General features: G+C 72.2%; 58 protein-coding genes (2 of these 58 running past the window's edge). 12 read left to right on the top strand and 46 right to left on the bottom strand.

Annotated features, from left to right (window positions below):
* The 5 genes in view from resB to hemL are tightly spaced (at most 8 nt apart) and all read right to left on the bottom strand, a layout consistent with a single transcriptional unit that may run on beyond the window.
* Positions 1 to 494 carry the 5' end (the start) of a cytochrome c biogenesis protein ResB gene (gene resB / locus BM236_RS07745; RefSeq protein WP_245750199.1) on the bottom strand. 1150 nt of this gene lie to the left of the window's left edge, so only the first 494 of its 1644 coding nucleotides appear in the window; it begins with the start codon at positions 492 to 494; the stop codon falls past the left edge of the window.
* Positions 491 to 1246 (bottom strand): cytochrome c biogenesis CcdA family protein, encoded by a 756-nt coding sequence (locus BM236_RS07740; protein WP_091122270.1) that lies wholly within the window; start codon positions 1244 to 1246, stop codon positions 491 to 493. The genes resB and BM236_RS07740 overlap by 4 nt, the downstream gene beginning before the upstream one ends.
* Before the next feature lie 8 nt (positions 1247 to 1254).
* Positions 1255 to 1830 carry a TlpA disulfide reductase family protein gene (locus BM236_RS07735; RefSeq protein WP_091122129.1) on the bottom strand — a complete coding sequence of 192 codons (576 nt, stop codon included), beginning with the start codon at positions 1828 to 1830 and terminating at the stop codon, positions 1255 to 1257.
* Positions 1831 to 1836: 6 nt separating this feature from the next.
* Positions 1837 to 2514 carry a histidine phosphatase family protein gene (locus BM236_RS07730; protein WP_091122128.1) on the bottom strand — a complete coding sequence of 226 codons (678 nt, stop codon included), beginning with the start codon at positions 2512 to 2514 and terminating at the stop codon, positions 1837 to 1839.
* Positions 2511 to 3890 (bottom strand): glutamate-1-semialdehyde 2,1-aminomutase, encoded by a 1380-nt coding sequence (gene hemL, locus BM236_RS07725; protein ID WP_091122126.1) that lies wholly within the window; start codon positions 3888 to 3890, stop codon positions 2511 to 2513. Before hemL ends, BM236_RS07730 begins: the two co-directional genes overlap by 4 nt.
* A gap of 185 nt (positions 3891 to 4075) precedes the next feature.
* Here hemL and BM236_RS18930 point away from each other — a divergent pair, with 185 nt between their 5' ends.
* Positions 4076 to 5332, top strand: coding sequence for a lytic transglycosylase domain-containing protein (locus tag BM236_RS18930; RefSeq protein ID WP_175507595.1), 1257 nt, complete (start codon positions 4076 to 4078; stop codon positions 5330 to 5332).
* Positions 5333 to 5826: 494 nt separating this feature from the next.
* Here the strand turns inward: BM236_RS18930 and hemB are convergent, their stop codons facing one another.
* The 7 genes from hemB to BM236_RS07685 all read right to left on the bottom strand — a co-directional run bounded on the left by hemB (position 5827) and on the right by BM236_RS07685 (position 13659).
* Positions 5827 to 6813: a porphobilinogen synthase gene (gene hemB / locus BM236_RS07715; RefSeq protein ID WP_091122123.1), complete on the bottom strand. Its 987-nt coding sequence runs from the start codon at positions 6811 to 6813 to the stop codon at positions 5827 to 5829.
* Between the two features lie 191 nt (positions 6814 to 7004).
* Entirely contained in the window at positions 7005 to 8651 is a 1647-nt protein-coding gene (locus tag BM236_RS07710; RefSeq protein ID WP_091122121.1) for a bifunctional uroporphyrinogen-III C-methyltransferase/uroporphyrinogen-III synthase, read from the bottom strand.
* A 28-nt stretch (positions 8652 to 8679) separates the two neighbouring features.
* The gene (gene hemC / locus BM236_RS07705) at positions 8680 to 9624 is read right to left on the bottom strand and encodes a hydroxymethylbilane synthase (protein WP_091122268.1); all 945 of its coding nucleotides are present in this window, start codon (positions 9622 to 9624) and stop codon (positions 8680 to 8682) included.
* 2 nt (positions 9625 to 9626) lie between these two features.
* Entirely contained in the window at positions 9627 to 10925 is a 1299-nt protein-coding gene (locus tag BM236_RS07700; RefSeq protein WP_091122119.1) for a glutamyl-tRNA reductase, read from the bottom strand.
* Positions 10926 to 10989: 64 nt separating this feature from the next.
* Entirely contained in the window at positions 10990 to 11655 is a 666-nt protein-coding gene (locus BM236_RS07695; RefSeq protein ID WP_245750198.1) for a redox-sensing transcriptional repressor Rex, read from the bottom strand.
* A 130-nt stretch (positions 11656 to 11785) separates the two neighbouring features.
* Positions 11786 to 12040, bottom strand: coding sequence for a glutaredoxin family protein (locus tag BM236_RS07690; protein ID WP_091122115.1), 255 nt, complete (start codon positions 12038 to 12040; stop codon positions 11786 to 11788).
* Positions 12037 to 13659, bottom strand: coding sequence for a class I adenylate-forming enzyme family protein (locus BM236_RS07685; RefSeq protein ID WP_091122113.1), 1623 nt, complete (start codon positions 13657 to 13659; stop codon positions 12037 to 12039). The genes BM236_RS07690 and BM236_RS07685 overlap by 4 nt, the downstream gene beginning before the upstream one ends.
* A gap of 73 nt (positions 13660 to 13732) precedes the next feature.
* Here BM236_RS07685 and BM236_RS07680 point away from each other — a divergent pair, with 73 nt between their 5' ends.
* From BM236_RS07680 to BM236_RS07670, 3 genes are all read left to right on the top strand, one after another.
* Positions 13733 to 14608 carry an HAD family hydrolase gene (locus BM236_RS07680; RefSeq protein WP_245750197.1) on the top strand — a complete coding sequence of 292 codons (876 nt, stop codon included), beginning with the start codon at positions 13733 to 13735 and terminating at the stop codon, positions 14606 to 14608.
* Between the two features lie 154 nt (positions 14609 to 14762).
* Positions 14763 to 15527 carry a sigma-70 family RNA polymerase sigma factor gene (locus tag BM236_RS07675; RefSeq protein WP_091122109.1) on the top strand — a complete coding sequence of 255 codons (765 nt, stop codon included), beginning with the start codon at positions 14763 to 14765 and terminating at the stop codon, positions 15525 to 15527.
* A gap of 113 nt (positions 15528 to 15640) precedes the next feature.
* The gene (locus BM236_RS07670; RefSeq protein ID WP_091122106.1) at positions 15641 to 16912 is read left to right on the top strand and encodes a DUF5667 domain-containing protein; all 1272 of its coding nucleotides are present in this window, start codon (positions 15641 to 15643) and stop codon (positions 16910 to 16912) included.
* Positions 16913 to 16918: 6 nt separating this feature from the next.
* Here BM236_RS07670 and BM236_RS07665 read toward each other — a convergent pair whose 3' ends face one another.
* The 11 genes from BM236_RS07665 to BM236_RS19320 form a co-directional block, all read right to left on the bottom strand.
* Positions 16919 to 18088, bottom strand: coding sequence for a lysophospholipid acyltransferase family protein (locus BM236_RS07665; RefSeq protein ID WP_091122105.1), 1170 nt, complete (start codon positions 18086 to 18088; stop codon positions 16919 to 16921).
* On the bottom strand, positions 18085 to 19122 hold the full coding sequence (locus BM236_RS07660) for an NAD-dependent epimerase/dehydratase family protein (RefSeq protein ID WP_091122102.1): 1038 nt from the start codon (positions 19120 to 19122) through the stop codon (positions 18085 to 18087). Before BM236_RS07660 ends, BM236_RS07665 begins: the two co-directional genes overlap by 4 nt.
* Before the next feature lie 97 nt (positions 19123 to 19219).
* Entirely contained in the window at positions 19220 to 19321 is a 102-nt protein-coding gene (locus tag BM236_RS07655) for a 30S ribosomal protein bS22 (RefSeq protein ID WP_017933175.1), read from the bottom strand.
* Between the two features lie 99 nt (positions 19322 to 19420).
* Positions 19421 to 19621 (bottom strand): helix-turn-helix domain-containing protein, encoded by a 201-nt coding sequence (locus BM236_RS07650; RefSeq protein ID WP_091122267.1) that lies wholly within the window; start codon positions 19619 to 19621, stop codon positions 19421 to 19423.
* Positions 19622 to 19811: 190 nt separating this feature from the next.
* Entirely contained in the window at positions 19812 to 20996 is a 1185-nt protein-coding gene (locus tag BM236_RS07645) for an acetoin utilization protein AcuC (RefSeq protein WP_245750196.1), read from the bottom strand.
* 47 nt (positions 20997 to 21043) lie between these two features.
* Positions 21044 to 21847, bottom strand: a complete 804-nt coding sequence (proC, locus tag BM236_RS07640; protein WP_091122100.1) for a pyrroline-5-carboxylate reductase — start codon at positions 21845 to 21847, stop codon at positions 21044 to 21046.
* Between the two features lie 81 nt (positions 21848 to 21928).
* Positions 21929 to 22669, bottom strand: a complete 741-nt coding sequence (locus tag BM236_RS07635) for an ABC transporter permease (protein WP_091122097.1) — start codon at positions 22667 to 22669, stop codon at positions 21929 to 21931.
* Between the two features lie 82 nt (positions 22670 to 22751).
* On the bottom strand, positions 22752 to 23462 hold the full coding sequence (locus BM236_RS07630) for an ABC transporter ATP-binding protein (protein ID WP_091122095.1): 711 nt from the start codon (positions 23460 to 23462) through the stop codon (positions 22752 to 22754).
* 34 nt (positions 23463 to 23496) lie between these two features.
* Positions 23497 to 24090 carry a TetR/AcrR family transcriptional regulator gene (locus BM236_RS07625; RefSeq protein WP_091122092.1) on the bottom strand — a complete coding sequence of 198 codons (594 nt, stop codon included), beginning with the start codon at positions 24088 to 24090 and terminating at the stop codon, positions 23497 to 23499.
* Positions 24087 to 24878 (bottom strand): sugar phosphate isomerase/epimerase family protein, encoded by a 792-nt coding sequence (locus BM236_RS07620; RefSeq protein WP_091122091.1) that lies wholly within the window; start codon positions 24876 to 24878, stop codon positions 24087 to 24089. Before BM236_RS07620 ends, BM236_RS07625 begins: the two co-directional genes overlap by 4 nt.
* Complete coding sequence (locus tag BM236_RS19320; protein ID WP_091122088.1) at positions 24875 to 25105, bottom strand: hypothetical protein; 231 nt, start codon at positions 25103 to 25105, stop codon at positions 24875 to 24877. Before BM236_RS19320 ends, BM236_RS07620 begins: the two co-directional genes overlap by 4 nt.
* 73 nt (positions 25106 to 25178) lie before the next feature.
* Between BM236_RS19320 and BM236_RS07610 the strand changes: the two genes are divergently transcribed.
* The 3 genes from BM236_RS07610 (at position 25179) to BM236_RS07600 (ending at position 27449) form a co-directional block, all read left to right on the top strand.
* On the top strand, positions 25179 to 25934 hold the full coding sequence (locus BM236_RS07610) for a DUF3109 family protein (RefSeq protein WP_091122086.1): 756 nt from the start codon (positions 25179 to 25181) through the stop codon (positions 25932 to 25934).
* A 113-nt stretch (positions 25935 to 26047) separates the two neighbouring features.
* Positions 26048 to 26707 (top strand): VOC family protein, encoded by a 660-nt coding sequence (locus BM236_RS07605; protein ID WP_091122084.1) that lies wholly within the window; start codon positions 26048 to 26050, stop codon positions 26705 to 26707.
* 43 nt (positions 26708 to 26750) lie between these two features.
* Complete coding sequence (locus BM236_RS07600) at positions 26751 to 27449, top strand: class I SAM-dependent methyltransferase (protein ID WP_091122082.1); 699 nt, start codon at positions 26751 to 26753, stop codon at positions 27447 to 27449.
* A 27-nt stretch (positions 27450 to 27476) separates the two neighbouring features.
* Here the strand turns inward: BM236_RS07600 and BM236_RS07595 are convergent, their stop codons facing one another.
* On the bottom strand, positions 27477 to 28499 hold the full coding sequence (locus BM236_RS07595; RefSeq protein WP_091122080.1) for a LacI family DNA-binding transcriptional regulator: 1023 nt from the start codon (positions 28497 to 28499) through the stop codon (positions 27477 to 27479).
* A 117-nt stretch (positions 28500 to 28616) separates the two neighbouring features.
* Between BM236_RS07595 and radA the strand changes: the two genes are divergently transcribed.
* Positions 28617 to 30047: a DNA repair protein RadA gene (gene radA, locus BM236_RS07590; protein ID WP_175507594.1), complete on the top strand. Its 1431-nt coding sequence runs from the start codon at positions 28617 to 28619 to the stop codon at positions 30045 to 30047.
* Between the two features lie 70 nt (positions 30048 to 30117).
* Entirely contained in the window at positions 30118 to 31200 is a 1083-nt protein-coding gene (gene disA / locus BM236_RS07585; RefSeq protein ID WP_091122076.1) for a DNA integrity scanning diadenylate cyclase DisA, read from the top strand.
* A 629-nt stretch (positions 31201 to 31829) separates the two neighbouring features.
* Here disA and BM236_RS18925 read toward each other — a convergent pair.
* Positions 31830 to 32675, bottom strand: a complete 846-nt coding sequence (locus tag BM236_RS18925; RefSeq protein WP_175507593.1) for a hypothetical protein — start codon at positions 32673 to 32675, stop codon at positions 31830 to 31832.
* 80 nt (positions 32676 to 32755) lie between these two features.
* Here BM236_RS18925 and BM236_RS07575 point away from each other — a divergent pair, with 80 nt between their 5' ends.
* Positions 32756 to 33622 (top strand): HhH-GPD family protein, encoded by an 867-nt coding sequence (locus BM236_RS07575; RefSeq protein WP_091122071.1) that lies wholly within the window; start codon positions 32756 to 32758, stop codon positions 33620 to 33622.
* A gap of 70 nt (positions 33623 to 33692) precedes the next feature.
* Here the strand turns inward: BM236_RS07575 and BM236_RS07570 are convergent, their stop codons facing one another.
* From BM236_RS07570 to BM236_RS07550, 5 genes are all read right to left on the bottom strand, one after another.
* On the bottom strand, positions 33693 to 36251 hold the full coding sequence (locus tag BM236_RS07570; RefSeq protein ID WP_091122264.1) for an ATP-dependent Clp protease ATP-binding subunit: 2559 nt from the start codon (positions 36249 to 36251) through the stop codon (positions 33693 to 33695).
* A 225-nt stretch (positions 36252 to 36476) separates the two neighbouring features.
* The gene (locus BM236_RS07565; RefSeq protein ID WP_091122069.1) at positions 36477 to 36806 is read right to left on the bottom strand and encodes a histone-like nucleoid-structuring protein Lsr2; all 330 of its coding nucleotides are present in this window, start codon (positions 36804 to 36806) and stop codon (positions 36477 to 36479) included.
* A gap of 88 nt (positions 36807 to 36894) precedes the next feature.
* A complete protein-coding gene (locus BM236_RS07560) occupies positions 36895 to 37668 on the bottom strand; it encodes a type III pantothenate kinase (RefSeq protein ID WP_091122067.1) in 774 nt (257 codons plus the stop codon).
* Positions 37665 to 38597, bottom strand: coding sequence for a carboxylating nicotinate-nucleotide diphosphorylase (nadC, locus tag BM236_RS07555; RefSeq protein WP_091122065.1), 933 nt, complete (start codon positions 38595 to 38597; stop codon positions 37665 to 37667). Before nadC ends, BM236_RS07560 begins: the two co-directional genes overlap by 4 nt.
* Before the next feature lie 43 nt (positions 38598 to 38640).
* Positions 38641 to 40365 carry an L-aspartate oxidase gene (locus tag BM236_RS07550; protein WP_091122063.1) on the bottom strand — a complete coding sequence of 575 codons (1725 nt, stop codon included), beginning with the start codon at positions 40363 to 40365 and terminating at the stop codon, positions 38641 to 38643.
* 114 nt (positions 40366 to 40479) lie between these two features.
* Between BM236_RS07550 and BM236_RS07545 the strand changes: the two genes are divergently transcribed.
* Positions 40480 to 40905 (top strand): rhodanese-like domain-containing protein, encoded by a 426-nt coding sequence (locus BM236_RS07545; protein ID WP_091122061.1) that lies wholly within the window; start codon positions 40480 to 40482, stop codon positions 40903 to 40905.
* Between the two features lie 57 nt (positions 40906 to 40962).
* On the opposite strand, the gene panD is transcribed toward BM236_RS07545, so the two are convergent.
* The 14 genes from panD to dacB form a co-directional block, all read right to left on the bottom strand.
* Positions 40963 to 41382 (bottom strand): aspartate 1-decarboxylase, encoded by a 420-nt coding sequence (panD, locus tag BM236_RS07540; RefSeq protein WP_091122059.1) that lies wholly within the window; start codon positions 41380 to 41382, stop codon positions 40963 to 40965.
* Positions 41379 to 42257: a pantoate--beta-alanine ligase gene (gene panC, locus BM236_RS07535; protein WP_091122056.1), complete on the bottom strand. Its 879-nt coding sequence runs from the start codon at positions 42255 to 42257 to the stop codon at positions 41379 to 41381. Before panC ends, panD begins: the two co-directional genes overlap by 4 nt.
* Entirely contained in the window at positions 42257 to 43306 is a 1050-nt protein-coding gene (locus tag BM236_RS07530) for a Rossmann-like and DUF2520 domain-containing protein (protein WP_281247632.1), read from the bottom strand. The genes panC and BM236_RS07530 overlap by 1 nt, the downstream gene beginning before the upstream one ends.
* 86 nt (positions 43307 to 43392) lie before the next feature.
* Positions 43393 to 43932 carry a hypothetical protein gene (locus BM236_RS07525; RefSeq protein ID WP_245750195.1) on the bottom strand — a complete coding sequence of 180 codons (540 nt, stop codon included), beginning with the start codon at positions 43930 to 43932 and terminating at the stop codon, positions 43393 to 43395.
* A 64-nt stretch (positions 43933 to 43996) separates the two neighbouring features.
* The gene (locus BM236_RS07520) at positions 43997 to 44503 is read right to left on the bottom strand and encodes a DUF3180 domain-containing protein (RefSeq protein ID WP_091122050.1); all 507 of its coding nucleotides are present in this window, start codon (positions 44501 to 44503) and stop codon (positions 43997 to 43999) included.
* Positions 44500 to 45069: a 2-amino-4-hydroxy-6-hydroxymethyldihydropteridine diphosphokinase gene (gene folK / locus BM236_RS07515; protein ID WP_091122049.1), complete on the bottom strand. Its 570-nt coding sequence runs from the start codon at positions 45067 to 45069 to the stop codon at positions 44500 to 44502. The genes BM236_RS07520 and folK overlap by 4 nt, the downstream gene beginning before the upstream one ends.
* A complete protein-coding gene (gene folB, locus BM236_RS07510) occupies positions 45062 to 45439 on the bottom strand; it encodes a dihydroneopterin aldolase (protein WP_091122046.1) in 378 nt (125 codons plus the stop codon). The genes folK and folB overlap by 8 nt, the downstream gene beginning before the upstream one ends.
* A complete protein-coding gene (folP, locus tag BM236_RS07505; RefSeq protein ID WP_091122045.1) occupies positions 45436 to 46254 on the bottom strand; it encodes a dihydropteroate synthase in 819 nt (272 codons plus the stop codon). The genes folB and folP overlap by 4 nt, the downstream gene beginning before the upstream one ends.
* Before the next feature lie 202 nt (positions 46255 to 46456).
* Entirely contained in the window at positions 46457 to 47047 is a 591-nt protein-coding gene (gene folE / locus BM236_RS07500; protein WP_425434188.1) for a GTP cyclohydrolase I FolE, read from the bottom strand.
* Positions 47048 to 47061: 14 nt separating this feature from the next.
* Entirely contained in the window at positions 47062 to 49098 is a 2037-nt protein-coding gene (gene ftsH / locus BM236_RS07495) for an ATP-dependent zinc metalloprotease FtsH (protein ID WP_091122038.1), read from the bottom strand.
* Between the two features lie 106 nt (positions 49099 to 49204).
* Positions 49205 to 49756, bottom strand: a complete 552-nt coding sequence (gene hpt / locus BM236_RS07490; protein ID WP_091122036.1) for a hypoxanthine phosphoribosyltransferase — start codon at positions 49754 to 49756, stop codon at positions 49205 to 49207.
* Positions 49757 to 49767: 11 nt separating this feature from the next.
* Complete coding sequence (gene tilS, locus BM236_RS07485; RefSeq protein ID WP_091122033.1) at positions 49768 to 50778, bottom strand: tRNA lysidine(34) synthetase TilS; 1011 nt, start codon at positions 50776 to 50778, stop codon at positions 49768 to 49770.
* Entirely contained in the window at positions 50775 to 51800 is a 1026-nt protein-coding gene (locus tag BM236_RS07480; RefSeq protein WP_091122031.1) for a zinc-dependent metalloprotease, read from the bottom strand. Before BM236_RS07480 ends, tilS begins: the two co-directional genes overlap by 4 nt.
* A 59-nt stretch (positions 51801 to 51859) precedes the next feature.
* The gene (dacB, locus tag BM236_RS07475; protein ID WP_091122029.1) at positions 51860 to 53287 is read right to left on the bottom strand and encodes a D-alanyl-D-alanine carboxypeptidase/D-alanyl-D-alanine endopeptidase; all 1428 of its coding nucleotides are present in this window, start codon (positions 53285 to 53287) and stop codon (positions 51860 to 51862) included.
* A 65-nt stretch (positions 53288 to 53352) separates the two neighbouring features.
* On the opposite strand from dacB, the gene BM236_RS07470 reads away from it, so the two are divergent.
* A complete protein-coding gene (locus BM236_RS07470; RefSeq protein ID WP_217645253.1) occupies positions 53353 to 53889 on the top strand; it encodes an inorganic diphosphatase in 537 nt (178 codons plus the stop codon).
* Between the two features lie 89 nt (positions 53890 to 53978).
* Here the strand turns inward: BM236_RS07470 and BM236_RS07465 are convergent, their stop codons facing one another.
* Together BM236_RS07465 and BM236_RS07460 are read right to left on the bottom strand one after the other, a co-directional pair.
* Positions 53979 to 54536 carry a hypothetical protein gene (locus BM236_RS07465; protein ID WP_091122024.1) on the bottom strand — a complete coding sequence of 186 codons (558 nt, stop codon included), beginning with the start codon at positions 54534 to 54536 and terminating at the stop codon, positions 53979 to 53981.
* A 19-nt stretch (positions 54537 to 54555) separates the two neighbouring features.
* Positions 54556 to 56127: the 3' portion of an acyl-CoA dehydrogenase family protein gene (locus BM236_RS07460; RefSeq protein WP_091122022.1), read on the bottom strand. The gene runs 453 nt beyond the window's last position; the window shows 1572 of its 2025 coding nt (coding positions 454-2025); its start codon lies beyond the right edge, outside the window — the gene reads right to left on this strand; it ends in the stop codon at positions 54556 to 54558.

Raw genomic sequence — 56127 nt, 5'->3', positions numbered from 1 at the left:
TCCTCCTCGGTCGTGTACGACGCCGAGTCGGACAGCCGCAGCAGCTGCTGGGGCGCCGCGGGCGGCTGGGCGCGCAGCCCGCGCCAGTAGACCCGCAGCCGCGGCACGATACAGCCGACGAGGGACACCATCAGCAGGACGTAGATCGCGCCGAACCACGGCGTCGAGTAGACGTCGAAGAGCCCGAGCTTCCGATAGATCGGCGTCAGCGTCGTGTGGGCGTCCTGCCACTGCGACGCCTTGAGGGAGTCGACGCCGCTCTGCGGGATCAGCGATCCGGGCACCGCCGCCAGGGCGAGCAGGAGCAGCAGGATGAGCGCGGTCCTCATCGAGGTGAGCTGGCGCCACGACCAGCGCAGCAGCTCCCGGACGGTGAGCTCTCCCGGGCGACGGGTGGGCTCCTCGCGCTGCCCGGGGCCCTCGGGCCCCTCGGAGAACTGCGGGACGCGGCCCTCGGGACCGGTCAGGGAGCGCTGCGGCGTCCTGTTGTTCACACTGAGACCGTCCAGCCGTCGACGAGGTGGATCTGCAGCCACTGCACCGCCCAGTCCCACCAGCCGGTGAGCAGCGCGAGACCGATGAGCACGAACATGACGCCGCCGACGCGGGTCACCCAGCGGATGTGCCGGCGGATGAAGGCCATCGCCCCCAGCGCCCGTCGCCAGAGCAGCGCGAAGACGATGAAGGGCAGCCCGAGGCCGACGCAGTAGAACGCCAGCAACAGGCCGCCACGCGAGGCGGTGCGCTCGTGGCCGGCCAGGTTGAGCATCACCGCGAGGGTGGGGCCGATGCACGGCGTCCAGCCCACGGCGAAGAGGACGCCGAGGAGCGGGGCGGCGAAGAGGCCGACCGCCGGCACCCGGTGGAAGCGCACGTCGCGTTGCAGCCACGGCACCAGGCCCATGAAGGCCAGGCCGAGCACGATCGACAGCAGGCCGAGCACGACCTGCAGCTGCCGGTCGTACTCGATGAGCCACTGGCCGACCGTCCCGGCGGCGACGCCGAGCAGCACGAAGACGGCGCTGAAGCCGAGCACGAAGAGGATGGCACCGGCGAGCATCCGGCCGCGGCCGCCCCGCCCCTCCGCGAGGTCGGCGCCGGACAGGCCGGTCGCGTAGGACAGGTAGCCCGGCAGCAGCGGGATCACGCAGGGCGAGAAGAACGACACCAGGCCCGCGAGCACCGCCAGCGGCAGCGCGAGCAGCAGGGAGCCGTCGGTCGCCGTCGAGTGGATCCAGTCGGTCATGGGGACGATCACGTATCCGCCTCGCAGTGCTCGGCCGAGGCGGAGGCCGCGCACTGGACGAGCTCGGTGAGCGTCAGCCTGCTCGGGATCGGGCCACTGATCATGGCGCTGATCCGGCCCTGGGCGTCGAGCACGACGGTGGACGGCAGCGGACGGGGCAGGCCGGGGAAGGCGAGCAGCGCGCGGCCGTCGGGTGCATAGATCGACGGGTACGACGCCCCGACCGAGCGCTCGAAGGCGAGGCCGTTCGCCGCGCTGCCGTCGCGGGTGTTGATCCCCAGGAAGGCCGCCTCACCCGCCAGCTCGGTGCTCGCCTCCTGCAGCATCGGCATCTCGGCGCGGCAGGGGCCGCAGCCCGACCACCAGACGTTCACCACGGCCGGCTTGCCACGGAGGTCGGCCAGGTCCACGTCCTTGCCGTCCAGCGTCGTCCCGGTCAGCTCGATCGGGGCCCCTCGGTCATCGGGCGCCCACACGGTCGTCGTACCGTCGCCGGTGATGTAGCCGCCCTTGTTGGTCCCTGAGAGGTCGCTGCAGCCCGTCGCCACGAGGGCGAGCAGCAGGAGGGGGAGTAGTCGGCGCATGCGGTGCTACGGCTTCAGCTGCTCCGGGGCGTCGCCGGCGGAGAACGGCGCCTTCCGGTCCTTCGCGGGGATGAGGTCGCCGGCGGGCTCGCTGTAGGAGACCTGGGTGAGCCGGTCGCCCTCGAAGTGGAACGACGTCATCGAGCACAGCGTGCACTGGCGCTTGCGCGGGTCGTGCAGGAAGCTGCGGTGCTCGGCGTGGAGCCGGGTGGTCCAGATCGGCAGCTGGTGGCTGACGATGAGCGCCTCGTGCCCCTGGGCGGCCAGGCGCGCGTCGTCGACGGCCGCCATCATCCGGGCGACGATCTCCTTGTAGGGCTCGCCCCAGCTCGGCTTCAGCGGGTTGTAGAGCCAGAGCCAGGTCCGCGGGTCTCGCAGCGCGTTGTCGCCCTTGGCGAAGCGCCTGCCCTCGAAGTGGTTGCGCGACTCGATCACCCGCTCGTCGAGCGTCGGAGTGAGGCCCAGTCGGGCGGCGAGCGGCGCAGCGGTCTCCTGGGCACGCTCGAGCGGGCTGGAGACGATGTAGGTGATGTCGCGGTCGCCGGCCACGTCGGCGACGCGCTGGGCCATCTTGTGGCCGAGCTCGGAGAGGTGGAACCCGTCGCGGCGGCCGTAGAGGACGCCCTGCGGGTTGTGCACCTCGCCGTGGCGCAGCAGGTGGACGACCGTGTCAGGGGTGCTCATCGGGCGTCCTTCTCGCTGGTCGAGTAGCCCGAGCCGCTAGGCGAGGGCCTATCGAGACCACTCGCGGCCGCCGCTGCCTGGGCGGCGTCGGGCAGCGCCGCCAGGATCGTGTCGACCGCCTCGTCGTCGTGGGCCGACGAGAGGAACCACGCCTCGTAGGCGCTCGGCGGCAGGTAGACGCCGCGCCCGAGCATCGCGTGGAAGAAGGCCGCGTACGCCGCCACGTCGGTCGTCGAAGCGCCGGCGAAGTCGGCCACCGGCTGCTCGGTGAGGAAGATCGAGAACATCGTGCCGACGCTCTGCACGACGTGCGGCACGCCGGCCGCGGTCAGCGCCTCGGACGCGGCGCTCTTCACGGTGTCCGCAGCCGCGCCGATGTGGGCGTAGACCTCGTCGGTCGCGAGCCGCAGCGTGGCCAGACCGGCGGTGGTGGCGACCGGGTTCCCGCTCAGGGTCCCGGCCTGGTAGACCGGCCCGACCGGCGAGAGCCGCTGCATGATGTCGGCGCGACCGCCGAAGGCCGCGGCTGGGAAGCCGCCGCCCATCACCTTGCCGAAGGTCATCAGGTCGGGCGTCCAGCCCTCCGGCCTGCCGTCGAGGCCCCACGCGCCCTCGCGACTGGCCCGGAAGCCGGTCATCACCTCGTCGCTGATGAAGAGCGCGCCGTGCCTGCGGCAGATGTCCGCGAGGAAGCCGTTGAAGCCGTCCGCGGGCGGGACCACGCCCATGTTGCCGGGGGCCGCCTCGGTGATGAGGCAGGCGATCCGGTCGCCGTACTCCTCGAAGGCCTTGTCGACGGCGGAGCGGTCGTTGTAGGGCAGCACGAGGGTCAGCTCGGTGCTGCTGGCCGGCACGCCGGGCGTCCCGGGCACCGCGAAGGTCGCGAGCCCGGAGCCGGCCGACGCCAGCAGCGCGTCGACGTGGCCGTGGTAGCAGCCGGCGAACTTGATCACGACGTCGCGGCCGGTGAAGCCGCGGGCCAGCCTGATCGCGCTCATCGTCGCCTCGGTGCCGGACGAGACGAAGCGGACCTCCTCGACCGGCGTGCGGCGGACGATCGCCTCGGCGAGCTCGACCTCGGGCTCAGTCGGGGTGCCGTACGACGTCCCGCGGGCCACCGCCGCCTGGACCGCGGCCTGCACCTCGGGGTGTGCATGGCCGAGCAGCATCGGCCCCCACGAGCAGATCAGGTCGACGTAGCGGTTGCCGTCGACGTCGGTCAGCCAGGGGCCCTTCGCCTCGCGGATGAAGCGCGGGGTGCCGCCGACCGCGTTGAACGCACGCACCGGGGAGTTCACCCCGCCAGGCGTCACCGCCCTCGCACGCGCGAAGAGGGCGTCGGATGCCGGGACGTGGCCGGTGTCGAGCGTGGGCACCGGGTCATTCTCCCCGAGCGGGCAACCCGGGTCGAAGCCGGGGACGCCGTGCGGACCGCGTATGAGATCGGGCTCACGGTCACCGGGAGGTGAACACGCCGGTGCGCGTCTTGTGACTGACGCGTAACTTAGGCGCCGGGAGCCTCGTTGGGACATGCGTCACAGGGAGCGAGCAGGGGGAACGAATGTCTGTCACACGGCAGGGCCGACTGAGGAGGGCGGCGGCGCTCGTGCCGCTCGCCCTGCTGTCGGCAGCCTGGACGGTCTCGATCAGCACGACCGGTGCGCCGCAGGCGAGCGCCGGCGACAGGCACACGCTGCCCGACGGCACCGTGCTGCCCGACGAGGCGCTGCAGATCCCCGCGTCGGTGACCGTGCCCGACAGCAACACGCTCGGCGTCACCGGCGAGAACTCCCGCCAGATCGTCTCGGCGTCGTCGGCCTCCTCGATCCCCTCGACCGCGCTGGCGGCCTACCAGCGCGCCGAGACGGTCATCAACCAGGCCGACCCCACCTGCCACCTCCCGTGGCAGCTGCTCGCCGCCATCGGCCGGGTCGAGTCCGACCACGGCCGCGCCAACGGCAACCAGCTCACGGTCGCGGGCGTCGCCCAGCCGGGCGTCTTCGGCAAGGCCCTCGACGGACAGACGGGGACGTCGACGATCGTCGACACCGACGGCGGGCAGTACGACGGCGACACGTCCTTCGACCGCGCGGTCGGCCCGATGCAGTTCATCCCCTCGACGTGGTCGACGGTCGGAGTGGACGCCGACGGCGACGGCCAGCGCAACCCGCAGGACATCAACGACGCCGCCCTGGCCGCGGCGGTCTACCTCTGCTCCGGCACCGACGACCTGGCCGGATCGGACGGCCAGTCGGCGGCCGTCTACCGCTACAACCACTCCTCGGCCTACGTCGCCACCGTGCTCGCGGTGATGCAGTCCTACCTCGCCGGCGACTACACCGCCGCGCCGAACTACACGATCCCGGCGACCTACTTCGAGCCCGACGCGGGCGCGGGGTCCGGCCACGCCAAGGCGAAGCACAAGAAGAAGGCGCGCCACCACAGCACCACGTCGTCGACGACGCACCCGACCGCGCCGAGCAGCACCGCGCCGGCCGCGCCCGAGCACACGTCGACCGACACGAAGACGCCCTCGCTGCCGACGAAGCCACCGAAGGTCTCGACGCCGAGCGACCCGGTCGGCGCGGTCGCCTCCGCAGCCGCCTCTGCGCTCCCCCAGCCAGTTGTGGACGTCCTGAGCCAGGCCGAGGCGCTCACCCTCTGCAACCAGCAGCTCGGCGCGATCCCGGACCCGCTGGGTCTGCTGAACGGCGTGAAGCAGGCGTGCGCCGACAAGGTGGCCGGCAAGACCCAGTCGGCGGCCCTCGCCGCCATCCCCAACACCCTCAACGGCGTCCTGGCCTGGCTCCGTCTCTGAGCCCCGCCGCCGGCTCGGTGCTCAGCGCGACAGCAGCCGGGGTCTGGGAGCGTCATACGTCGGTCGCGAGATGCGCGACCTGTCCGTACGACGCCGCGGGCGGCTGAGACCGGAGCGGCGGCGCCGGCTGGCGTGGTCTTTGAAGATCCCTGCCAGTCCGTGCCGCCCGCCGCCGAGACCCTCTTGGGGTGCAGGAGTCAGGAGGGGCCCCCTGCGCCGCCTCAAACGGTCACCCCGGACCCTCCGGCCCCAAGGGGTTCTCGGCTGAGGACCCCTTGGGGCTGACGCGGCCGATGGGGTGCTCGAGGCGCCCCAGAGGCATCACCGGTCACGATCGACCCTAGAGGTCGTCAGAACCTGGGCATCGCGGCGGCCCGGCTCGGCGATCCGCCGGCCGTCAAAGGCACCCGGCACCGGCACCCGGCACCCGGCACCCGGCGGACGTCATACGACCCGGTCGTCTCAGCAGCCAGCTCGTATGACGTCCCGGATCCTCAGCGGCGCAGCAGCCGGGCGGCCTCGACCGCCCAGTAGGTGAGGATCACGTCGGCGCCGGCCCGGCGGAAGGCGGTGAGCGTCTCGAGGATCGCCGGCTCCCGGTCGATCCAGCCGTTGGCGGCGGCCGCCTCGACCATGGAGTACTCGCCCGAGATGTTGTAGGCCGCCACCGGGATGTCGACGGCGTCCTTCACCTGGCGCAGCACGTCGAGGTAGGGCAGGCCGGGCTTCACCATGACGATGTCGGCGCCCTGCTCGACGTCGAGGAGCGCCTCGCGGACGCCCTCGAGCGCGTTGGCGGGGTCCTGCTGGTAGGTCCGGCGGTCGCCCTCGAGCGAGGAGCCGACGGCCTCCCGGAAGGGGCCGTAGAAGGCCGAGGCGTACTTCGCGCCGTACGCCAGGATCGACACGTCGGAGCGCCCGGCGCCGTCCAGCGCCGACCGGACCACGCCGACCTGGCCGTCCATCATCCCGGAGGGGCCGACCATGTGGACGCCGGCCGCGGCGTGGGCGAGCGCCATCTCGGCGTAGAGCTCGAGGGTACGGTCGTTGTCGATGCGCCCCGTCTCGTCGAGCACGCCGCAGTGGCCGTGCGAGGTGAACTCGTCGAGGCACAGGTCGCTCATCACCGTCAGCGCGGTGCCGACCTCGGCCACGACGTCGGCGATGGCGAGGTTGAGGATCCCGTCAGGGTCGAGCGCGCCGGAGCCGACCGCGTCCTTGACCGACGGGACGCCGAAGAGCATGAGCCCGCCGATGCCGGCCTCGGCCGCCTCGGCCGCCGCCTTCCGCACCGAGTCGCGGGTGTGCTGGACCTGGCCCGGCATCGAGCTGATCGGCACGGGCGCGTCGATGCCCTCGCGGACGAAGACCGGCAGCACCAGGTGGCGCGGCTCCACCGACGTCTCGGCGACCATGCGGCGCAGTGCCGGCGTCTGGCGCAGGCGACGGGGACGGATCACGGGTCGGTCGATCTCGGTCACGTGCTTCTCCTTGTCGACGGTTTGGTCTCGATACGCTCGCTGGCGCTCGCTACTCGACCAGCGAGAACACCGACGAGGGCTTCGCTGGTCGAGTAGCCGGAGCCGCTGGGCGGAGGCGTATCGAGACCAACGAGGGCTTCGCTGGTCGAGTAGCCGGAGCCGCTAGGCGGAGGCGTATCGAGACCCCTCGCTCACTTGGCCCGTGCGCGTCGCGCGGCGGGCTTGCGGTCCGACGGCTTGGTGACCGGCTGACCCGCCTCGACCAGCGCGGCCCGGCGGGCGGCGCCGAAGTCGGCGAGGGCGTCGGTGAGCGCCTCGATCGACGGCTCCGGGGAGAGTACGTCGACCCGCAGGCCGTGCTCCTCGGCGGTCTTGGCGGTCGCCGGACCGATCACGGCGATGACCGTGGACGGGTGCGGCTTGCCGGCGATGCCGACGAGGTTGCGCACCGTGGACGACGACGTGAAGACCACGGCGTCGAACTTGCCGGACTTGATCGCGTCGCGGGTCGGCGCCGGCGGCGGCGCGGCCCGGACGGTGCGGTAGGCGGTGACGTCGTCGGACTCCCAGCCGAGGTCGACCAGGCCGGCGACGAGGTTCTCGGTGGCGATGTCGGCGCGCGGGAGGAAGACCCGGTTGATGGGGTCGAGCAGCTCGTCGTACTCGGGCCAGTCCTCGAGCAGGCCGGCGGCCGACTGCTCGCCCGACGGCACGAGGTCGGGGCGCAGGCCCCACTCGAGCAGCGCGGCGGAGGTCTTGTCGCCGACGGCGGCGATCTTGAGGCCGGAGAAGGCGCGGGCGTCGAGCCCGTACTCGTCGAACTTCTCCCGGACCGCCTTGACCGCGTTGACCGAGGTGAAGGCGACCCACTCGTAGCGGCCCTCGACGAGGCCGCGGATGGCCTTGTCCATCTGCTGCGGGTTGCGCGGCGGCTCGACGGAGATGGTCGGCACCTCCTCGGGCACCGCGCCGTAGCCGCGCAGCTTCTGCGACAGCGCCGGGGCCTGCTCCTTGGTGCGCGGGACCAGCACCCGCCAGCCGAAGAGCGGCTTGGTCTCGAACCACGAGAGCGTCTCGCGTAGGTTGACGACCTTGCCGACCACGATGATGGCCGGCGGGGCCATCCGGGCGGCGCGGGCGTCCGCGGCGATGTGCTCCAGCGTCGAGGTGACGGTGGTCTGCTCGGTGGTCGTGCCGACCCGCGTCATCGCGACAGGCGTCTGCGGGGAGCGGCCGGCGGCCATCAGCTCACGGGCGATCTCGGCGATGAGGCCGACGCCGGAGAGCAGGACGAGCGTGCGGTCGTCGGCGTACGTCGACCAGTCGACCTTGTCGCCGCAGGTGACGACGGCGACCTCGCGGTGGTCCTTGGTGGTCAGCGGGATGCCGGCGTACGCGGGGACCGCGGCGACCGACGAGACGCCGGGGACGATCTCGAAGCCGATGCCGGCCTTGGCGACCGCGGCGGCCTCCTCGGGTCCGGAGGCGTAGAGGAACGGGTCACCCGTCATCAGCCGGACGACCTGCAGGCCACGCTTGGCCTGCTTGACGACCACCTTGGCGCGGGCGGCGTGGGTCAGCGGCTGGCCGTCCTCGCCGAAGCCGCCGTCGACGATCTCGGGCCGCTGCGCCGTGGCCTGCGGCTCGCCGTCGACGGGCTCGGGCATCCCTAGCAGCGTGCGGACCAGCGCCGCGTGCTCGACCGCCTCGGTGACGATGACGTCGGCCTGACGGATCAGGTCGGCGGCACGGACCGTCAGCAGGTCGGGGTCACCCGGCCCACTGCCGACGAACGACACCCAACCGGTCCTGCTCGTGTGTCCGGTCTCTCGCGCCATGACTTTGTCCTCTTGCTCTAGACGCCGCTCAGGCGTCGTGTCCTGCTTCGCTCCCGAGGGCATCAGCGCCCTCGGCGAGCATCTCCTTGGCCAGCTGGGTGCCGACCTCGGTCGCCGTTGCCGGATCTCCGCTGGCGGACATCCGTACGGCTGCCGTTCCGTCCGGCGAGAGCGCCACCGCCCTCACCCACAGCTCGTCGCCGCCGTCCGGCCCGTCACCCTCGACCACCTCGGCGAGGGTGCCGATCGGTGCCGCGCAGCCACCTTCGAGCGTGGCCAGCACGGCTCGCTCCGCCTCGACGGCGGCCCGTGTCCGAGCGTCGTCCAGCGCCGCAAGGGCGTCGACGAGCTCGTCCCCGGTCCGGCACTCGATCCCGAGCGCGCCCTGCCCGGGAGCGGGCAGGACCTGCAGGGGGTCGAGCGTCTCGGTCACCTCGTCGAGGCGGCCGATCCTGGCCAGTCCCGCCCGAGCGAGCACGACGGCGTCGTACTCACCGGAACGGACCTTGCCGATCCGGGTGTCCACGTTTCCACGAACGCCCACCACATCCAAACCGAGGCCGAGGGCAGCGATCTGGGCGGCGCGTCGCGGGGAGCCGGTGCCGACCCTCGCGCCCGTCGGCAGCTCGCCCAGGGTGAGGCCGTCGCGGGCCACCAGGACGTCGCGCGGGTCCTCGCGCACGGGGATGGCGGCGAGGGTCACGCCGGGGTGCGGGTACGTCGGCAGGTCCTTGAGGGAGTGGACGGCGACGTCCACCTCGCCGGCCAGCAGCGCGTCGCGCAGGGCGCTGACGTAGACGCCGGTGCCCTGCGGCGCCATCTCGGTGACGGGCGTCCCGGCGGCCTGGGTCCGGTCCCCGTCGGTGACGATCTCGACGAGCTCGACCTCGCGGCCGAGTCGCTCGCGGATCATCTCGGCGACGTGGCCGGACTGGGTCTTCGCGAGGAGGGAGCGGCGGGTGCCGATGCGGATGGTCACTGCTCGACCTCCGGGTCCGCCACGACGACCGAGCGGGTGACCGCGTCGACGGCGTCCGGGGAGAGCGCGAACAGCTCGGCCAGGGCGCGCTCGTAGGAGACCGCGCCCTGCTCCCCCGCCAGCTCGCGCACCCGGACGGTGGGCTCGTGGAGCAGCTTGTCCGCGACCCGGCGGGCGGCCTGGAGGACCTCCGCGCGCGTCCTCGGGTCGAGGTCGGGCAGCCGGTGGTCCAGGCGCGCCATCTCGGCCTCGACGACGCTGGTGGCCATCGTGCGCAGCGCCACGACGGTCGGGGTGACGCTGGCCTGGCGGCGGGCCGACAAGAAGGCGGCGACCTCCTGGGTCACGATCCGGCGCACCGCGGCGACCTCGTCGGCGGCCTCGGTGCCGTGCAGCGCGGAGGCGAGCTCCTCGAGGCCGACGAGCGTCACGCCGGGCAGCTCGGCGACGGCCGTATCGACGTCGCGAGGAAGGGCCAGGTCGACGACGCTCAGCGGCGCACCGTCGCGCGGCCCGACCATCCCGGGGGTGACGATCGCGCCGCTCGCGCCGGCGCACGTGATGAGCAGGTCGGCATTAGCGATCCGGGCGGCCAGCTGGTCGAGCGGGGCGGCCGTGGCGGCGTACTCCGCGGCGAGCCGCTCGGCCTTGGCCAGCGTCCGGTTGACCACGGTGATCTCCGCGGCGCCGAGCCGGCTGACGGTGGCGGTGGACAGGCCGGCCATGTTGCCGGCACCGACGATGACGACCCGCGCGCCGGCGACGCCCTGCGGCATCGCCTGGTCGAGGGCGGCGCTGACCAGCGTCGGGGCGGCCCGCTCGATGTCGGTCTCGGCGCGGGTGCGCTTGCCGACCCGCAGCGCCTGCTGGAAGAGCGAGTTGAGCGCGGTGCCGACGGTGCCGAGCTCCTGGCCGACCCGGAGCGCCTCGCGGGTCTGGCCGAGGATCTGGCCCTCGCCGACGGCCATCGAGTCGAGGCCGGCGGCGACCTGGAAGAGGTGGGAGACCGCGCCGTCGTCGTAGTGGACGTAGAGGTGCGGCAGCAGCGTCTCGACGTTCTCGCCCGCGCGCTCGACCAGCAGCCTGCTCAGCCCCTCGACGGAGCCGTGGAAGCGGTCGACGTCGGTGTAGATCTCGAGCCGGTTGCAGGTGGAGATCACCGTCGCCTCGGTGACGTGCTCGTGGGCGACGACATCGGCGAGGAGCTTGTGCACGCCCTCGGAGTCGAGGGCGACCCGCTCGAGCAGGGAGACCGGGGCGGTGTTGTGGGAGATGCCGACGACCAGGATGCTCACCGGGGTCCCCGATCGATCGTTCGCGGAGGAGCGAAGCGGGGGAGCGAAGAATCGAGTGGGGTGGTCATACGGGTTCTCCGTGTGCCTTGCGCTGCTCGTGGTAGGCGAGGATCTGCAGCTCGATGGACAGGTCGACCTTGCGCACGTCGACCCCTGGCGGCACCGTCAGCACGATCGGCGCGAAGTTGAGGATGCTGCTGATGCCGGCCGACACCATCCGGTCGGCGACGTCTTGGGCGGCGAAGGCGGGGACGGAGATCACGCCGATGGCCACGTCGTTCTCGCGCACGATCTGCTCGAGGTCGTCGAAGGGGCGTACGACGATCCCGGCCACCTGCTGCTCGTGCAGCGTGTGGTCGGCGTCGAGCAGCGCGACGACCCGGAAGCCGCGGCTGCGGAAGCCGGAGAAGTTGGCGAGCGCATGCCCGAGGTTCCCGATGCCGACGATCACGACCGGCCAGTCCTGGGTCACGCCGATCTCACGGGCGATCTGGTAGCGGAGGTACTCGACGTCGTACCCGACGCCGCGGGTGCCGTAGCTGCCGAGGTAGGAGAGGTCCTTGCGGAGCTTGGCGCTGTTGACGCCGGCCGCCGTCGCGAGCTGCTCGCTGGAGCATGAGACGGTGCCGCCGTCGGCGAGGGCGGTGAGGGCGCGGAGGTAGACCGGGAGCCGTGCGACGGTCGCCTCGGGGATGTCCCGGACTGCGTCGGTGGGGGTCCGTGCGGTCACGTGCGTCGCTCTCTCGTTGCCCGGCATGCAACGGGGGCCGCCAGCGGTCCGGGCGCGCTACACACCGCTGTTCACTTTAGGAGTTTGTGAACGCGAGAACAAAACGGACCGGGTGTGACGGCCGTCTCCCCTAGCGGCGCTCCTCCAGCGCCGCCCGCAGGCGGTCGGGAGAGACCCTCCAGAAGTCGTGCTGCCGGCCGTCGACGAAGGTCACGGGCACCTCCTCGGTGAACCGCTCGCGCAGTCCGGGGTCGGCGGCCGGGTCGTCGATGTCGACCTCGTCGTAGGACTCCCCGAGCTCGGCGCAGACGGCCTCGATGACGGTCCGCGCCTCGTCGCAGAGGTGGCAGCCCGGTCGGCTGTAGAGCGTGACGCGGGCGTTCACTCCAGCAGTCCCATCACCCGACGGCGCTCCATGTTGCGCAGCCGGCCCTTCTGCACCTTGCCGGTCGCTGTGTGCGGCAGCGCGTCGACCAGCTCGACCCGCGACGGCTGCTTGAAGCCGGCCAGCCGCTCGGCGCAGCGGGACCGGACCCGGAAGGCCAGGTCACCGGGCGCGCCCGAGGCCGGGACGACATAGGCGACGACCGCCTCGCCGGTCTGCTCGTCCGGCACGCCGATGACCGCGACGTCAGCGACGCCCGCGACCTCGGCGATGGCGTCCTCGACCTCGACCGGATAGACGTTGAAGCCCGAGACGATGACCAGGTCCTTGAGGCGGTCCACGAGGGTGATGTCGCCGTCCGGCGAGAGGAAGCCGACGTCACCGGTGGCCCACCAGCCGTCCGGGTCGGGGCCGTCGGCACCGTCGGGCCAGTAGCCGCTGAAGAGGTTGGGCCCGCGCAGCAGCAGCTCACCCGGGTCTCCCTGCTCGGGCGCGCCACCCGCCTCGTCGACGAGCCGCAGCTCGACGCCGGGAAGCGCGGCGCCGACGGAGCGCGGGTCGACGTCGACCGCGACCGAGCACAGGGTGGAGGTGACCACGGGCGCCGCCTCGGTGAGCCCGTAGCCCTGGTGGACGGGGATCTTCGTGCGCGTGGTGAACGCGTCGACCAGGTCCGGGTCGAGCGGCGCGGAGCCGGACAGCAGCAGCCGCACCGGCCCGAGCCGCTCCTCCAGCGTCGGGTCCTGCATCCAGTAGGCGAGCACGGGCGGGGCGACGGGCACGACGCTGCACGCCTCGTCCTCGATGAGGTCGAGGGCGCTCTGCGGGTCGAACCGGTCGACCAGCATGAGCTTGGCGCGGTGGCGCAGGACGGAGCCGAGCACGGCGTTGAGACCGTAGACGTGGAAGAGCGGCAGCACGCCGAGCACGACGTCGTCGCCGTGGATCATCGGCGGCTCGACGGCGGCGATCTGGTCCACGTTGGCCAGCAGCGCCCGGTGGGTGAGCATCGCGGCACGCGGCCGACCGGACGTGCCGCTGGTGTAGAGCAGCACCGCGAGCCGTTCGGGGTCGGTGACCGGCGGCACCGGCCGGGCGGCCTGGGCGCGCAGGTCGTCGTACCCGCGCTCGCCGGGCAGCAGGGTCGCCCCGACGACGAAGACCTGCGGCTGGACGGTGCGCTGGAAGAAGTCGGCGTCGACCTGGCCGAGGTCGAGCTCCCCGGCCATCGCCCGGTCGACGTAGCTCGTCGCCTCCCGGACCGCGTCGATCCCCTCGGCGTCGGCGACCACGATGCGGGCCCCCGAGTCGCCGATCGCGCGGGCGAGCTCGGTGCCCGTGCCACGCGGATTAAGGGGTACGGCGACCGCCTGGACGCGCAGCACGGCCAGATAGGTCACCACGAACTCGAGCCGGTTGGCCGTGACGATCGCGACGCGGTGGCCGACGATGATCCCGGCATCGGCGAGGCCGGTGGCCACGCGGTCCACCTCGTCGTCGAGCTGGGCCCAGGTCAGGCTGCGACCAGCGGTCTCGACGAGGGCGAGCTTGTCGGGGCTCTCGAGGGCCGCCAGCCCGAGCAGATCGGCCACTCCGCGGACGGTCCCGGGCGATGACATAGGCGCGATCCTATGCACAGTGAGGTGGCGCACATCAGGTAAACCCTGCGCTTGCCCCACTAGATTGGCGACCGTGGCCGCGACCCAGCCCCGCCGGAACCTCACCCGCCGCTCGACGCTGGCCGGTGAGGCGGCCGCCGCGGCCGCCGAGGTCGAGTCGGCGCTGACGACGCCGGCCGTGCGCGACAGCGCCGCGTTCTTCGACGTGGACAACACGATCATGCAGGGCGCGAGCATCTTCCACCTGGCCAAGGGGCTCTACCGCCGGCAGTTCTTCACCAAGCGGGAGATCCTCGGGGCCGCCTACAAGCAGGCCTACTTCCGCCTCATCGGGGTCGAGGACCCCCAGCACGTCGCCGACGCCCGCGCCTCGGCGCTGGCCTTCATCGCTGGTCACACCGTCGCCGAGCTGCAGCAGATCAGCGAGGAGGTCTTCGACGAGGCGATGTCCGTCAGGATCTGGCCCGGCACCCGCGCCCTGGCACAGCTCCACCTCGACCAGGGTCAGCGGGTCTGGCTGGTCACCGCCGCGCCGATCGAGATCGCGGAGATCATCGCGCGCCGGCTCGGGCTGACCGGCGCGATGGGCACCGTCGCCGAGCACGTCGACGGCGTCTACACCGGCCGGCTGGTCGGCGAGATGCTGCACGGATCCGCCAAGGCGGAGGCGGTGCGGGCCCTGGCGGAGCGCGAGCGCCTCGACCTGGGTCGTTGCTCGGCGTACTCCGACTCCTTCAACGACCTGCCCATGCTCTCCCTCGTCGGCGACCCGTGCGCGATCAACCCGGACCACCGGCTGCGCGCCTACGCCCGCAGCAGGGGCTGGCGGGTGAAGGACTACCGCACCGGCCGCAAGGCGGCCCGCGCCGGGCTCGTGGCCGGTGCCGTCGGCGGCGCCGTCACCGGCGCCGTCGCAGCCGGTGCCGCGCTCCGCGGCCGCCGCGACTGAGTTCCCCGCCCGGGCGCGCATCGTGACGTCCGACACACTCTCGCGCTCAGTGGTTACCGGAGCGTAGGCGAACTGACAGGGTGGAGTCGGCCGTCTACCATGGCGGAGGTTCATGGGGAGCTACCGGGGGTGGACCGTGGGAGGCGCGTGCGACATGCCACGGCACGAGGGTGACCTCTCGCGCGGCCTGGACTCGCTCCGGTCGGCCGTCGCCCGCGCGCTGTGCGCCACGCGGCCGGCACCGCTCGCATACGCCGGCCCCGGCATCCTCCTCATGGACACCGGTCCGGCCGCCGGGACCGCCTCCCCCGGCTCAGGCGGCTCCGACGACCACGACCTCGCAGCCTCCTCGGAGGAGTCCGAGGGCGACCGTCAACGGCTGATCGCGCTGGTCGAGCTCGCCCGCAAGGGCGACACCGAGGCGTTCGGCCTGCTCTACGACCACTACAGCGGGGCGGTCTACCGGTTCCTCTACTACCGGACCCGCTCGCAGACGCTCGCCGAGGACCTCACCTCCGAGACGTTCTTCCGCGCGCTGCGCTCGATGACCACCTTCAAGTGGCAGGGCAAGGACTTCGGCGCCTGGCTGATGACCATCGCCCGCAACCTGGCCACCGACCACTTCAAGGCCGGCCGGACCCGCCTCGAGCTCACCACCGAGGACATGGGGCTGCACGACGACGCCGCCGACGGCCCCGAGACCGAGGTCCTGGCCGGCATCACCAACGAGCTGCTCCTCGAGGCGCTCGCCAAGCTGCCCGACGAGCAGCGCGACTGCGTCGTCATGCGGTTCCTGCAGAGCATGAGCATCGCCGAGACGGCTGCCGTGCTCGGCCGCAGCGAGGGCGCCGTCAAGCAGCTGCAGCTGCGCGGTGTGCGCAACCTGGCCAAGCTGATGCCGGAAGGGCTGCGTGGCTAGATGATCCGGGCCGTAACTCCTGCGCCGGTTGCGTCGTTGCTCCGGATGACAGCGGCGACCCGCGGCACTGTGCTGCGCCGGAGCGACCGCTTCATGAGACAGGGGACCGACCGATGAGCCCGGCGTTCTCGACGCGCCGCCGCGCCGAGCAGTTCGACGCATTGCTGGACGGCCGCCTCACCGAGGCGCCGTCGGCGCAGCTGGCGAGCCTGCTCGCGCTCGCCGACGGACTGCGCGCCGTGCCCCAGCTCGCGCCGCGCGCGGAGTTCACCGCCAGCCTGCGCGAGCGGCTGATGGCGGAGGCGCCGACGGCCCTCGCGGTCACCGCGCCCGACGGTGCGTCGGACGCCAACTCGCGGCTGTCCGTCGGTCACCACGCTCCCGGGAAGCCGCGCCGCGAGCGCCGACTGGCCGTCGCCCTCGCCGCCGTGTCGATCGTCGGCGCGACCGGGACGTCGGCGGTCGCCTCGCAGGGCGCCCTCCCGGGCGACACGCTCTATCCCGTCAAGCGCCTCGTCGAGGACGTCCGGACGACGCTGGCCATGGGCGAGACCGCCAAGGCCGACGTACTCCTGTCGCAGGCGCGCACCCGCCTCGAGGAGCTGCGCGGGCTGGGCGAGCGCGACGACGTCGACGAGGCGGCGGTCAAGCGGACCATCGAGGACTTCGCCCAGGACGCCGACGGCGCCTCGACGATCCTCCTCGCCGACTACGCCGACCACCGCGACGAGCAGGCCATCGGCAAGCTGCGCACGTTCACCGCGCAGGGTGCGACGGCGCTGAGCGAGCTCGCCGACCTCCTGCCCGAGGGCGTGCACGGTGCGCTCGCCGAGGCGACCGACGCGATCCTCGGCATCGACCACTCCGCGGCCGAGGCCTGCCCCGCCTGTGGCGGCGGCATCACCGAGCTGCCCTCGACGCTCGTCGACCTGCTCGCCGCGACGCAGGCGTCCCTCGACCAGGCGGCCTCCGCGCCGCAGAAGCCCGGCAACGGCGCCAAGCCGGCGGACGCCGTGCCCGCCGTCCCGGCTCCCTCGGCGGGCACGCTGCCCGGCCACGTGACCGATCCGCTGAAGACCCGTCCCGGCACCAAGAGCGGACCCGGCGCCGGCGTACTGCCGACCGCACCGCCCACCAGCCTCGGCGACGGCGTCGGCCAGGTCGGCGACGGCGTGGGTGGAGCAGTGGGCGGCGTCGGCGGTGCGGTCGGTGACCTGGGCGACCAGGTCGGCGGGCCGCTCGGCGACACCCTCGGTGACGTCGGCGACGGCGTCTCGGGTCTCGGCGGAACCGTCGGCGGAACCGTCGGCGGCGTCGGTGGCCTCCTGGACGACGTCACCGGCGGCCTCCTCGGGACCGGCACCTCCCCGACCCCTCGCCCCTGAGCCGAGTCAGCCGAAGACGGAGGGGCGCTGCATGAGCAGCGAGTAGAGCGTCTGCTGGATGGTCTCGCGGACCTGGTCGGTGACGTCGAAGACCAGCATCGGGTCGTCGGCTGCGCCGGCGTCGTACTCGTCGGTGCGGATCGGCTCGCCGAACTCGATGATCCACTTCGACGGCAGCGGGACCAGACCGAGCGGGCCGAGCAGCGGGAAGAACGGCGTGATCGGCAGGTAGGGCACGCCCAGCGCGCGGGCGAGCGACGGGATGTTGCCGATGAGGGGGTAGATCTCCTCGGCGCCGACGACGGAGAGCGGGATGATCGGTACGCCGGTGCGTATGGCGGCCGAGACGAAGCCGCCCCGACCGAAGCGCTGGAGCTTGTAGCGGTCGCTGTAGGGCTTGCCGATGCCCTTGAAGCCCTCCGGCCAGACGCCGACCAGCTCACCGCCGCGCAGCATCCGCTCGGCGTCCTCGGTGCAGGCCAGCGTCGCACCGGCCTTGCGGGCGAGCGCGCTGACGAACGGCATCCGGAAGACGAGGTCGGCGCCGAGCGGACGCAGGAAGCGACCGGTGTGGTCGTGGATGCTGACCATCGTCATCAGGCCGTCGACCGGCACCGTGCCGGAGTGGTTGGAGACCACGAGGGCGCCCCCGGCCGCGGGGATGTTCTCGATGCCGCGCACCTCGACGCGGAACCACTTCTCTGCGATCGGGCGCAGCGCGGCGTGCAGGAAGCTCTGGGTGAGCTCGGAGTCGAAGCCGTAGTCGTCGACGACGTAGTCGCCGGTCACCCGGTGGCGGAGGAAGGCGAGGAAGCGGGCCAGCTGCGGCTCCCAGTCGACGCCGAAGACCTCCTGGGCCGCGCTGGTGATCGCCGCCTGCCAGTCGCTGACCGGGATGCCGGCCAGCGACGAGCGCTCCCGGGTCGTGGCGGGCGCGTCAGTGGGGGCCTGGTCGGGGACGGCTTGTACGGCGGGTTCGGCGGGCTGCTCATCGGCCCGCTCGATCGGGTCCTCGGCCGGCTGCTCCGCGGCCTTGGCGCCGGTCCGGCGCTGAGCGGGCTTGGGGGCGAGGCTGCGCGCTGCCGCCGACGGAGGCCGACCGGTGCCACGGCCGGGGCGTCCCCGGGTGCCGATCGGGATGATCTCGGCGCCGCCCGTCTCCTCGGCCTCGCTCATCGCTCCACCCCCGCTCCGAGCTCGCGCTCCTGCGACAGCCGACCCTGCAGGTCCGCCAGCAGACGGTCGACCCGGCCGCCCGTCGGCACCAGGTTGGACGCGAAGTCACCCACTGTCGCGGCGGTGGAGAAGCGGGGCTCGAAGCCGAGGTCGCGTCGCATCCGGGTGGTGTCGACGCCGCGTCCGAAGGTCAACAGCGCGCGCAGCTCGGGCGAGAACTCCGAGACGTGCATCGAGCGGAGCACGCCGCCGAGCCCGCCGAAGGCGAAGCCGGGCAGCGGAGCCGTCGGGCGCTGGATGCGTCGTACGACCTGGCTCAGCGTGAGCAGGCCGTCTCCGGCGATGTTGAAGGTGCCCGGGACCTGCGCGGCGACGGCGTGGCCGATCGCACCGAGGAGGTCGCGCTCGTGGAGGAACTGCAGCCGCGGGTCGAACCCGAGCACGGTCGGGATGACCGGCATCCGCAGGTAGGTCGCGATCGGGCTCTCGACGCGCGGCCCGAGGACGTTGGCGCAGCGCAGCACGGTGACGACGACCTCGGGACGTCGTCGCGCGAAGCCGCGCACGTAGCCCTCGATCTCGGCGACGTCCTTCGCGTACCCCCCGCGAGGCTGGCGCCGCGGCTCCATGTCCTCGGTGAACATCGCGGGGTCGCGGTTGCTGGCGCCGTAGACGTGGGTCGTCGACTTCACCACGAGCTGGCGCACGCTCGGCGCCTTCTGGCAGGCGGCCAGGAGCTGCATCGTCCCGATGACGTTGAGCTCCTTCATCGTCGACCGGCCGCCGCTGGGGCCGGGCGTCGAGATCACGCTCATGTGGACGACGGTGTCGACGTCCTCCTTGGCGATCACCTTGGCGATCACCGCGTTGCGGATGTCGGCCCGGACGAACGACATCCCTCCGACGTCGCCGCGCGGCGGTACGACGTCGACGCCGATCACCCGCTCGACGCCGGGGTGGTCCGCGGCAGCGCGCGCGAACCGTCGACCGAGGTCTCGAGAGACCCCGGTGACGAGTACGACGCGACCGGCCACGTGGCGACCCTATCGACTCATGCGAGCGGGAATCGGGCGCGGGTGAGTGAGACTGACCACCCACAGGAGAGGTCGCGCGGCTGCGCGACCTCCGGCGTCACTTGCCGAGCTTGCGACGCGCGACGCGCGTCTTCTTCAGGAGCTTGCGGTGCTTCTTCTTCGCCATGCGCTTGCGGCGCTTCTTGATGACAGAACCCACGGGAAACCTTTCACGAACCGGATCCGACTCCAGCCGGACCGGCACAGCCTAGCCGTCCGCTGCGACACGGACGGAATCGAGGCTTCCCGTGGGTGTGCGTCAGCCGGCGTTGTAGAAGCTGTTCTTGATGTAATCGTTGGCGTCCTCTTCACGGACGCGGAACGAGCGGCCCACCCGGACAGCCGGGAGTTCACCGCCATGCACGAGGCGATAGACCGTCATCTTGGAGACGCGCATCATGTCTGCGACCTCCGCAACGGTCAGGAACTTCGCCTCGGAGAGCTCGGGCTTTCCAGCCATCGTGTCCACCGTACTTTCTTGTGGCGCGCCATCGGCTTCCCCACCGATGCTCTCACGCGACCGCGTGCCGTGAGAATAGAGCCTGGAGTGACTGATGGGGAAGAGGAAACTTCTGCGACTTGCAGATTCCTCGGCGTGTCGCCTTGAAACATCCCCGAACCGTTGTTCTCAGTCTTTACCTTGGGGACCGTCACCAGGCCGACGGGTCGAGCCCGTGCAGGGGGAACACGGCCGTCCGCGTGGCGTTGACCTGGCGGTCCAGCCAGGCGTCCGGGTCGTAGCCCTCCCGCCAGTCACGGTAGCGCGGCTCACGCCCGTCGGTCATCCGTCGCGGCGCGACCTGGCCCAGCCGGTGCTCGACGTGCTCGCGCCAGCCACCCGGAGTCTCGAGGGTCGGGTCCAGGGGACTGCCCCCGACGATCGAGAGCAGGTGGGTCCACGCGCGGGGGACGACGTCGACGACGGCGTAACCTCCCCCGCCGAAGGCGACCCAGCGTCCGCCGGCGACGTCGTGCGCGAGCTCGTGCAGGGCGAGGTACGCCGCCCGCTGACCGTCGACGGTGAGCATCAGGTGCGCGAGCGGATCCTCGGCGTGGGAGTCGCAGCCCTGCTGGGTCACCAGGACCTCCGGCCGGAAGGCGTGCAGCAGGTCCGGCACGACCGCATGGAAGGCACGCAGCCAGCCGGAGTCGCCCGTCCCCGGGGGCAGGGCGACGTTGACCGCCGAGCCCTGCGCGTCCGGACCGCCGACGTCGCCGGCGAACCCCGTGCCGGGGAAGAGCACCTGCCCGGTCTCGTGGATGCTGATGGTGAGCACGCGCGGGTCGTCCCAGAACGCCCGCTCGACGCCGTCGCCGTGGTGCACGTCGACGTCGACGTAGGCGACCCGCTGTGCGCCGTTGTCCAGGAGCCACTGGATGCCCGCGGCGACGTCGTTGTAGACGCAGAAGCCGCTCGCCCGGTCGCGCATCGCGTGGTGGAGACCGCCCATCACGTTGGCGGAGTGGATCGACTCCCCCGTCCAGACCTGCCGGCAGGCCTCGACGCTCGCGCCGACGATGTGGGCGCTGGCGTGGTGCATGTTGCGGAAGACGGGGTCGTCCTCGGTGCCGAGGCCGTGCGCGACGTCGGGCTCGAGGGTGGCGCCCGCACGCTGGACGGCCTCGATGTAAGCCGCGTCGTGGACGCGGGCGAGGACCTCGTCGTCGGCCATCGGCGCAGCGACCGTGCTCAGCCGGCTGCCCAGGACGCCGAGCTCACCGGCCAGCCGCATGGTCAGGTCGACGCGGATCGGGCTCATCGGGTGGGTCGCCCCGAAGTCGTAGTCCGTCAGGCTCTCGTCGAAGACGACCGTCGCCGGCCCACTGCACTCCACGGCGTCGAACCTAGCGCGACGCGCGCGATCGCGAGGATCGCGTCCGGCTACGCGCTGCCCAGCTCCTGCGAGCGCTCGCGATTGGCGCGGGTCGCGTCGAGGAACGCGGCGCGCACCGCTGCCGACTCCAGGACCCGCAGCGCCGCGGCGGTCGTGCCGCCCGGCGAGGTGACCTGCTCGCGCAGGACGGCGGGGTGCTCGCCGGTCTCCCGCAGCAGGAGCGAGGACCCGGCCAGCGTCTGGTTGACGAGCTGCGTGGACGTGGCGCGCGGCAGCCCGAGGTGGACGCCGGCCTCGACGAGCGCCTCCGCCACATAGAAGACGTACGCCGGCCCGGAGCCGCTGATCGCAGCGGCCGCGTCGACGTGGCTCTCGGGCACGACGGCCACCTCACCGATCGCCCGCACCAGCGCGACGGCGTCCTCGAGGTCCTCCTCCGACGCTGACGCGCCGGCGGCCACGACGGTCATCCCCTCGCCGATCAGCGAGGGCGTGTTCGGCATGGTCCGGACCACGGCGACACCGTCGGGGACGGCCGCCTCCATGGCCCGGGTGGTGATCCCGGCCGCGAGCGAGACGACGAGCTGTCCGGGCCTCAGCTCGAGCGAGGCGAGCAGCGCCACGACGTCGTACGGCTTGACGCCGAGGACGAGGATGTCGGCTGACGCCGCCGCCTCGTCGGCCGTCGCGGTCCCGACGCCGTAGCGCGAGGCGAGCTCCTCGCCGCGCTCGGAGCGGCGCACGCCGGCGACGATGTCGGCGGGCGCGCGGCCGGCCTTGACGAGCCCGGAGAGCACCGCCTCGCCCATGTTGCCGACGCCGATGATCGCGATGCGGGAGCGGGAGGCCATGGCCCGGAGTCTAGGGCGGCCGGGCCGGCAGGACTTCTGCCGACTCGGGCTGCCCAGAGCGCGAGCTTCTGCCGACTCGGCTCACGGAGTGCGGCGGCGCAGCGTGGCGGCGCCGAGGGCGAGGCAGGCGACGGCGAAGCCGGCCACGACGGCGAGGTTCTGCCAGACGTCGCCGGTCGACGAGGAGCCCGCGATGTCGTTCATCGCGTCGACGGCGTAGGAGAGCGGCAGCACGTCGCTGATCCGGCCGAGCAGGTCCGGCATCGCGTCGCGCGGGACGAGCAGGCCGCAGAGCAGGATCTGCGGCACGACCAGCGCGGGCATGAACTGCACGGCCTGGAACTCGGTCCGGGCGAAGGCGCTGACGAACAGCCCGAGGGCGGTGCCGAGCACCGCGTCGGCGACGCCGACGACGGCCAGCAGCCACACCGGCCCCTGCACGTCCAGCCCGAGGAATCCGACACTGACCCCGACGGCGCAGGCCGCCTGGATCGCCGCCAGCAACCCGAACGCCAGGGCGTAGCCGAGCAGCAGGTCGAGCTTGGCGAGCGGCATCGCGAGCAGCCGCTCGAGCGTCCCGCCCGACCTCTCCCGCAGCGTCGTCACGCTGGTCACCAGGAACATCACGATGAAGGGGAAGATCGCCAGCAGTGCGGGCGCGATCCGGTCGAAGAGATCCACCCCCGGCTGGTCGTGGAACATCCACCACAGCAGCGCCATCAGCAGGCACGGCACCAGCACGAGCAGCACGAGGGTCCGCGGGTCGCGGCGGATCTGGGCGAGGACGCGGGCGGCGACGGCGAGGGTACGACGGACACTCACTGTGCTTGACCGTTCGCTCGCCGTTCGGCCACATCGGCCGGTGGCGCGGTGACGCCCGGAGGGCAGTGGCCTCTCGCTTCGCTCACCGGGCACCCCGCACGATCGAGAGGAACGCCTGCTCGATGTCGTCGACGCCGGCCTTCTGCTTGATCGCAGCCGGTGTCCCGTCGGCGATGAAGACGCCGTCCCGCATCAGCAGCAGCCGGTCGCAGCGTTCGGCCTCGTCCATCACGTGGCTCGACACCAGCACCGCTGCGCCGTCGTCGGCCAGCCGGTGGAACATCACCCAGAGCGACTCGCGCAGGACGGGGTCGAGGCCGACGGTGGGCTCGTCGAGCACGAGCAGGTCGGGCTTGCCGAGCAGCGCGACGGCGAGGTTGACCCGGGAGCGCTGGCCGCCGGAGAGGTTGCGGACGACCTGGTCGGCGTGGCCACCGAGGTCGACGGCCTCCAAGCAGCGGTCGATCTCGCCGCGATCGACCCCGAGCACGCGGGCGAAGAAGGCGAGGTTCTCGGTGATGCTGAGGTCGTCGTACACGCTCGCGGCCTGGGTGACGTAGCCGATCCGCGACCGCAGCGCTCGGGAGCCGGCCGGCTGGCCGAAGACCTGCACCGTTCCCGTGACCTTCGCCTGGACGCCGACGAGCACGCGCATGAGCGTCGACTTGCCGCAGCCGGACGGTCCAAGCAGGCCGGTCACCTCGCCGACCGGCACGGTGAAGTCGAGCCCGCGCAGCACCTCGCGGCTGCCCCGCGTCACCTCGAGTCCGTGTGCCTCGACCGCATTATTCATCACCCGTTGAATTATCCTCGCTCCTGGCGAGAGGTCAAGGGAGTGGGCCGGTGAGGTAGAGCTGGATCGTGGGGCCCATGACGCTGACGACGTCGTCGGCGGGCATCGACGCGAGCGGCTCCACCTCGAGCACGTAGCGCATCAGGATGAGTCCGGCGACCTGACTGGCGAGCAGCGGGGCGCGGTGCTCCACCCGGTCGATGCCGAGCTCGGTGAGCACCGGGACGAGCACCGCCGCGAGAAACCCGTCCTGGAACAGGCGGTGCCCCGACGGGTCGAGCAGGCTCCGCGCGACCGCGAGGAGAGGGAGCCGGCGGTCGGGGTCGTCCCAGACGGCCAGCAAGGTGCCCAGGATCCGCTCGCCGGCCCCGTCCATGCCCTGGGCGATGACGGGTGCGAGGACGTCGCGCGGGTCGACGGGCAGCGCGAGGGAGGCGACGAACAGGTCCCGCTTGCTGCCGAAGTAGTGGTGGACGAGCGCCGGGTCGACGCCCGCGTCGGCTGCGACCGCGCGGATCGAGGTGGCGCCGAAGCCCGCCTCCGCGAACCGCTCCCGGGCGGCGGCCAGGATCGCGGCCCGGGTGTCGGGCGCCCCCGGCCGGCGGCCCCGGCGGGCGGTGGTGGTCACGAGGAGGTCCGCGCCCGGAAGTGCTTGCGGGCGAACTCGAGCGACTCGCGCAGGTCGGTCTCCCGGTCGGCCTTGGTGGCGGCCTTGCGGGTGTTGATCTCGACGATGATCTCCCCGTCGAAGCCGCTGTCGGTGAGGTGCTCGAGGAAACGGTCGGCCCCGGTCGTGCCCCGGCCGGGCACGAGGTGCTCGTCCTTGGCCGACCCGGTCCCGTCGGTGAGGTGGACGTGGCGCAGCCGCGGTCCGAGCCGCTCGGCCATCGCGACGATGTCGTCCCCGGCGATGGCGGCGTGGGAGAGGTCGATGGTCGCGCTGGCGTAGGACTCGTCGGAGGGGTCGCGGCCGGGGAGGTACATCTCGACGCCGCGTCGCGACGAGGCCTTCCAGGGATACATGTTCTCGACGGCGAAGAAGAGTCCGGTCTCCTTCTCCAGCCGCTCGATGCCGGCCACGAACCCCGCGGCGTAGTCCTTCTGCCACCGGAACGGCGGGTGCACGACGACCGTGCGGGCGCCGACGGCCTCGGCCATCTCGGCGGAGCGGTAGAGCTTGCCCCAGGGCTCGGTGCCCCACACCCGCTGGGTGAAGAGCAGGCACGGCGCGTGGATGGCGCTGATCGGCACGTCGTGGTGGAGGGAGAGCTGGCGGACCGCCTCCACCTGCTGGGAGAGGCCGTCCACGCCCACCATCACCTCGACGGCGTCGTAGCCGACGCTCGCGGCATAGGCGAAGGCGTGCGCCGTCGACTCGGGATAGACCGAGACGGTCGAGAGACCGATGCGTGTCACTGGCCGGGTCCCAGGAAGCTGGGATGGTCGAGCCGCTCGAGGATCACACCCTCGCGCAGCGCCCAGGGGCAGATCTCGAGCGCGGGCAGGTCGACGATGTCCCGCGAGGAGCTGTGCACGTCGATCGGCTGGAAGGAGTACGCCGGCAGCGGAGCCGCTCCCCCGTAGGCATCCACCACGACCCGATGCCCGGTGTTGGAGCCGATGTCCAGCACGCCCAGCCGCATGCCTCCCACGCTACCGGGCGGCCACAGCGGCCATCGCCAGGCACGGCAAGGGACCGCCCGTACGCTGAGCCCCATGCCCGAGGTGCCCCTGGACTTCCCGCGCGCGTGGGTGGAGTTCACCAACCCCGACGACGAGTCGGAGGTGATGCGCTGCGACCTCACCTGGCTGACCTCGTCCTACCAGTGCATCTTCGGCGGCGGGTGCCGCGGGATCTACGCCGACGCGCCCGACATGGGCTGCTGCACGCTGGGCGCGCACTTCGCCGACAAGGACGACGAGCGGCGCGTCGCCGGGTTCGTCGCCCAGCTGACCGAGGACGAGTGGCAGCTCAAGCCGGCTGGCGACGTCCGGACCCGCGACTGGGTCGAGAAGGACGACGAGGGCGCCCGCAAGACCCGCGTCGTCGAGTTCCAGGGCCAGCAGGCGTGCGTCTTCCAGAACCGCCCCGGCTCCCGGCAGGGCATGGGCTGCGCCCTCCACATCCTGGCCGCCAAGCAGGACCGCTCCCACGTCGAGACCAAGCCGGACGTCTGCTGGCAGCTGCCGATCAAGCGCGCCTTCCGCGACGTCGAGCGCCAGGACGGGTCGACCTACACCGAGGTCACGATCACCGAGTACGACCGCCGCGCATGGGGCCCCGGCGGGCACGACCTCGACTGGTACTGCTCGGGCAACACCGAGGCGCACATCGCCGTGGAGCCCGTCTTCCTCACCCATGAGCCGGAGCTCGTCGCGCTCATGGGCGAGGGGGCGTACGCCGAGCTGCGACGGCACTGCGAGGCGCACGTGCGCTCGCGGTCGGCCCTGGCGCTGCACCCCGCGGACTGACCCGCCGTCCGCTGCGGTCGTCTCGCAGCACGGCGCGCGTCGATTTACTCTCGACGTCAAGAGACACCGACCCCCATGCGTGGCGTTTCTCAGCGGTTGTTCAGAATCTGGGCATGCGCCTGGACCATCTTTCTTACGCCGCCGGCCCTGACGGGCTGGTCGGCACTGCGAAGCGCATCGGCGAACTCCTGGGACAAGAGTTCGAGGACGGTGGCGTCCATCCCCGCTTCGGCACCCGCAACTACACGCTGCCCCTCCGAGGGGGCATCTACCTCGAGGTCGTCGAGTGCCTCGACCACCCGGCGTCCGACAAGGCGCCGTTCGGCCAGGCCGTCAAGGCCCGCTCGGCGCTCGGTGGCGGCTGGCTCGGCTGGGTCGTGTCGGTCGACGACATCGGTCGCGTCGAGGAGCGGCTCGGTCGCCCGGCCCAGCCCGGCAACCGGCACAAGCCGGACGGCACCGAGCTGCGCTGGAAGCAGCTCGGCCTCAGCGACCTCCTCGTCGACCCCCAGCTGCCCTACTTCCTCGAGTGGGAGTCGCCGGCCGAGCTGCACCCCGGCAACGCCGGCTCGGACGTCACGCTGACCGCGGTGGAGATCTCCGGCGACCCGCAGCGGGTGCGCGACTACCTCGGCGAGTCGCTCCGTGAGCGGGTCGACCCGTGGACCGGCCAGCCGGCCGAGAACGTCGAGATCCGCTGGGTCGCCGAGCACGGCACGCCCGGCCTGGTCGCGGTCCACTTCGCGACCCCAAACGGGACCGTCCGCATCTGAGCCAGGACGTCATGCGATCCGGCGGCCCGAGCGACCAGGCCGCATGACATCCCTGCCCTCGGGCGCGGTCCCCAGCCCCAACATCTGGAACCACACCGCCACCTACGAGCTCGAGAACCGGGCCGCCGACCCCACCGGGGCACTCTGGCGAGCGATGGAGTCCGTGGTCGACTGGTCGGGGCGTGACGTCCTGGACCTCGGCTGCGGCACCGGCTTCCACCTGCCGCGGTTCGCCCAGACCGCCCGCACGGTGACCGGCGTCGAGCCGCACCCCTCGCTCGCCGCGCTCGCCCGTCGGCGTACCCGCCGGGTCGGGAACGTGTCGGTGGTGGTCGGCGTGGCGCAGGACATCCCGCTGCCGCCCGCGTCCGTCGACGTGGTGCACGTGCGCTGGGCCTACTTCTTCGGACCCGGCTCCGAGCCGGGCCTCGCCGAGCTCACCCGGGTCGTACGCCGGGGAGGGACCGCGCTCGTCATCGACAACGACGCCAGCCGGTCGACGTTCGGCGCGTGGTTCCGGCGCGGCTACCCGAGCGTGGACCCGGACGCCGTCGAGCGGTTCTGGTCCACCCACGGCTGGACGCGGGTGCCCGCCGAGATGGGGTGGTCGTTCGCCTCGCGGGCCGACCTCGAGGCGGTGGTGCGCATCGAGTTCGCGCCCGAGGTCGCCGAGGCGGTGCTCGCCTCCCACACCGGCCTCGACGTCGACTACGCCGTCAACCTCTGGTGGAAGCGGTTCTGAGCCCGCTCCGCGGGCGCCTCGGAGCCGTCAGCGGCGGTCCGGCCCGCTCGTGCCGCGGACCTCGAGCGTCGGCGTGAGCATGACGCCCGGTCCGACCTGGGAGGGCGTGGCCAGCAGGCCCTCGAGGGCCTTGACCAGCTCGACGGCGGCCTCCTCGAGCGGCTGCCTGACGCTGGTCAGGCCCGGCCACACCGTCTGCGCGACCTGGCTGTCGTCGAACCCGACCACGGCGACGTCGTCGCCCGCCTGGAGCCCCCGCTCGGCGAGGGTGTGCATGACGCCGATCGCCAGGGTGTCGGAGGCGCAGACGAAGGCCGTCGGCCCCGCCTCGGCGAGCATCACCCGGGCGGCGCTGCAGCCGGAGTTGACCGCGTCCTCGACGCGCGAGGCGAGCCCGGTGGTGGGCAGACCCGCCTCGTGCATGGCCCGCAGCCAGCCGGAGCGGCGCTCCTCGCCGAGGACCGAGTCCTTCTTCCAGCCGATCCAGGCGATCCGGTCGTGCCCCTTCTCGATCAGGTGGCGGGTGGCCAGCTCGGTGCCCGCGGCGCCGTCGATGTCGACCCAGGGGTGGCGGGCGTTGTCGTCGTCCCACGGGCGCCCGAAGGAGACGAACGGCGCCCGTCGCTCGCGCAGCCAGGCGGCCTGCCCCTCACCGAGATAGGTGTCGGTGACGACGAAGGCGTCCACCGCCGTGGAGCGGAGCAGCTCGTCATAACCCGTGAGCGGGTCGTCCTCCAGGGCGTCGGTGAAGAGCAGGACGTGGTAGCCGGCCTCGCCGCTCTTCTCGACGAGCGAGTGCACGAAGCGGTCCATCACCACGCTCGCCGTGCCCTCCTGGACCGGCGTGATCCGCAGGCCGATGAGGTGGGACGCGCGGGTGCGGAGGTTGCGAGCGGCGCGGTTGGGCTTGTAGCCCAGCTCGTCGATCGCCTGCTGGACACGCGCCAGGGTGTCGGCCCGGAGCAGGTCGGGGTTGTTCACCGCGTTGGAGACGGTCTGGCGCGAGACTCCGGCGAGCTCGGCGACGTCGGCGAGCGTCGGCGCCGACACGGGGAACCGCGTCCGTCGGCCGGCATCCTGCCTTGATCGTTCCAACACTCGGACAGCATAGGAGATCGCTCGCGCGCTTTCGCAGCGATGTCGGTGCTTTCGCCTAGCGTCCTCCCCATGTCGAAAGCCGCCCCGAAGCCGCGCCCCGCCTTCCGCTGCTCCGAGTGCGGTTGGGAGGCCGTGAAGTGGGTGGGCAGGTGCGGCGAGTGCCAGGCCTGGGGCTCGGTCGCGGAGGTCGCCGCAGCGCCCGTGGGCCGGACGCCGGCCACGCCGGTCTCGACCAAGGCGGTCCCCATCGGCGAGGTGTCCGTGGAGGAGTCCACCTACCGCTCGTCGGGGGTGCCCGAGCTCGACCGGGTGCTCGGCGGCGGGCTCGTTCCCGGCGCGGTCATCCTGCTCGCCGGAGAGCCCGGCGTGGGCAAGTCGACGCTGCTGCTGGAGGTGGCCGCCCAGACCGCGCGCTACCAGCGGCGCGCCCTCTACGTCTCCGGCGAGGAGTCGGCCTCGCAGGTGCGGCTGCGCGCCGACCGGACCGGCGCCGTGCAACCGGAGCTCTACCTCGCGGCCGAGACCGACCTGGGCGCCGTACTCACCCACATCGAGGACGCCAAGCCCGCCCTGCTCGTCGTCGACTCGGTCCAGACGATCGGCGCCGCCGGTGTGGACGGCGTCCCCGGTGGTGTGTCCCAGGTCAAGGAGGTCGCCGCCGCGCTGGTGCGGACCGCGAAGACCCGCAACATCACCACCGTGCTGATCGGCCACGTGACCAAGGACGGGACGATTGCCGGGCCGCGTGTGCTCGAGCACCTGGTCGACGTCGTGCTCCACTTCGAGGGCGACCGCAACTCCCGTTTCCGCATGGTGCGGGCGATGAAGAACCGCTTCGGCCCGGTCGACGAGGTCGGCTGCTTCGACCTCTCCTCCGACGGCATCACCGCGGTCACCGACCCGACCGGGCTCTTCGTCGAGCGCCACCAGCAGCCCGTCTCGGGGACGTGCGTCGCGGTCACGATGGAGGGGCGCCGCCCGATGCTCGCCGAGGTCCAGGCGTTGGTCACTCCGTCGGCGCTCGACAGGCCGCGCCGGACGACCTCCGGGCTCGACGGGTCGCGGGTCGCGATGGTGCTGGCGGTGCTGCAGCGACACTGCGGCTACGGCTTGGCGGTGCGCGACATCTTCGCCTCCACCGTCGGCGGCGCCCGCCTCTCCGAGCCGGCCAGCGACCTCGCCGTCGCGGTCGCGCTCGCCTCGGCCACGACCGGTGACCCGACGCCGCCGGGCGTCGTGGCGATGGGCGAGATCGGCCTGGCCGGCGAGCTGCGGCGCGTGCGCGACCTGCCCCAGCGGCTGGCCGAGGCGGCCCGGCTCGGCTTCTCCGTCGCCGTCGTGCCGGCCGAGCCCGGCGAGCGGTCCCGGTTGCCCCGCGAGCGGCGCGTCGACGGCATGCGCGTCTTCGAGCTCAGCGACGTGCGGTCGACGCTGGAGTTCCTCCGGCTGACCACGCCGGTGCGCGAGTCCCACCTGCGCAAGGAGGACCCCGGGTTCTGAGCGGCCGGCCGGGCGGGGCGCCGCCGACCGATAGACTTCGCGAACCGTCGTACGAGAAGGGGGAAGGGCGTTGGCCCAAGACCGCCCCGAGGACACCCTCCAGCTTCGCGAGACCCTCGCCCGGATCGCTCCCGGAACCGCGCTACGTGACGGCCTGGAGCGCATCCTGCGCGGCCGGACCGGCGCGCTGATCGTCCTCGGCTACGACAAGACCGTCGACTCGATCTCGACCGGCGGCTTCCAGCTCGACGTGCCGTTCACCTCGACCGGCCTGCGCGAGCTGGCGAAGATGGACGGCGCGATCATCGTCGACTCCAGCATCAGCCGGATCCTGCGGGCCGCCGTGCATCTGATGCCCGACCACACCCTCCCGTCCAACGAGACCGGCACGCGCCACCGCACCGCCGACCGTGCCGCCCGGCAGACGGGCTTCCCCGTCATCTCGGTGTCGCAGTCGATGCAGATCATCGCCGCCTACGTCGGCGAGACCCGGCACGTCCTGGAGGACACCGGCCAGATCCTGTCGCGGGCCAACCAGGCGCTCGCGACGCTCGAGCGCTACAAGATGCGGCTCGACGAGGTCGCCTCGACGCTGTCCGCCCTCGAGATCGAGGACCTCGTGACCGTGCGAGACGTCGCCGTGGTGGCGCAGCGCCTCGAGATGGTGACCCGCATCGCCCGCGAGATCGAGGACTACATCGTCGAGCTCGGCACCGATGGCCGACTGCTCGCCCTCCAGCTCGAGGAGCTCGTCACCGGTGTGGACACCGAGCGGGAGCTGGTGATCCGCGACTACCTGCCGCGCAGCCGCCGCTCGAAGAGCCCCGAGGAGCTCCTCGCGCAGCTGGAGGCCCTGTCGGCGACCGAGCTGGTCGACCCCGCGGCCACCGCCCGGGTGCTGGGGCTCGGCAACGGCGAGCACCTCGACGGCGCCGTGACGCCGCGCGGCTACCGGCTGCTCGCCAAGGTCCCGAGACTCCCGGTGAGCGTGGTCGACCGGCTCGTCGACCACTTCGGCACCCTGCAGAAGCTCCTCTCGGCCGGCATCGACGACCTCCAGGCGGTCGACGGCGTCGGCGAGCTGCGCGCCCGCTCCGTGCGCGAGGGGCTCTCCCGGCTGGCCGAGTCGACGATCCTCGAGCGGTATGTCTAGGCCAACTGCACGGCGAGGAACGAGCAGGGCAGCGTCGGCCGACCAGGTCGAGTAGCGCGCGACTGGGGAACGAAGTCCCGACCGGCCGTATCGAAACTCGAGTCCTGGGGCGAGCGAGCGCGTCAGCGTCCTCGCCTGCCGGGTCGAGTCGGGCGCGGAAGTCAGGTGCGAGTTGCGACTTGATCGAAAACAGATGGGTTGGTCGGCCTCAGGCGGCCCCAGGGGCCGACCAAGTCATCTGTTTTCTCGACCGACCCCATCAGCCCGGTGAAGAGAGCCGCAAGCAGGGGCGATCACTGAGGCTGCCGCCGACCGAGTCGCGCGTCGCCGCGTGACTGGAAAACAGATGGGTTCGTCGGCCTCAGGCAGCCCCAGAGGCCGGCGAAGTCATCTGTTTTCCCGACCGACCCCGCCAGGCCGGTGAACGGAGCTGCGGGCAGGACGATCTGGGAAGCGGCGCCGATCGGGTCGAGCGGCGCGACTTGATCGAAAACAGATGGGTTGGTCGGCCTCAGGCGGCCCCCTGGACCGACCAAGTCATCTGTTTTTCCGAGCGACTCACTGGGCCGGTGACGCATCAACCGTTCGACTCGGCCGAAGGGTTGCCCCGTCGCCGCTCGAGAAGTGACTCAGTCGACGAGTCGGTGCTTCCGCTTCTTCTTCGGCGTGCCCTGCGGCTCGTGCCGCGGCCCGGCGGTCGACGCAGCGGTGGGTCCGGCGGTGGGCGCCGAGGTCGGCGCGGCCGGCGGAGTGGCGGTCGGCGCCGGCTTGGGGAGCGGGCGCGGCGGGACCAGCTTGAACTGGACGTCCTGCGGCTCACCGCCGAGCGCTGCGACGGCCACGTGGTAGAAGCCCGGCATCGCCCACTTGGTGTGGCTCGAGCAGCTCTCGTCCGAGCGCCGCGAGCTCCAGCCGACGTTGACCACCGCATCCGTGTCGCGCCGGACCACGACGTCCTGGCTGGGGATGGAGTGCGGGCAGTCGATCGTCGACCAGATCCGGTCGGACCCGGAGGTGATCTTGACCTGCAGTGTGCGCGCGCTGGTGTGCCAGGTGCACGCGGTCGTGACCAGGGTGCGCAGGGTCAGGTGGACCAGCACGGTCCGGGTCGCCTGCGCGTCGGTCACCGACGGGGTCACGACCACGTCGTCGTCGGAGCAGCGTCCGGTCGGCTCGGGGAGCGGCGGCGGCGCGGGAGGGGTGGTGACGGCCGGCGTGGTCGCGACCGTGGCCGGCGGCGCGGCCGGGCTCGTCGCACCGGCGCCGGGCGACGGCGCGGTCGACGGGGTCGGTGAGCCCGTCGCCGACGACGGGGCGGAGACCGTGGCCGCCTTGTCGCCGGAGTCACCGGAGTCACCGCCGCCCCCGAACATCCGGGAGACGCCGACGACCAGCAGCAGGACGATGGTCACCACCGCGAGCCGACGCCGCCAGTACACCCCCGGCGGCAGGGTTCCACGGGTCAGCGACGTCATGCGCCACAGGTTAGGCGCGGGTGTCCGCGAAGCCGGGGTGCCACTCCGAGCCCGCGCCCGGCGAGGCACAATCACCCGGGATGAGCGATCTTCACGAGGCGATCCTGGGCTGGTACGACGCCCACCAGCGCGACCTCCCCTGGCGCCGCCCGGAGGCGACCCCGTGGGGCGTGATGGTCAGCGAGTTCATGCTGCAGCAGACCCCTGTCGTCCGGGTGCTGCCGATGTGGAAGGCGTGGATGACGCGCTGGCCGACACCCGCCGCGCTGGCCGCCGAGCCGAGCGGTGAGGCCGTCCGGGCCTGGGGCCGGCTGGGCTACCCGCGCCGGGCCCTGCGCCTGCACGCGGCCGCCGCCGCGATCGTGGAGCAGCACGACGGCGCCGTCCCCGACGAGTACGACGACCTGCTGGCGCTTCCCGGAGTCGGCGACTACACCGCCGCCGCTGTGGCGTCGTTCGGCTTCGGCCGGCGCCACGTCGTGCTCGACACCAACGTCCGACGGGTCTTCGCCCGGCTGCTGGCCGGACACGAGTTCCCAGCGCCGGGCGTCACCAAGGCCGAGCGGGCGCTCGCCGCGTCGGTGCTCCCCCACGATGACTCCGCCGCGGTCTGGTCGGTGGCCGTCATGGAGCTCGGCGCCCTGGTGTGCACGGCGGTCGCGCCACGCTGCGACGCCTGCCCGGTGGCACACCTCTGCGCGTGGCGGACAGCCGGCCGGCCGACGTACGCGGGCCCCGAGCGGAAGGTGCAGACCTGGGCCGGCACCGATCGCCAGTGCCGCGGGCGCCTTCTTGCCGTCCTGCGCGACGCGGACGGCCCGGTGCACCGCAGCGCGCTCGAGGCGGTCTGGGACAAGCCCGACCAGCGCGACCGCGCTCTGCGAGGCCTCGTCGACGACGGGCTGGCGACCCAGGTCGGCCCCGACTCCTTCGCCCTCCCCGGCTGATCCGCGCAGCAGAGATGCAGACCGCCCCGGACCCATTGGAAGGGTCCGGGGCGATCCGTTCAGGCGCGGGTCACTCCTCCGAGGAAGGAGGCGTGTCCAGGTCGTCGAGCTCGGAGAGGTCGCTGATCGAGGCGCCCTCGAGCGGCGGCGCGTCGGGCAGTGCCGCGACCTTCTGCCCCTCGAAGGTGAAGCTCGCCGACGGGCCCTCGCCCTCGACGCCCACGAGCACGATCTGGCCGGGGCCGACCTCGCCGTAGAGCATCTTCTCGGCGAGCACGTCCTCGATCTCGCGCTGGACGGTCCGCCGCAGCGGACGCGCGCCGAGCACGGGGTCGAAGCCACGCGTGGCGAGCAGCTCCTTGGCCGCCGTCGTGAGCTCGAGGCTCATGTCGCGGTCCTTGAGCCGGACCTCGACCGCCGCGACCATGTTGTCGACCATCGAGATGATCTGCTCCTGCGACAGCGGCGGGAAGACGATGATCTCGTCGACGCGGTTGAGGAACTCCGGGCGGAAGTGCTGCTTGAGCTCGTCCGACACCTTCGACTTCATCCGCTCGTAGGAGCCCGCCGCGTCGCCCGCCTGCTGGAAGCCGAGGTGGACGGACTTGGCGATGTCCCGCGTGCCGAGGTTGGTCGTCATGATGATGACGGTGTTCTTGAAGTCCACCACGCGGCCCTGGGAGTCGGTCAGGCGACCCTCCTCCAGGATCTGCAGCAGGCTGTTGAAGATGTCCGGGTGGGCCTTCTCGACCTCGTCGAAGAGCACCACCGAGAACGGCTTGCGCCGCACCTTCTCGGTCAGCTGGCCGCCCTCTTCGTAGCCGACGTAGCCGGGAGGCGAGCCGAACAGCCGCGAGACGGTGTGCTTCTCGCTGAACTCCGACATGTCGAGCTGGATGAGCGCGTCCTCGTCGCCGAAGAGGAACTCCGCCAGCGTCTTGGAGAGCCACGTCTTCCCGACACCGGACGGGCCGGCGAAGATGAACGAGCCACCGGGACGCTTCGGGTCCTTCAGGCCGGCACGCGTACGACGGATCGCGCGGCTGAGCGCCTTGACCGCCTCGTCCTGACCGATGACGCGCTTGTGCAGCTCGTCCTCCATCTTGAGCAGGCGGGTGGACTCCTCCTCGGAGAGCTTGACGATCGGGATGCCGGTCGCCACCGCGAGCACCTCGGCGATGAGCTCCTCGTCGACCTCGGCGACCTCGTCCATGTCCCCGGCACGCCACGCCTTCTCGCGCTCGGACTTCTTGAGGATGAGCTGCTTCTCCTCGTCGCGCAGACGGGCCGCGGCCTCGAAGTCCTGGCCGTCGATCGCGGCCTCCTTGCGGACGCGGACGTCGGCGATCTTGTCGTCGTACTCGCGCAGGTCGGCGGGCGCCGTCATCCGGCGGATCCGCAGCCGCGAGCCGGCCTCGTCGATCAGGTCGATGGCCTTGTCGGGCAGGAACCGGTCGGAGATGTAGCGGTCGGCCAGCGTCGCCGCCGAGACCAGGGCCTCGTCGGTGATCGTGACGCGGTGGTGCGCCTCGTAGCGGTCACGGATGCCCTTGAGCATCTCGATCGTGTCGGCGATCGACGGCTCGGGCACCTGGATCGGCTGGAAGCGTCGCTCCAGCGCGGCGTCCTTCTCGAGGTACTTGCGGTACTCGTCGAGCGTGGTCGCGCCGATGGTCTGCAGCTCGCCGCGGGCCAGCATCGGCTTCAGGATCGAGGCCGCGTCGATCGCGCCCTCGGCCGCGCCCGCACCGACCAGGGTGTGGATCTCGTCGATGAAGAGCACGATGTCACCGCGGGTGCGGATCTCCTTGAGCACCTTCTTCAGGCGCTCCTCGAAGTCACCGCGGTAGCGTGACCCGGCCACCAGCGCGCCGAGGTCGAGCGTGTAGATCTGCTTGTCCTTCAGGGTCTCGGGCACGTTGCCGCGCACGATGTCCTGGGCCAGACCCTCGACGATCGACGTCTTGCCGACGCCGGGCTCGCCGATGAGGACCGGGTTGTTCTTGGTACGCCGGGAGAGCACCTGCATGACCCGCTCGATCTGCGGCTGACGGCCGATGATCGGGTCGAGCTTGCCCTCACGTGCGTCCTGGGTCAGGTTGCGGCCGAACTGGTCGAGGACCAGCGACGACGACGGCGCGTCGCCGGAGGCACCCGTGGCCGCGGTCGCCGACTGCGAGGACTCCTTGCCCTGGAAGCCGGAGAGCAGCTGGATGACCTGCTGGCGGACCCGGTTGAGGTCGGCGCCGAGCTTCTGCAGCACCTGGGCGGCGACGCCCTCGCCCTCGCGGATCAGGCCGAGCAGGATGTGCTCGGTGCCGATGTAGGAGTGGCCGAGCTGCAGCGCCTCGCGCAGGGACAGCTCGAGCACCTTCTTGGCGCGCGGCGTGAAGGGGATGTGGCCGGAGGGGGCCTGCTGGCCCTGGCCGATGATCTCCTCGACCTGGGCGCGCACCGCCTCCAGGGAGATGTCGAGGCTCTCCAGGGCCTTCGCGGCGACGCCCTCACCCTCGTGGATGAGACCGAGCAGGATGTGCTCGGTGCCGATGTAGTTGTGGGAGAGCATGCGGGCCTCCTCCTGGGCCAGCACGACCACCCGACGGGCTCGGTCCGTGAACCGCTCGAACATGCGCATCGCTCCTCAAAGCTTCTGGGGCAACCCGGTACCCGGAACCTGCATCTCCTGGGCGGGCTTTTCAGTGATATCAACCCCGCGGACAGCCTACGCGTTCCTTCCCGACACCCCACGTGCGTGCGCTGACAGCGAACACGCGCGATCAGGCCATCGGCTCAGCACGTCCGGACGCACGAACGCCGAGCGGGTCGACCCGCTCGGCGTTCGTGGGGTGTGCGTTCAGTTGGCCGCTTCGAAGGCGGAGCGTACGTCGGCCGGGATGCGCCCGCGCTCGGGCACGGTGTGGCCGTTGGAGCGGGCCCAGTCGCGGATCTCCTTGGCGCTCGCGCCGCCGCCGGTGTTCGTCGTCGCCTTGCGGCCGCGACGGGCGCCGCCGGTGACCCGGCGACCGTGCCCGATGTAGACCGACAGGGCGTCACGGAGCTTGGTGGCATTTCCCTCGTTGAGGTCGATCTCGTAGGACGTTCCGTCGAGAGCGAACGACACCGTCTCGCTGGCCTCGGAGCCGTCGAGGTCATCCTCGAGAACGATGTGGACCTTCTGCGCCATCACAATTCCTTTACCAAAAGAGGGAGCGGTAATTCTCGCCGCCCACTATGGCACACGATTCCCGATGCCGGAATGAACCAGCAATGCGTCAGGAGTTTCTCCGGTAGATCATTTCGAGCCCCTGCAGGGTGAGCCACGGCGCATGGTCGGTGAAGCACCTGCATTCGTCGAGCACCAAAGGCGCGAGATATCCCGTCGCAATGACGCTGACCTCGGATGTCTCGACGCCGAGCGCCTCGATCATGCGGGCCACGATGCCCTCCACCTGGGCGGCGACGCCGAAGAGCATGCCCGACTGCAGCGCCTCCACGGTGTTCTTCGCGATCACCGAGCGCGGCCGGGCGAGCTCGACCTTGCGCAGCTGGGCGCCGCGCCGACCGAGCGCCTCGAGCGAGATCTCGATTCCAGGGGCGATGGAACCGCCGACATAGGCGCCCTGCGCATTGACGACGTCGAAAGTAGTAGCGGTCCCACCGAAGTCGACGACGATGCACGGCCCACCGAAACGGGTCGTGGCGGCGAGCGCGTTGCAGATGCGGTCGGTGCCGACCTCCTTGGGATTGTCGAACATGATCGGAACACCGGTGCGCACCCCGGGCTCGACGACCACGCTGAGAAGTTTCGCGAAATGCCTGGCGAGCATGTCCCGCCATTCATGGAGAACGGCGGGAACGGTCGCGCAGACGGCGATTCCGTCGATCTGGTCGAGCTGCTCTCCGAGCAGTCCGCGCAGCAGGACCGCCCATTCGTCGGAGGTGTTCCGCTCGTCGGTCGCCACGCGCCAGTCAGCCGCCACCTCTCCCCCGTCGATGACGCCGAGGATGGTGTGGCTGTTGCCGATGTCGACCGCGAGCAGACTCATGCCGGCTGGTTCTCCAGGTCGAAGCCGATGTCGAAGACGCTGACCGAGTGGGTGAGCGCCCCGACGGAGAGGAGATCGACGCCGGTCTCGGCGACCTGGCGGGCCCGGTCGACGGTGAGGCCGCCGGACGCCTCAAGCTTCGCCCGGCCGGCGGTGAGGGCGACCGCCTCCCGCATCTGCTCGGTCGACATGTTGTCGAGCAGGATGCGGTCGCAGCCCGCGCCGAGCAGGTCGCGCAGCTCGTCGAGGGTGGTGACCTCGACCTCGACGGGGAGGCCGGGGTACGCCGCCCGCACCGCCTGGAAGGCCGGCACGACGCCGCCCGCGGCGATCACGTGGTTGTCCTTGACGAGCGCCATCTCGGCCAGGGTCGAGCGGTGGTTGAGGCCGCCGCCGCAGCGGACGGCGTACTTCTGCAGGTGGCGGTACGTCGGCAGCGTCTTACGAGTGTCGAGGATCCGCGCCCCCGTGCCGGCGACGGCATCGACCCACGTCGCGGTGGCGGTCGCGATCGCCGAGAGGTGCGAGGCGAAGTTGAGTGCCGTCCGCTCGGCGGTCAGCAGGCCGCGGGTCGGGCCGGACACGCGCATGACGACGTCCCCGGGCTGCACGCGCGTGCCGTCGGGGACCCGGTCGGTGACGTCCACGTCGTCGCCCATGACGTAGTGGAAGACGAGCGCCGCGACGCCGAGGCCGGCGACCACTCCGGCGTCCCTTACCGCGAAGTCGCCCCTTGCCCGGGCGTCGAGCGGGATGGTCGCGACCGAGGTGACGTCCTCGGCCGGCATCTCGCCCGGCGCCGGCTCGGGCAGGTCCTCGTCGAGCGCGGACTCGATGGCGTCGTACAGCGCGCCGATGTCGATGCCGGCCGCCGACAGCTCGGCGCGGAGCGAGGCGGGCAGCTTGTCGAGGTCGGCGCGGACGATCATCTCCGGGCTCCTGCGCAAGCGCGAACGGTGTCGGTGGCTGCGGTCATGTCAGGACTCCCTCGGTCGCGGACGGATCGGTGGCAGGGGACTCGGAGAAGGAGAGCGTGGCGGCGCCGTCGCTCATCACGGTGTCGAAGTGGCCGGCCCAGTGGGCGTCGTCGCGCTCGGGGTGGTCCTCGCGCCAGTGCGAGCCACGCGTCTCCTCCCGGCGCAGCGCGCTATCGGCGAGGGCCAGGGAGATGCTGAGGACGTTGGTCGCCTCCCAGGCGGCCCGGTCGATCGTGTCGGCCGGCGTCGCGGCGATCTCGCCGAGCAGGGAGACGGCGTCGGCCACGCCGGCCGCGTTGCGCAGGACCCCGACGCGTGCGCTCATGATCTCCTGCACCTGCTTGAGGGCGCTGCCCGGCACCAGACCCGCCGATCCCTCGTGGGTCCCGTGCCCGGCCGGCTCCTGCAGCAGGCGCAGCTCGCCGGGCAGCACCTCGGCGATGCGCCGCGAGAAGACCAGGCCCTCGAGCAGCGAGTTGGAGGCGAGCCGGTTGGCGCCGTGCACACCCGAGCACGCCACCTCACCGGTGGCGTAGAGCCCGGGCACGGAGGAGCGGCCCCACAGGTCGGTGTGGACGCCGCCGGACGCGTAGTGGCACGCCGGTGCGACGGGGATGAGCTCGGTGACCGGGTCGACGCCGTGCGCACGGCACGAGGCCAGGATGTTGGGGAAGCGGCGCTCCCAGAATCTCGACACGGCGGCTCGTGCCTCGCCGCCCACTCGATCATCGGAGTGCGGCTCCAGGCCGAGGTGTCGCGCGTCGAGCCACATGTTGGGCTGCCCGGTCTCGAGCATCCGCTTCATGATCGCCTTGGAGACGATGTCGCGCGGTGCGAGGTCGGCGAGCGGGTGCACGCCCTGCATGAAGCGGTTGCCCTCGCCATCGACGAGGAAGGCGCCCTCGCCGCGGACCGCCTCCGAGATGAGCGGCTGTTGACCGCGGGAGTCGGGGCCGAGGTACATCACGGTCGGGTGGAACTGGACGAACTCCAGGTCCCGCAGTCGCGCTCCGGCCCGCAGGGCGATCGCCATGCCGTCGGCCGTGCTCACCGCCGGGTTGGTGGTCTGGGAGAAGACCTGGCCCAGCCCTCCGCTCGCCAGCACGACCGCACGTGCGCGGACGAGCCCGACGCCGTCGGCGTCGCCCTCGCCCATCACGTGGATGGTCAGCCCGGCGACACCACCGTCGGCGGCGGTGACGAGGTCGACGACCATGGCGTGCTCGAAGACCAGGATCTCCGGCGCCCGCTTGACCGCCTCGATGAGCGCCCGCTGGATCTCGGCACCGGTGGCGTCGCCGTTCGCGTGGGCGATCCGGTCGCGGTGGTGGCCGCCCTCGCGGGTGAGCGAGAGGTTGCCGGCCGGGTCCTTGTCGAAGTTCGCCCCCCAGTCGATCAGCTCGCGTACGGCGTCCGGGCCCTCGCTCACCAGGACGCGGACCGCGTCGAGGTCGCAGCCTCCGGCGCCGGCCACGAGCGTGTCCACCTCGTGCTGCTCGGGAGTGTCCTCCGGGCCGAGCGCGGCGGCGATGCCGCCCTGCGCCCACTGGGTCGAGCCGGCCGCGAGCACGTCCTTGGTGACGACGGCGATCCGCTCGACCTGGCCCCGCAGCCGCAGCGCCGCGGTCAGCCCGGCGATCCCGGAGCCGACGACGATGACGTCGGCCGACTCCGTCCACCCCGGGTCCCGCGACGACAGCAGTCCGGGGAGCCACTTCATGGAGGGAGGCTAGCCCGCAGCCGCCCGTGACCTCCGTGGGGGTGGCGGGATGTTCCTCACCGTTGGCCCGATCCTCGCTGTCGCCGCGTTCTCGCCACTGCCAGCCTCCTGGCCATGGACGCCGTGACCTTCTTCGCCGCCCGCCTCCGCTGGCAGACCGACCCCTCCGACCTGGCCGCCGAGCGTGCCGGCGGTGCGGGGCCGATCGTGGTCGACACCCGCAACGAGGCGTCCTGGCAGCAGGGACGCATCCCCGGCTCGCTGCACGTGCCCGGCTCCGAGCTGGCCGACCGGATCGGCGGGCTCGTCCCCGACCTCGCGGCCGACGTGGTCGTCTACTGCTGGGGCCCGGGCTGCAACGGCAGCACGAGGGCCGCTCTGCGCCTGGCCGAGCTGGGCTACACCCACGTCCGCGAGCTGATCGGCGGCTTCGAGTACTGGGCCCGGGAAGGCCTCGCCATCGAGACCGACGCCGGCCGCACCCGCCGCCCCGTCGACGACCTCACCGCCCCCGTCGCGTCGCTCCACGCCCACGCCTGACGCCGAGTCGGCAGAAGTTCGCGCCCCAGAAAGGGCCGAGTCGGCGAGGGCTGGTGCTCAGGCGGTGACGAGATCCCCGCGCTTCTGGTCGCTGCCGGGCACCGGCTCCCCGGCGTCGTTGCCGAGGGCGACGATCCGGTTGTCGGCGTCGACGTGCACGACGTGGGGCTGGAGGTCGCGCGCCTCCTCGGTCGTCATCTGCTGGTAGGCGATGAGGATGACCAGGTCGCCGGGGTGCACGAGGTGGGCGGCCGCGCCGTTGATGCCCAGCACGCCCGAGCCGCGCGGCCCGGCGATCGTGTAGGTCTCGAGGCGGGCGCCGTTGGTGATGTCGACGATCGAGACGAGCTCCCCGGGGAGGATGTCGGCGGCGTCGAGCAGGTCCTCGTCGACCGTCACCGAACCGACGTAGTGCAGGTCGGCCTGCGTCACCGTGGCCCGGTGGATCTTGCCGGTCATCATCGTGCGAAGGCTCATGAGAATCGAAGCTCCATATTGTCGATCAACCGGGTGGTGCCGACCTTCGCAGCGAGCAGGATGCGGCCGACGGTGCCCGCCTCGGGATGGTCGGGGAGGTCGCCGAGGTCGGCGGCTCGAAGGGCGAGGTAGTCGAGCTCGACGCCCGGCTCGCTCTTGAGGACGCTCATCGCCGCCCAGCGGGCCGCGGGGACGCCGTACGCCGCCCGCTCCTGGGCCGCCCGCAGCGCCCTGCTCAGTGCGAGCGCGGCGGCGCGGTCACCGTCGGAAAGGTAGCGGTTGCGGCTGGAGAGGGCCAGGCCGTCGGGCTCGCGCTGCGTCTCGGCGCCGATCACCTCGATGCCCAGGCACAGGTCAGCGGACATCCGCGTGATGAGCGCCAGCTGCTGGTAGTCCTTCTGCCCGAAGACCGCGACGTCGGGGCGCACCAGCCCGAAGAGCTTGGCGACGACGGTGAGCACGCCGCGGAAGTGTCCGGGCCGGCTGGCGCCTTCGAGGAGGTCGGCGAGGCCGCCGGGCTGGACGGTGGTCATGTCCGGGTCGCGAGGGCCGGCCCCGCCGGGGTACATCTCCTCGACGGCCGGTGCGAAGACGACGTCGACGCCCTCGCGCTCGCAGACGGCGAGGTCCGCCTCGAGGGTGCGCGGATAGCGGTCGAGGTCCTCGCCCTCCCCGAACTGCAGCGGGTTGACGAAGATGCTCACCACCACCGGCCCGTCGCCGACCTGGTCGCGGGCGACGCGCATCAGGCTGGCGTGGCCGTCGTGCAGGGCGCCCATCGTGGGCACGAGCCCGACGCGTCGTCCGGCGCCCCGATGGGCGTCGAGGAGGCTCGCGAGCTCCGCGCGGGTGCTCGCCAGGACGGGGGTCGGCATCAGTGCCGGTCGCTCCGCGGCACGAAGGTCCTCGCCGCGGCCGTACGACGCTGGGCCCGCTGCTCGGCGGCGTCGAGCAGTCCGGCGATCTTGCCGGCCCGCAGCGCGGTCAGGCGGCCGTCGGTGACGGCCCGCTGGAGGGTGGCGCGGGCCAGTGCGACGTAGGAGCCGACGGTCTGCGGGGCGTTGGCGGCGATGTCGTCGAGGTGGGCCTGGACGGTGCCGGCGTCGCCGCGCACGATCGGGCCGGTGAGCGCCGCGTCGCCCTGGGTCAGGGCGTTGTCGAGCGCCGCGGTGAGCAGCGGCCGCAGGGTGCCGGCCGGGTCGGTGGCGCCCGCGGCGGAGAGGATCTCCATCGCCTCGGTGACCAGCGTGACCAGGTGGTTGGAGCCGTGCGCGAGGCCGGCGTGGTAGAGCGTGCGCATCTCCTCGGGCACCCACATCGGGGTGCCGCCGAGGTCGGCGACGAGGGACTCCGCGAACGCCCGGTCGGCGGTCTCGGCGGTCAGGCCGAAGACGCAGCCGGGCCCGTCGGCCGGGTGCAGCCGGTCGAGGTCCACGGCGGTGCCGGTGAAGGTCATCGCGGGGTGCAGGGCGATCGTGTGCGCGCCCACCGCGCGGGCCGGCGCGAGCACGGCCAGGCCGTGGCGGCCGGAGGTGTGGACGACGTACTGCCCCTCGTGCAGCGCGCCCGCGTCGGCCAGCGACAGGACGACGTTGCCGAGCATGTCGTCGGGGACGGTGAGCAGCAGGATGTCGGCCGCGCGCGCGACGGCGGTCGGCTTCTCGACCGGGACGCCGGGCAGCAGGTCGGCGATGCGACCGCGGGAGGCGTCGGACTCGCCGGCGGCCGCCACGATCTCGTGGCCGGCGCGGCGCAGCGACGCGGCGAGGACGGAACCGACGCGACCCGCGCCGATCACACCCACCGTGGCCCCAGCGACGGGGAGAGCGGTCATTGCTTCAGCCTTTCGTTCCAGTCCCTCCGACCACTCCTCCGGAGGAGGAGCCGGTGTGGGTACCGGACGTGTTCTGACCAGTGCAACCACGACGGTACGCCCCGGCCTTCCGCCGACGGAACGGACCGGGGTGTGACGTCAGCAACACGCCGCGTCGGCCCTGCGTGGAACCGGGATCAGGCGGTGCGGGCCTTGTTCCAGGCGGCCTGGGCGGCGGTCAGCTCCGACCGCATGCCGTCGAGCTCGGCCTCGAGCTCGTGGACGCGCACGATCGCCTCGGCGGCACGCTGCTCCGCCTCCTCGAGTCGTACCGCGAGGGCCTGGCCGTCGCGCTCGGCCTGGTCGGCCCGACGCGCCTCGTCGGCCCGGGCCCGGACCGCGTCGGCGGCGCGCTGGTGCGCGGCGGTGAGGGCGGCCTCGAGGTCGGAGATGGTCTCCGCGCGCCGGCTGATCTCGAGGGTCATGTGGACGTCGTGCTTGGTCTGCTCGGCGACGCGGGCGTCGGTCAGGGCGCGGTAGCCCTGCGCCTGCAGGGCGCGGTCGCGGGCGGCCTCGACGCGCGCGGCCATCAGCTCGGAGTGGGTGATCTTCGTGGCGGTGGCGCCGAGGACCAGCGCCAGGATCGCGGCCAGGCTGGCGACCAGCCAGGTGCCGCTCACGACCGCGCCCACGACGGCGAACGCGGCGAGCGCAACCAGGACCACGGCGACGGTCACGCGCGTGCTGCGCTGCCGACGCCGTGTGGCGGATGTTGCTGATGGGGAAGCCATACGCGTCAGGCTAAGGCTCGTCATCGCTCGGCGGGACGCGACACGCCCGCTCGAGCAGGAGCGCCGCGGCACAGATCAGCACGCCGGCCACACCGGCGATGACCGACCGGGTCACCCGCTGCTCGGCCAGGTCGGAGTCGATGCCGAGCCAGCTGACGGCGTACCCGAGGTAGCCGCCGGCGACCAGCGACCCCGCGAGCGCGCACGCCCGCGCCAGGACGAGCCGGTTGACCGCCTGGTTGGGCAGCAGCCGCTCGCGGCGGACGTGGACGCTGCGATAGGTCACCCAGGCGGTCCAGCCGAGGATGGCGGCGACGAGCAGCAGGGTCAGCGGCGGCACCCAGGTGACGACCGGCGCGGTGCCGTGCAGGCTCTCGGCGACGGGATGGATCAGCCAGCCCAGGATGAGCCCGGCGCACGCCAGCGCGGTGACCGGGCCGGGGCCGGTGGGACGCAGCCGTCCCGGGTCGGGTGGCGGCGGCGCCTCCGGCGCGTCGGGAGGCTGGTCCCGGCTCAAGACAGGTCGAGCACGAGGTCGTCGCGTCGTACGACGCCCTCGTCGCCCGTCTTCTCGAGTAGCTCGGCGACCATGCCGACGCCCGGGATCTCCGCGTCGGACTCGAGGTCGAACCACGGCCGCAGGACGAAGGAGCGCTCGGCCGCACGCGGGTGCGGGAGCCGCAGCTCGTCGGTGTCGCTGAACCGGTCGCCGACCACGATCAGGTCGATGTCGAGGGTGCGCGGAGCGTTCTTGACCTCGGACCGCTGCCGGTCGAATGCGTCCTCGACCGCCAGGGCGCGGTCGAGCAGGCGGTGGGCGGAGAGGGTGGTGTCGGCCAGCACGACGGCGTTGAGGAAGAGGCTCGCGTCCTCCGGGCTGTCCACCGGCGTGGTCTCGTAGACCGGCGAGACGCCGGTGACCCACACGTCGGGGGTGTCGGCGAGAGCGTCGAGGGCGCCCTGGAGGTTGGAGAAGCGGTCGCCGAGGTTGGAGCCCAGCGAGAGCACTACGCGGCGGATCGGCCGCATCTCACCGGTGAGCGTGTCGGCGTCGATGATGTTCGGGTTCGGCGTCTCAGTCACGGGTGGGGCCTCCGTTGGCTCGAGTGATCGTCAACGCGACGTCCGAGTACGTCGCGTCGATAGGCGCGTTCGGCTTGTGGACCGTGACGCGGACCCATTCAACACGGTTGTCCAAGAGGCAGACGTCCGCGATCCGCTGGGCCAACGTCTCGATCAGGTCGACCGGATCACGCTCCACGGCGGCCTTCACCGCCCCGACGAGACTTCCGTAGTCGACGGTCTCGTGCAAGTCGTCCGACGCCGCCGCAGGGGCGGTGTCGAGGCCCAGCACGAGGTCGATCGCGAAGATCTGGCCGTCGCGTCGTTCGAAGTCGAGGACCCCGTGGTGGGCGAAGCACTCGACGCCGGTGATGGCGAGCTCGTCGGTCATCCGACCATTCTCCCGACGACCGCCAGCGCGTCGCGAGTGGCCCTCACATCGTGCACGCGGACGCCCCACAGGCCGCGGGCGGCAAGCAGCGCGACGAGCGCGACGTGGGCGTCCTCGCGCTCGCCCACCGGCCGGGGCTCGCCGGCCTCCGACTCCAACAGCCGGCCGAGGAACGCCTTGCGGCTCGCACCGACCAGGACCGGCAGGCCGAGCTCCTCGAGGGCGTCCAGGCCGCGCAGCAGCTCCCAGTTCTGGTCAGCCGTCTTCGCGAAGCCGAGGCCGGGGTCGACGACGAGCTTCTCGACGCCTGCCGCGCGGGCCGCCTCCACGCGCTGGCCGAGCTCGGCGCGCACCGCGGCGACCACGCCGCCCGGGCCGTCGTACGACGTGAGGGACTGCATGACGTCGGAGTGGCCGCGCCAGTGCATGCAGAGGTAGGTCGCGTCGGCGGCGGCCGTGACCGAGAGGATCCGGGGGTCGGCGAGCCCGCCGGAGACGTCGTTGACGATCGTCGCGCCCGCGGCGAGGGCGGCCTCCGCGACCTCGGCGCGCATCGTGTCGACGGAGACGACCGCGCCGTCGGCGGCGAGCTCGGAGATCACGGGTACGACGCGGGCCAGCTCGTCCTCGACCAGCGGCCGGGTCGCCCCCGGCCGGGTCGACTCACCGCCGATGTCGAGGATGTCGGCGCCGTCGGCGAGCAGCTCGTGCCCGTGCGCCACCGCGTCGTCGGTCGCCAGGAACCGCCCGCCGTCGGAGAAGGAGTCGGGCGTGACGTTGACGATGCCCATCACGAGGGGCCGCGGCTGGGGCATGGACGAACGCTACCGAACGCCGAGGAGTCACCCGAAACGCACCGAGGAGTCACCCGGGCCGCATCGAGGGGTCACCTGGGACGCATCGAGGGGTCGATCCGTGCGGACGGATCGACCCCTCGGTGCGAAAGGACTGACTCCTCGGTGCTGAGCGATTGACCCCTCGGGCCTGGGGATCGACTCCTCGGCGCAGGAGGGAGGGTCAGCGGCGGTGGATGAGCGCCATCGCCTCGGCGCGCGTGGTGGGGTTGGAGCGCATCGTGCCGCGGACGGCGGAGGTGATCGTGCGGGCGCCGGCCTTCTTGACGCCGCGCATCGTCATGCAGAGGTGCTCGGCCTCGATGACCACGATGACGCCGCGCGCGTCCAGGATCCGGGTCAGCGAGTCGGCGATCTGCGTGGTCAGCCGCTCCTGGACCTGCGGCCGCTTGGCGTAGACGTCGACCAGCCGGGCGAGCTTGGACAGGCCGGTGATCTTGCCCGACTCCGCAGGGATGTAGCCGACATGGGCGACGCCGGTGAACGGCACCAGGTGGTGCTCGCACATCGACCACAGCTCGATGTCGCGCACCAGGATCATCTCGTCGTGTCCGAGGTCGAAGGTCGTGGTCAGCACGTCCTCGGCCTCCATCCGGAGACCGGCCGTCAGCTCGGCGTACGCCCGCGCGACCCGGGCCGGCGTCTCGCGCAGGCCCTCCCGGTCCGGGTTCTCACCGATCGCGATGAGCAGCTCGCGGACGGCGGCCTCGGCCCGGTCCTTGTCGAACGCGCCGACCGGCTCGGCGTCCTGGATCGTCACGGGGTCGATCATGCCTGGGCCGGGTCGATGGGCGCCGGGGCGGGCGCGCCGTTGACCTGGCCGGGGGCGCCGTTGGTGCCGTTGCTCCGGCCGGCGATCGCGGCCGCGTGCATGGCGGCGGCACGGTCGCGGATCCACTGCGGGACCTCGACCGCCGGGATGTCCGACGGCACCCGCGTCGGCGAGCCGGTCCAGGCGGGACGGATCGGCCGGCGACGCAGCGGCTCGAAGATCCTGGCGATCTCCTCCTTGCCGAGCGTCTCCTTGTCGAGCAGGGCGAGGACGAGCGCGTCGAGCACGTCGCGGTTCTCGACCAGGATGTCGTAGGCCTCCTGGTGCGCGGTCGCGAGGAGCTTCTTGATCTCCTCGTCGACGATGCCCGCGATCTCCTCGGAGTAGTTGCGCTGGTGGCCGAGGTCGCGGCCCAGGAACGGCTCCGAGCCGGAGTCGCCGAGCTTGATCGCACCGAGCCGCTCGGTCATGCCGTACTGCGTCACCATCGCGCGAGCCAGGCCGGTGGCCTTCTCGATGTCATTGCCGGCGCCGGTGGTCGGGTCGTGGAAGACCATCTCCTCGGCGGCCCGGCCGCCGAGCATGTGCGCGAGCTTGTCGAGCATCTCCGAGCGGGTCTGGGAGTACTTGTCCTCGTCGGGCATGACCATCGTGTAGCCCAGCGCCCGGCCACGCGGCAGGATCGTCACCTTCTGCACCGGGTCGTTGTGCGGCATCGCGGCCGCCACGAGCGCGTGCCCGCCCTCGTGGTAGGCGGTGATGAGCTTCTCCTTGTCGCTCATCAGCCGCGTGCGGCGCTGCGGGCCGGCGATGACGCGGTCGATCGCCTCGTCGAGGTTGGTGGCGGTGATCTGCTTCTCGTTGCCACGGGCGGTCAGCAGGGCCGCCTCGTTGAGCACGTTGGCGAGGTCGGCACCGGTGAAGCCCGGCGTACGACGGGCCACGGACAGCAGGTCGACGTCGTGCGCCAGCGGCTTGCCGCGTGCGTGCACCTTGAGGATGTGCTCGCGGCCGGCGAGGTCGGGGGCGTCGACCTGGATCTGGCGGTCGAAGCGGCCCGGCCGCAGCAGGGCCGGGTCGAGCACGTCGGGGCGGTTGGTCGCGGCGATGAGGATGACGCCGCCGCGGACGTCGAAGCCGTCCATCTCGACCAGGAGCTGGTTGAGGGTCTGCTCGCGCTCGTCGTGGCCGCCGCCCATGCCGGCGCCGCGGTGGCGGCCGACGGCGTCGATCTCGTCGATGAAGACGATGGCCGGAGCGTTCTCCTTGGCCTGCTCGAAGAGGTCGCGGACGCGGCTCGCGCCGACACCCACGAACATCTCGACGAAGTCGGAGCCGGAGATGGAGTAGAAGGGGACGCCCGCCTCGCCGGCGACGGCGCGCGCGAGCAGGGTCTTGCCGGTTCCGGGCTGGCCGTAGAGCAGCACGCCCTTGGGGATCTTGGCGCCGACCGCCTGGAACTTCGCCGGCTCCTGCAGGAACTCCTTGATCTCCTGGAGCTCCTCGACGGCCTCGTCGACGCCGGCGACGTCGGCGAACGTGGTCTTCGGCATGTCCTTGGAGATCAGCTTCGCCTTCGACTTGGCGAACTGCATGACGCCGCGACCGCCGCCGCCCTGGACGGAGTTCATCAGGAAGAGGAACAGCACCACGATCAGGACGAACGGCAGGATGAAGCTGATGATCGAGCCGAGCACGCTCGGCCGGGCGACCTCGGAGTTCGCCTTCTCGATGGTGCCCTTGTCGACCTGCTCCTGCACCGCGGCGAGGATCGCCTGCTGGCCGCCGTCGACCCAGTGCGTGCTGACGTCGTCGCCACCGGAGCGGACGCCGTCGTCGAGCGTCGCCTTGATCTGCTGGTCGCCGTCGACGAACGTGATCTCCTGGACGTCGCCAGCGGTGATGTACTTCATCATCTGCGACGTGGGGATCTCGTCACCGCCGGCGCGGGGGGCGAGGTACTGGAGGGCGAGGAGCACGCCGATGACGGCGATGACGATCCAGACCCAGGGACCCTTGAAGATGCGCTTCACAGGCTTCTCTCGAACTCGGCGAACTCAGTGACCGGGGTGTTGCCCCACCAGGGACAACGACCGGGCCCCCTCGATTGTCCCACGCTACCGGTGGGGGTGACGCGGCTCACGAGTAGACGTGAGGGGCGAGCGTGCCGATGTCGCGGAGGTTGCGGTAGCGCTCGCGGTAGTCGAGGCCGTAGCCGACCACGAACTCGTTCGGGATGTCCCAGCCGACGTACTTCACCTCGACGGGCATCTGCTGCGCCTCCGGCTTGCGCAGGAGGGTCGCGATCTCCACGCTCGCCGGGCCGCGGCTGGAGAGGTTGGCCAGCAGCCAGCTGAGCGTGAGGCCGGTGTCGATGATCTCGTCGACGATGAGGACGTGGCGACCCTCGATGTCGGTGTCGAGGTCCTTGAGGATGCGCACGACACCGGAGGACTTCGTGCCCGAGCCGTAGGACGACACCGCCATCCAGTCGATCTCGACGTGGCGCCCCAGCGACCGGGCGAGGTCGGCGATCACCATGATGGCGCCGCGCAGGACGCCGACGATGAGCAGGTCCTTGCCCTCGTAGTCCTGCTGGATCCGTTGTGCCATCTCGCCCAGGCGCTCTTGGATCTGCGCCTCGGTGAAGAGGATGTCGACCAGGTCGTCCTTGACGTGCTCCGCGTCCATGGGACGGCAGCCTAATCGGGCGGGGCCGACGGCACGCCACCGGTGGGCGCCCGCTCGATCGACACGGCGCCGTCCCGGCGTACGCCGCGCCGGTGGCCCGGCAGGTCGACCCAGCGCTGCCCGCGCCAGTCGGTGACCAGCGCGTCGAGGGCGAGGACGTGCTCGTGGAAGAGCTCGCTGGAGGGGCAGCCGGCGGCGAGCGCGGCCAGGCGGAGGATGCGGCGGCGCAGCGCGTCCGGATGGGCGGCCAGGGCGGTGGCGTCGATCGTGGATCCGCCCTCGACCAGGGTGCCGTACGCCGCCTCGGCGAGGTCGTCGAGCAGGTCCATGTCGGCGCGGAGCTGGTCGGCCGTGCGGGCCAGCGTGGCGGCGACGCCCGGTCCGAGCTCGTCCTCGAGCACGGGCAGCACGCGGGTGCGGACCCGCACGCGGGCGTAGCCGGGGTCGCTGTTGTGCGGGTCGTCCCAGGCGTCGAGGCCCTCGACCTGGCAGGCGGTCGCGGTGTCGAGGCGGGAGACGTCGAGCAGCGGGCGGCGGTAGCGGTCGAAAGCCCTCCGCATCCCGGCCATCGACCGGCCACCGCTGCCGCGGGCGAGCCCGAGCAGCACCGTCTCGGCCTGGTCGTCGCGGGTGTGGCCGAGCAGGACGAGGGCGGCGCCGACGTGGTCGGCGACCTGGTCGAGGGCGGCGTACCGCGCCCGGCGGGCCGCCGCCTCGGGCCCGATCCCGGCGGCGTCCTCCACGGCCACCGTCACGGTGAAGGTCTCGTCGCAGCCGATCTCGGCCATCTGCCGCACGGTCCGGGCGGCCTGCTCGGACGAGCCGTCCTGCAGGCCGTGGTCGACGGTCACGCCGACCACCCGCAGCGACGGCCGACGGGCCTCGAAGACCGTCGCCGCGACCAGCGCGAGCGAGTCGGCGCCACCCGAGCAGGCGACGAGGACGGTGTCGCCCGACGCGAGCGGAGCCAGGACCCGGCGTACGCCGAGGCGGACCGCTGCGACGGACGGGTGGAGGCTCACAGAACTCTCTTGATCCAGGCTTCCGGGTCGTGGATCTCGTCGCGGCTGGGCAGGTTCTCCGGGCCGGCGAAGACCGCGTTGAACTCGCTCATGCCGGCCTTGTCGACGACCCGGCGGACGAACTTGGCGCCGTCGCGGTACTGCGCCATCTTCGCGTCGAGCCCGAGGAGGCGGCGCAGCACCTTGTCGAGCGTGCCGACGCCCTTGCGGCGCTTGTCGAACTTCTTGCGGATCGCCTCGACGCTCGGGATGACCTCCGGGCCGACGCCGTCCATCACCACGTCGGCGTGGCCCTCGAGCAGCGACATCATGCCGGTGACGCGGTCGAGGATCTCCTTCTGCTCCGGCGAGCTGACCAGGTCGACGAGGCTGCCGGTCTGGCCGGTGCCCTTGACCGCGTCGGTGATCCGCTTCAGGCCGTCGTCGAGCAGCGAGGTGACGTCCATCGTGTCGGCCAGGGCGGTGATCTGGGCGAAGAGGTGGTCGCGCAGCCAGGGGCTGGCGGTGAACTGGACCCGGTGGGTCTCCTCGTGGAGGCAGACCCAGAGCCGGAAGTCGCCGGCGACGGCACCCAGCTCGCGCTCCACGTGGACGATGTTGGGCGCGACGAGGAGCAGCCGGCCGTGCGGCTCGTGGAAGGGGTCGAACTGGCCCAGCACCTTCCCCCCCAGGAAGCCGAGCAGGCCGCCGACCTCGAGACCGGTCACCCGCGAGCCGATCGCCGTCGCGACCGGCCCCGGCTCCCGCTTGGTGGTGACCCGGTCGACGAGCGGGGCGAGGGCGATCGAGAACGCGTCCGCGTTGGCCTGGACCCACCCGCGACGGTCGACGACGAGGACCGGAGCGGTGTTGTCGGGTGAGTCGAGACCCGTGTAGTCGCGCACCAGTCCGGTCGAGCGGGCCGCGTCCTCGCGCAGCTCCGCGACCACCTCGGCGGCCTCGTCAGGACCGACGTCCGGACCGTCGCCGGCCAGCCGCGATCCCACACGTACGGCGAGGTCCCAGTCGATCACGTCAACCATGGGTCATGACGCTAGCCGACGGCTGGCTGACGCTTCCGGCTGCCGGCGCGGCCGGGCGGCTATCCGGCGGAGCAGTGGCATCCGGCCAGCGCCGCCGCGGCGTCGTCGAGGGCTTGCCGGGCGCCGAGGGTCTTGGCGGGTTCGACCTGGTCGGCCATCACCACGAAGGTCATCACGTCGCCGTCGAGGTCGGTGACGGTGCCCGCATAGGTGTTGACGCCGGTCAGGGTCCCGGTCTTGAGCCGGGCCAGACCCAGGCCGGGCGCCGACGGCGCGTCCTCGAAGCGCTCGATCAGGCTGCCGGTGAAGCCGGCGACCGGCAGGCCGGTGAGCACGGCGGCGAGCTCCGGCTTCTGGGCGGCGACCCGCAGGACCCCGGTCAGCGTCGCGGGGGCGATCCGGTCGTCGCGGGACAGTCCGCTGCCGTCGTACAGCTGGAGCCCGGTGGTGGGGACGCCGAGCCTGGTCAGGGTGGCGAGCGTGGCGGCGACGCCGCCGTCGAAGGTGCCCGCGCCGCTCAGCTTCGCCCCGACGTGGTGGGCGATGACCTCGGCCGCGTCGTTGTCGCTGGTCTCCAGGGTGTGCTGGACGATCTCGCGCAGCGGTGCGCTCTCGGCGGTCGCGACGGTGGTGCCGTCGCCCGTCGCGCGCCCGATCGTCGGCCGGACCGCGATCCCCCTCGCCCGCAGGTCGTCGGCGAAGAGGGCCGCCGCGGCCAGCGACGGGTCGGCGACCCGGCGGCCCGCGGCGTCGTTGCCCTGGTCGGCCCACAGGGCGGTGATGCGCGAGACGACGTCGTCGGGCACGTAGCTCGCCGGCCAGTGCGGGCTGGTCGTCGGCGCCGCGAAGAGGGAGTCGTCGACGTCGAGCCGCACCGCCGCCACCCCGGCCTGGGTGAGGGCTGCGGCGGTGTCGGCGGCGAGGGTGCGCAGGTCGGCGCGGGGCGGGTAGTCGGGGTCGCGCCTCGGGCTCGGTCTCGACCCGAGCAGCGGGTCGCCGCCGCCGACGAGCACGATCCGGCCGGGCGCCGGCTGGACGACCTTCGTGGTGAAGGTGGTCTCCGGTCCGAGCACCTCGAGGGCTGCCAGCGACGTGAGCAGCTTGGTGACCGAGGCCGGCACGGCGGCGTCGCGGCCCTTCGTGAGGACGGGGTCGCCGCCGGCGAGCGGCGCGATCTCGACGGCCACGTGCCGGCCGAGGTCGTCGTCGCCGAGCGGCCCGGCGAGGGCTGCCGCGACCTTGGCCGGGTCCGGCTTCCGGCCCTCGGCGGCCGGTGCGACGGCGGCCGGGCTCGGCACGGAGGCCTCCCAGGGGGCCGGCGGCTCGGGCGGCGCCGCGGCCGGGGTCGGGTCGAGCCACTCGTCCACCCAGCCGAGCTGGTAGGCCGTCGCAGCGGCCGCGACCAGCAGGGCGAGGGTCAGCAGAGTGGCGAGCCAGCGGGCGAGTCGCCGCGGTCCGCGCCGGGGGTGACGTGGGTCACGTGGCACCTGTCATCTCCGTCCTCGAATCGCGCACCGGGACATTGTCGTGGACACTTGATCGCGAATCACGGATGGGTGCGACCGATCGCAGGTCGCCGGAAAAGCGGAGGCATGTCGTGACGTTGGAGTTCGACGTACTGGTGGAGATCCCCAAGGGGGAGCGCAACAAGTACGAGGTCGACCACGAGACCGGCCGGATCCGCCTGGACCGCACCCTCTTCACCTCGACCGTCTACCCGGCCGACTACGGCTACATCGAGGACACCCTCGGCCAGGACGGCGACCCGCTCGACGCGCTGGTGCTGCTGCCCTACCCGACCTTCCCCGGCTGCCTGATCCAGTGCCGCGCGATCGGCATGTTCCGGATGACCGACGAGAAGGGCGGCGACGACAAGGTGCTCTGCGTGCCGGTCGACCCCCGCAACGAGGGCATCCAGGACATCGACGACGTCGACGAGCACGAGCTCATGGAGATCAAGCACTTCTTCGAGGTCTACAAGGACCTCGAGCCGGGCAAGTCGGTCGAGGGCGCCGACTGGGTCCACCGCGACGCCGCGATCGAGGAGATCCAGGCCTCCTTCGAGCGGTTCAAGGTCGAGGGTCACTGACCCTTCCCAGCTCTGCCCAGCTCTGCCCAGCTCTGCCCAGCACTGCATCGAGCGCCGCGGTCCGGTCGGACCGCGGCGCTCTGCTCTTCTCAGACCAGCCAGGCGTCGACGGCCTCGCGAAGCCTGTCGCGGTACGCCGACGTGCGCTGCCGATCGCCCCTGACGGCCAGCCCGTGGTCGGCGTCGGGCAGCTCCAGGACCTCGGCACCGAGCGAACGCGCGACGGCGCCGTCCCAGGCGAGCCCGTCGGCGGTGCCGCCGACGAGCAGCTGTCGCGCCCGGCTGCGCCGGATCGCGCGCACGACCCGCCTGTCCCGAAGCAGCGGCGTCAGCCAGATCGCGTCGAGCCGTTCCTTCCGGGCGAACGAGGCGGCGCGGGTGCCGAGGGACTTCCCCACGAGCAGCGGCCGGTCGCTCCAGCCGGTGGCCGCCATCCTCGTCTGCTCGGTGACCCAGGCTGTGGCCCGAAGCCCGTCGAGCCCGTCGGGGACCTCCCAGCGCACCTGCCGCACGGCCCAGCCGCGCGCGAGCAGCACGTCCTCGACCGCACCGAGCAGCGGCTTCGACGGGCCGAACGCGCGGCCCGGCAGGAGCAGCGCCCGACCATGCTCGGGCCCGGTCGGGAAGCGGTCGCGGAGCTCGCTCACCCGACCAGCCGGCATCGGGTCAATGCCCCTGTCCGATCAGGTCCTCTGCGCGGAGCAGCTCGCGCGGGATGCCGAAGGCGTCGACGAGCTCCTGGGCCAGCGGCCGCGTCTCGCGGCACAGCGCGTTGACGTGCGCGGTGATCGCCTTTGACCGTGCCGAGGAGAGCCGGCCGTGCTCCATGAACCAGGCCCGGTCGGACTCGATCACCCAGAGCGCGTGCAGGTCACGCAGGAGGACCAACGCGTTGCGCACCGGCCCCTCCGGCGTGGCCTCGACCTTGGCCGCGAACGCCTCGAGCACGAGCCGCTCGACGTGCGCCCGGGCGGCGGCGATCACGTGGTCCTGGACGGAGGAGAAGACGGCGCCGGGGTCGCCCCCACGGTCGATCCCCGCCTTCAGCCGCCGGGCGACGCTGCCGAGGATGTGCTCCTCGCGGAAGGACAGCAGGGCCAGGTGGTAGTCGGGGTCGCGGATCTCGATACGCTCGCCGGCGCTCGCTGCTCGATCACCGAAGGCCTCGTCCCCGTCCGAGGCGCCGCCGGGCAACAGGTCGCGGACCCGCTCGAGCAGCTTGTGGACCGCGGTGCGCTCCAGGACCGTGTCGACGGCGAGGCCCGCGACGAAGCGGACCATGTCGAGCTGGTTCATCTCCTCGAACTCGCCGGCGTAGTCGGTGAGCAGCCCCTTGGCGACCAGCTGCAGCAGGACGTGGTTGTCGCCCTCGAAGGTCGTGAAGACGTCGGTGTCGGCCTTGAGCGCGGCGAACCGGTTGGCGGAGAGGTAGCCCGCTCCCCCGCAGGCCTCGCGGCACTCCTGGACGGTGCGGGTGGCGTGCCAGGTGGCGAGCGCCTTGGTCCCGGCTGCACGCGACTCGAGCGTGCGACGGACGTCGTCGTCGTCGACCTCGCCGGAGAAGACCGCGTGCAGGGTGTCGCGGAGCACCTCCTGCGCGAAGTGGAGCGCGTAGGTGCGGGCGAGCAGGGGCAGCAGTCGTCGCTGGTGCAGGCCGTAGTCGAGCAGCCGCTCCTCGGTGTCAGGGTCGGTCGCCTCGAACTGACGGCGACGGCCGGCGTACGTCACCGCGATCGCGAGGGCGACCTTCGACGCGGTGATGGCGGCGCCGCCGACGGAGACCCGGCCCTGCACGAGGGTGCCGAGCATCGTGAAGAAGCGGCGGCTCTTGCTCTCGATCGCGCTGGAGTAGACGCCCTCGGGCGAGACGTCGGCGAACCGGTTGAGCAGCGCCTCGCGCGGCACCCGCAGGCCGTCGAACCACAGCTTGCCGTTGTCGACGCCGTTGAGGCCCATCTTCGGCCCGTCGTCCCCGACGCGTACGCCGGCCACGGGCTCTCCGCCCTCGCGGATGCGAGCGACGAACGCGTGCACGCCGTGGCTCTCGGGACCGTCCTCGCCGGGCACCTCGAGCTGGGCGAACACCACCGCGAGCTCGGCGTGCTTCGCGGCGCCGCCGATGTAGTCCTTGTAGGCGTCCTCACGGGTGGTCGTGATGACGAACTGCTGCGTCGCGGGGTCGTAGCTGGCGACCGTCTCGAGCGCTGCGACGTTGGAGCCGTGTCGGTGCTCGGTCAT

The organism is Nocardioides terrae (assembly GCF_900112345.1).
GTDB lineage: Bacteria > Actinomycetota > Actinomycetes > Propionibacteriales > Nocardioidaceae > Nocardioides > Nocardioides terrae.
Note: the sequence above shows the minus strand (reverse complement) of the source record. Positions and strands in the feature narration are given on the sequence as shown.

Excerpts from the sequence above, each read along its gene's own strand:
- BM236_RS07740 (WP_091122270.1), bottom strand. The coding sequence starts at position 1,246 with ATGACCGACTGGATCCACTCGACGGCGACCGACGGCTCCCTGCTGCTC.
- BM236_RS07735 (WP_091122129.1), bottom strand. The coding sequence starts at position 1,830 with ATGCGCCGACTACTCCCCCTCCTGCTGCTCGCCCTCGTGGCGACGGGC.
- BM236_RS07730 (WP_091122128.1), bottom strand. The coding sequence starts at position 2,514 with ATGAGCACCCCTGACACGGTCGTCCACCTGCTGCGCCACGGCGAGGTG.
- BM236_RS18930 (WP_175507595.1), top strand. The coding sequence starts at position 4,076 with ATGTCTGTCACACGGCAGGGCCGACTGAGGAGGGCGGCGGCGCTCGTG.
- BM236_RS07710 (WP_091122121.1), bottom strand. The coding sequence starts at position 8,651 with ATGGCGCGAGAGACCGGACACACGAGCAGGACCGGTTGGGTGTCGTTC.
- BM236_RS07685 (WP_091122113.1), bottom strand. The coding sequence starts at position 13,659 with ATGTCATCGCCCGGGACCGTCCGCGGAGTGGCCGATCTGCTCGGGCTG.
- BM236_RS07675 (WP_091122109.1), top strand. The coding sequence starts at position 14,763 with ATGCCACGGCACGAGGGTGACCTCTCGCGCGGCCTGGACTCGCTCCGG.
- BM236_RS07670 (WP_091122106.1), top strand. The coding sequence starts at position 15,641 with ATGAGCCCGGCGTTCTCGACGCGCCGCCGCGCCGAGCAGTTCGACGCA.
- BM236_RS07665 (WP_091122105.1), bottom strand. The coding sequence starts at position 18,088 with ATGAGCGAGGCCGAGGAGACGGGCGGCGCCGAGATCATCCCGATCGGC.
- BM236_RS07650 (WP_091122267.1), bottom strand. The coding sequence starts at position 19,621 with ATGGCTGGAAAGCCCGAGCTCTCCGAGGCGAAGTTCCTGACCGTTGCG.
- proC (WP_091122100.1), bottom strand. The coding sequence starts at position 21,847 with ATGGCCTCCCGCTCCCGCATCGCGATCATCGGCGTCGGCAACATGGGC.
- BM236_RS07630 (WP_091122095.1), bottom strand. The coding sequence starts at position 23,462 with ATGAATAATGCGGTCGAGGCACACGGACTCGAGGTGACGCGGGGCAGC.
- BM236_RS19320 (WP_091122088.1), bottom strand. The coding sequence starts at position 25,105 with ATGCGGCTGGGCGTGCTGGACATCGGCTCCAACACCGGGCATCGGGTC.
- BM236_RS07610 (WP_091122086.1), top strand. The coding sequence starts at position 25,179 with ATGCCCGAGGTGCCCCTGGACTTCCCGCGCGCGTGGGTGGAGTTCACC.
- BM236_RS07605 (WP_091122084.1), top strand. The coding sequence starts at position 26,048 with ATGCGCCTGGACCATCTTTCTTACGCCGCCGGCCCTGACGGGCTGGTC.
- BM236_RS07600 (WP_091122082.1), top strand. The coding sequence starts at position 26,751 with ATGACATCCCTGCCCTCGGGCGCGGTCCCCAGCCCCAACATCTGGAAC.
- radA (WP_175507594.1), top strand. The coding sequence starts at position 28,617 with ATGTCGAAAGCCGCCCCGAAGCCGCGCCCCGCCTTCCGCTGCTCCGAG.
- BM236_RS18925 (WP_175507593.1), bottom strand. The coding sequence starts at position 32,675 with ATGACGTCGCTGACCCGTGGAACCCTGCCGCCGGGGGTGTACTGGCGG.
- BM236_RS07575 (WP_091122071.1), top strand. The coding sequence starts at position 32,756 with ATGAGCGATCTTCACGAGGCGATCCTGGGCTGGTACGACGCCCACCAG.
- BM236_RS07570 (WP_091122264.1), bottom strand. The coding sequence starts at position 36,251 with ATGTTCGAGCGGTTCACGGACCGAGCCCGTCGGGTGGTCGTGCTGGCC.
- BM236_RS07565 (WP_091122069.1), bottom strand. The coding sequence starts at position 36,806 with ATGGCGCAGAAGGTCCACATCGTTCTCGAGGATGACCTCGACGGCTCC.
- BM236_RS07560 (WP_091122067.1), bottom strand. The coding sequence starts at position 37,668 with ATGAGTCTGCTCGCGGTCGACATCGGCAACAGCCACACCATCCTCGGC.
- nadC (WP_091122065.1), bottom strand. The coding sequence starts at position 38,597 with ATGATCGTCCGCGCCGACCTCGACAAGCTGCCCGCCTCGCTCCGCGCC.
- BM236_RS07550 (WP_091122063.1), bottom strand. The coding sequence starts at position 40,365 with ATGAAGTGGCTCCCCGGACTGCTGTCGTCGCGGGACCCGGGGTGGACG.
- BM236_RS07545 (WP_091122061.1), top strand. The coding sequence starts at position 40,480 with ATGGACGCCGTGACCTTCTTCGCCGCCCGCCTCCGCTGGCAGACCGAC.
- panD (WP_091122059.1), bottom strand. The coding sequence starts at position 41,382 with ATGAGCCTTCGCACGATGATGACCGGCAAGATCCACCGGGCCACGGTG.
- panC (WP_091122056.1), bottom strand. The coding sequence starts at position 42,257 with ATGCCGACCCCCGTCCTGGCGAGCACCCGCGCGGAGCTCGCGAGCCTC.
- folB (WP_091122046.1), bottom strand. The coding sequence starts at position 45,439 with ATGACCGACGAGCTCGCCATCACCGGCGTCGAGTGCTTCGCCCACCAC.
- folP (WP_091122045.1), bottom strand. The coding sequence starts at position 46,254 with ATGCCCCAGCCGCGGCCCCTCGTGATGGGCATCGTCAACGTCACGCCC.
- hpt (WP_091122036.1), bottom strand. The coding sequence starts at position 49,756 with ATGGACGCGGAGCACGTCAAGGACGACCTGGTCGACATCCTCTTCACC.
- BM236_RS07480 (WP_091122031.1), bottom strand. The coding sequence starts at position 51,800 with ATGGTTGACGTGATCGACTGGGACCTCGCCGTACGTGTGGGATCGCGG.
- BM236_RS07470 (WP_217645253.1), top strand. The coding sequence starts at position 53,353 with ATGGGTGCGACCGATCGCAGGTCGCCGGAAAAGCGGAGGCATGTCGTG.